General features: G+C 61.9%; 56 protein-coding genes, 2 tRNA genes, 2 pseudogenes and 1 riboswitch (1 of these 61 running past the window's edge). Of the genes and pseudogenes, 12 read left to right on the top strand and 48 right to left on the bottom strand.

Annotated features, from left to right (window positions below; genetic code table 11):
* A protein-coding gene (plsX, locus tag ACESNB_RS05470) for a phosphate acyltransferase PlsX (protein WP_373005004.1) crosses the window boundary here: on the bottom strand, positions 1–401 show its 5' end (the start). Its footprint begins 634 nt before the window's first position; the window shows 401 of its 1035 coding nt (coding positions 1–401); the start codon lies at positions 399–401; the stop codon falls past the left edge of the window.
* Positions 402–494: 93 nt separating this feature from the next.
* The gene (locus tag ACESNB_RS05465) at positions 495–1043 is read right to left on the bottom strand and encodes a ubiquinol-cytochrome C chaperone family protein (protein WP_373005001.1); all 549 of its coding nucleotides are present in this window, start codon (positions 1041–1043) and stop codon (positions 495–497) included.
* A 73-nt stretch (positions 1044–1116) separates the two neighbouring features.
* Here ACESNB_RS05465 and ACESNB_RS05460 point away from each other — a divergent pair, with 73 nt between their 5' ends.
* Positions 1117–1596: an outer membrane protein assembly factor BamE gene (locus ACESNB_RS05460; protein WP_373004998.1), complete on the top strand. Its 480-nt coding sequence runs from the start codon at positions 1117–1119 to the stop codon at positions 1594–1596.
* A 268-nt stretch (positions 1597–1864) separates the two neighbouring features.
* Positions 1865–4039: a catalase/peroxidase HPI gene (katG, locus tag ACESNB_RS05455; RefSeq protein WP_373004995.1), complete on the top strand. Its 2175-nt coding sequence runs from the start codon at positions 1865–1867 to the stop codon at positions 4037–4039.
* Positions 4040–4115: 76 nt separating this feature from the next.
* Here katG and ACESNB_RS05450 read toward each other — a convergent pair whose 3' ends face one another.
* The 21 genes and pseudogenes from ACESNB_RS05450 to ACESNB_RS05350 all read right to left on the bottom strand — a co-directional run bounded on the left by ACESNB_RS05450 (position 4116) and on the right by ACESNB_RS05350 (position 27279).
* Entirely contained in the window at positions 4116–6266 is a 2151-nt protein-coding gene (locus ACESNB_RS05450; RefSeq protein WP_373004992.1) for a sodium-translocating pyrophosphatase, read from the bottom strand.
* A gap of 147 nt (positions 6267–6413) precedes the next feature.
* Entirely contained in the window at positions 6414–7367 is a 954-nt protein-coding gene (gene thiL, locus ACESNB_RS05445; protein WP_373004989.1) for a thiamine-phosphate kinase, read from the bottom strand.
* 2 nt (positions 7368–7369) lie between these two features.
* Entirely contained in the window at positions 7370–9109 is a 1740-nt protein-coding gene (locus tag ACESNB_RS05440; protein ID WP_373004986.1) for an amidohydrolase, read from the bottom strand.
* A 63-nt stretch (positions 9110–9172) separates the two neighbouring features.
* A complete protein-coding gene (locus tag ACESNB_RS05435; RefSeq protein WP_373004984.1) occupies positions 9173–10132 on the bottom strand; it encodes an acetyl-CoA carboxylase carboxyltransferase subunit alpha in 960 nt (319 codons plus the stop codon).
* 48 nt (positions 10133–10180) lie between these two features.
* On the bottom strand, positions 10181–11116 hold the full coding sequence (locus tag ACESNB_RS05430) for a type II secretion system F family protein (RefSeq protein ID WP_373004982.1): 936 nt from the start codon (positions 11114–11116) through the stop codon (positions 10181–10183).
* 14 nt (positions 11117–11130) lie between these two features.
* Positions 11131–12114: a type II secretion system F family protein gene (locus ACESNB_RS05425; RefSeq protein WP_373004980.1), complete on the bottom strand. Its 984-nt coding sequence runs from the start codon at positions 12112–12114 to the stop codon at positions 11131–11133.
* Between the two features lie 11 nt (positions 12115–12125).
* On the bottom strand, positions 12126–13511 hold the full coding sequence (locus ACESNB_RS05420; protein ID WP_373004976.1) for a CpaF family protein: 1386 nt from the start codon (positions 13509–13511) through the stop codon (positions 12126–12128).
* Positions 13508–14611, bottom strand: a complete 1104-nt coding sequence (locus ACESNB_RS05415) for a CpaE family protein (RefSeq protein WP_373004973.1) — start codon at positions 14609–14611, stop codon at positions 13508–13510. Before ACESNB_RS05415 ends, ACESNB_RS05420 begins: the two co-directional genes overlap by 4 nt.
* 100 nt (positions 14612–14711) lie before the next feature.
* Positions 14712–14978 (bottom strand): hypothetical protein, encoded by a 267-nt coding sequence (locus ACESNB_RS05410; protein ID WP_373004970.1) that lies wholly within the window; start codon positions 14976–14978, stop codon positions 14712–14714.
* A gap of 12 nt (positions 14979–14990) precedes the next feature.
* Positions 14991–16283 (bottom strand): type II and III secretion system protein family protein, encoded by a 1293-nt coding sequence (locus ACESNB_RS05405; RefSeq protein ID WP_373004967.1) that lies wholly within the window; start codon positions 16281–16283, stop codon positions 14991–14993.
* The gene (gene cpaB / locus ACESNB_RS05400; RefSeq protein WP_373004965.1) at positions 16280–17164 is read right to left on the bottom strand and encodes a Flp pilus assembly protein CpaB; all 885 of its coding nucleotides are present in this window, start codon (positions 17162–17164) and stop codon (positions 16280–16282) included. Before cpaB ends, ACESNB_RS05405 begins: the two co-directional genes overlap by 4 nt.
* 206 nt (positions 17165–17370) lie before the next feature.
* Entirely contained in the window at positions 17371–18072 is a 702-nt protein-coding gene (locus ACESNB_RS05395) for a metallophosphoesterase family protein (protein WP_373004962.1), read from the bottom strand.
* A gap of 55 nt (positions 18073–18127) precedes the next feature.
* Positions 18128–19369, bottom strand: a pseudogene (locus ACESNB_RS05390) (FAD-dependent oxidoreductase).
* A 21-nt stretch (positions 19370–19390) separates the two neighbouring features.
* A complete protein-coding gene (locus ACESNB_RS05385) occupies positions 19391–20386 on the bottom strand; it encodes a threonine/serine dehydratase (protein ID WP_373004959.1) in 996 nt (331 codons plus the stop codon).
* A 124-nt stretch (positions 20387–20510) separates the two neighbouring features.
* The gene (gene galU, locus ACESNB_RS05380) at positions 20511–21383 is read right to left on the bottom strand and encodes a UTP--glucose-1-phosphate uridylyltransferase GalU (RefSeq protein ID WP_373004956.1); all 873 of its coding nucleotides are present in this window, start codon (positions 21381–21383) and stop codon (positions 20511–20513) included.
* Between the two features lie 78 nt (positions 21384–21461).
* Positions 21462–21728, bottom strand: a complete 267-nt coding sequence (locus ACESNB_RS05375) for a hypothetical protein (RefSeq protein ID WP_373004953.1) — start codon at positions 21726–21728, stop codon at positions 21462–21464.
* Between the two features lie 87 nt (positions 21729–21815).
* Complete coding sequence (locus ACESNB_RS05370; protein ID WP_373004951.1) at positions 21816–22565, bottom strand: ABC transporter ATP-binding protein; 750 nt, start codon at positions 22563–22565, stop codon at positions 21816–21818.
* Positions 22562–23545, bottom strand: a complete 984-nt coding sequence (locus tag ACESNB_RS05365) for a FecCD family ABC transporter permease (protein WP_373004948.1) — start codon at positions 23543–23545, stop codon at positions 22562–22564. Before ACESNB_RS05365 ends, ACESNB_RS05370 begins: the two co-directional genes overlap by 4 nt.
* Positions 23542–24336, bottom strand: a complete 795-nt coding sequence (locus tag ACESNB_RS05360; RefSeq protein WP_373004945.1) for an ABC transporter substrate-binding protein — start codon at positions 24334–24336, stop codon at positions 23542–23544. Before ACESNB_RS05360 ends, ACESNB_RS05365 begins: the two co-directional genes overlap by 4 nt.
* A complete protein-coding gene (locus tag ACESNB_RS05355) occupies positions 24333–26195 on the bottom strand; it encodes a TonB-dependent receptor plug domain-containing protein (protein ID WP_373004942.1) in 1863 nt (620 codons plus the stop codon). The genes ACESNB_RS05360 and ACESNB_RS05355 overlap by 4 nt, the downstream gene beginning before the upstream one ends.
* A 103-nt stretch (positions 26196–26298) precedes the next feature.
* Positions 26299–26484: riboswitch (cobalamin riboswitch) on the bottom strand.
* Positions 26485–26511: 27 nt separating this feature from the next.
* Positions 26512–27279: an SDR family NAD(P)-dependent oxidoreductase gene (locus ACESNB_RS05350; protein WP_373004940.1), complete on the bottom strand. Its 768-nt coding sequence runs from the start codon at positions 27277–27279 to the stop codon at positions 26512–26514.
* A gap of 59 nt (positions 27280–27338) precedes the next feature.
* Here ACESNB_RS05350 and ACESNB_RS05345 point away from each other — a divergent pair, with 59 nt between their 5' ends.
* The 3 genes from ACESNB_RS05345 to ACESNB_RS05335 are packed head-to-tail and all read left to right on the top strand — an operon-like array spanning position 27339 to position 30257.
* The gene (locus ACESNB_RS05345; RefSeq protein WP_373004937.1) at positions 27339–28469 is read left to right on the top strand and encodes a Re/Si-specific NAD(P)(+) transhydrogenase subunit alpha; all 1131 of its coding nucleotides are present in this window, start codon (positions 27339–27341) and stop codon (positions 28467–28469) included.
* On the top strand, positions 28466–28834 hold the full coding sequence (locus ACESNB_RS05340; RefSeq protein WP_340693975.1) for a proton-translocating transhydrogenase family protein: 369 nt from the start codon (positions 28466–28468) through the stop codon (positions 28832–28834). Before ACESNB_RS05345 ends, ACESNB_RS05340 begins: the two co-directional genes overlap by 4 nt.
* A gap of 4 nt (positions 28835–28838) precedes the next feature.
* On the top strand, positions 28839–30257 hold the full coding sequence (locus tag ACESNB_RS05335) for an NAD(P)(+) transhydrogenase (Re/Si-specific) subunit beta (RefSeq protein WP_373004934.1): 1419 nt from the start codon (positions 28839–28841) through the stop codon (positions 30255–30257).
* Here ACESNB_RS05335 and folK read toward each other — a convergent pair.
* From folK to ACESNB_RS05310, 5 genes are all read right to left on the bottom strand, one after another.
* Positions 30244–30810 (bottom strand): 2-amino-4-hydroxy-6-hydroxymethyldihydropteridine diphosphokinase, encoded by a 567-nt coding sequence (gene folK / locus ACESNB_RS05330; RefSeq protein WP_373004930.1) that lies wholly within the window; start codon positions 30808–30810, stop codon positions 30244–30246. The two genes, ACESNB_RS05335 and folK, sit on opposite strands and share 14 nt — an antisense overlap.
* Positions 30773–31138 carry a dihydroneopterin aldolase gene (folB, locus tag ACESNB_RS05325; RefSeq protein WP_373004927.1) on the bottom strand — a complete coding sequence of 122 codons (366 nt, stop codon included), beginning with the start codon at positions 31136–31138 and terminating at the stop codon, positions 30773–30775. Before folB ends, folK begins: the two co-directional genes overlap by 38 nt.
* Complete coding sequence (gene folP, locus ACESNB_RS05320) at positions 31135–31974, bottom strand: dihydropteroate synthase (RefSeq protein WP_373004924.1); 840 nt, start codon at positions 31972–31974, stop codon at positions 31135–31137. Before folP ends, folB begins: the two co-directional genes overlap by 4 nt.
* Before the next feature lie 70 nt (positions 31975–32044).
* Complete coding sequence (locus ACESNB_RS05315; RefSeq protein ID WP_373004921.1) at positions 32045–32431, bottom strand: hypothetical protein; 387 nt, start codon at positions 32429–32431, stop codon at positions 32045–32047.
* Between the two features lie 111 nt (positions 32432–32542).
* Positions 32543–32618 (bottom strand) — tRNA-Lys (locus tag ACESNB_RS05310).
* Between the two features lie 97 nt (positions 32619–32715).
* Here ACESNB_RS05310 and ACESNB_RS05305 point away from each other — a divergent pair.
* Entirely contained in the window at positions 32716–33459 is a 744-nt protein-coding gene (locus ACESNB_RS05305) for a hypothetical protein (RefSeq protein ID WP_373004918.1), read from the top strand.
* Here the strand turns inward: ACESNB_RS05305 and tgt are convergent.
* Positions 33362–34507 carry a tRNA guanosine(34) transglycosylase Tgt gene (tgt, locus tag ACESNB_RS05300; RefSeq protein WP_373004915.1) on the bottom strand — a complete coding sequence of 382 codons (1146 nt, stop codon included), beginning with the start codon at positions 34505–34507 and terminating at the stop codon, positions 33362–33364. The genes ACESNB_RS05305 and tgt overlap by 98 nt on opposite strands.
* 107 nt (positions 34508–34614) lie before the next feature.
* Here tgt and ACESNB_RS05295 point away from each other — a divergent pair, with 107 nt between their 5' ends.
* Positions 34615–35469, top strand: coding sequence for an SDR family NAD(P)-dependent oxidoreductase (locus ACESNB_RS05295; protein WP_373004913.1), 855 nt, complete (start codon positions 34615–34617; stop codon positions 35467–35469).
* Here the strand turns inward: ACESNB_RS05295 and ACESNB_RS05290 are convergent.
* A complete protein-coding gene (locus ACESNB_RS05290; protein ID WP_373004910.1) occupies positions 35466–36353 on the bottom strand; it encodes a division plane positioning ATPase MipZ in 888 nt (295 codons plus the stop codon). The genes ACESNB_RS05295 and ACESNB_RS05290 overlap by 4 nt on opposite strands.
* A 52-nt stretch (positions 36354–36405) precedes the next feature.
* Positions 36406–36792: a hypothetical protein gene (locus ACESNB_RS05285; protein ID WP_373004907.1), complete on the bottom strand. Its 387-nt coding sequence runs from the start codon at positions 36790–36792 to the stop codon at positions 36406–36408.
* 145 nt (positions 36793–36937) lie between these two features.
* Here ACESNB_RS05285 and panC point away from each other — a divergent pair, with 145 nt between their 5' ends.
* The gene (panC, locus tag ACESNB_RS05280) at positions 36938–37816 is read left to right on the top strand and encodes a pantoate--beta-alanine ligase (RefSeq protein WP_373004904.1); all 879 of its coding nucleotides are present in this window, start codon (positions 36938–36940) and stop codon (positions 37814–37816) included.
* Here panC and hisC read toward each other — a convergent pair.
* The 4 genes from hisC to ACESNB_RS05260 form a co-directional block, all read right to left on the bottom strand.
* Positions 37800–38891, bottom strand: a complete 1092-nt coding sequence (hisC, locus tag ACESNB_RS05275; protein WP_373004901.1) for a histidinol-phosphate transaminase — start codon at positions 38889–38891, stop codon at positions 37800–37802. The two genes, panC and hisC, sit on opposite strands and share 17 nt — an antisense overlap.
* Before the next feature lie 114 nt (positions 38892–39005).
* Positions 39006–39779, bottom strand: a complete 774-nt coding sequence (locus ACESNB_RS05270) for a hypothetical protein (RefSeq protein WP_373004898.1) — start codon at positions 39777–39779, stop codon at positions 39006–39008.
* Between the two features lie 23 nt (positions 39780–39802).
* Complete coding sequence (locus tag ACESNB_RS05265) at positions 39803–41398, bottom strand: hypothetical protein (protein ID WP_373004895.1); 1596 nt, start codon at positions 41396–41398, stop codon at positions 39803–39805.
* A 299-nt stretch (positions 41399–41697) separates the two neighbouring features.
* On the bottom strand, positions 41698–43782 hold the full coding sequence (locus ACESNB_RS05260) for an amidohydrolase family protein (protein ID WP_373004893.1): 2085 nt from the start codon (positions 43780–43782) through the stop codon (positions 41698–41700).
* A 710-nt stretch (positions 43783–44492) separates the two neighbouring features.
* On the opposite strand from ACESNB_RS05260, the gene ACESNB_RS05255 reads away from it, so the two are divergent.
* The gene (locus tag ACESNB_RS05255; RefSeq protein WP_373004890.1) at positions 44493–44759 is read left to right on the top strand and encodes a DUF5676 family membrane protein; all 267 of its coding nucleotides are present in this window, start codon (positions 44493–44495) and stop codon (positions 44757–44759) included.
* Between the two features lie 51 nt (positions 44760–44810).
* Positions 44811–45194: a hypothetical protein gene (locus ACESNB_RS05250; RefSeq protein WP_373004887.1), complete on the top strand. Its 384-nt coding sequence runs from the start codon at positions 44811–44813 to the stop codon at positions 45192–45194.
* Positions 45195–45253: 59 nt separating this feature from the next.
* Here ACESNB_RS05250 and ACESNB_RS05245 read toward each other — a convergent pair whose 3' ends face one another.
* The 8 genes from ACESNB_RS05245 to ACESNB_RS05210 form a co-directional block, all read right to left on the bottom strand.
* Positions 45254–46417, bottom strand: a complete 1164-nt coding sequence (locus ACESNB_RS05245) for an acetyl-CoA C-acetyltransferase (protein ID WP_373004885.1) — start codon at positions 46415–46417, stop codon at positions 45254–45256.
* Positions 46418–47039: 622 nt separating this feature from the next.
* Positions 47040–48572, bottom strand: coding sequence for an acyl-CoA carboxylase subunit beta (locus tag ACESNB_RS05240; protein WP_373004882.1), 1533 nt, complete (start codon positions 48570–48572; stop codon positions 47040–47042).
* A 160-nt stretch (positions 48573–48732) separates the two neighbouring features.
* Positions 48733–49269, bottom strand: coding sequence for a hypothetical protein (locus ACESNB_RS05235; RefSeq protein ID WP_373004879.1), 537 nt, complete (start codon positions 49267–49269; stop codon positions 48733–48735).
* 103 nt (positions 49270–49372) lie between these two features.
* Positions 49373–50083, bottom strand: coding sequence for an ATP12 family chaperone protein (locus ACESNB_RS05230; protein WP_373004876.1), 711 nt, complete (start codon positions 50081–50083; stop codon positions 49373–49375).
* 10 nt (positions 50084–50093) lie between these two features.
* Complete coding sequence (locus ACESNB_RS05225) at positions 50094–50603, bottom strand: hypothetical protein (protein WP_373004873.1); 510 nt, start codon at positions 50601–50603, stop codon at positions 50094–50096.
* 25 nt (positions 50604–50628) lie between these two features.
* Positions 50629–51306 (bottom strand): HAD-IA family hydrolase, encoded by a 678-nt coding sequence (locus tag ACESNB_RS05220; RefSeq protein WP_373004870.1) that lies wholly within the window; start codon positions 51304–51306, stop codon positions 50629–50631.
* Entirely contained in the window at positions 51306–52346 is a 1041-nt protein-coding gene (locus tag ACESNB_RS05215; RefSeq protein WP_373004867.1) for a pseudouridine synthase, read from the bottom strand. Before ACESNB_RS05215 ends, ACESNB_RS05220 begins: the two co-directional genes overlap by 1 nt.
* Positions 52343–52726: a CrcB family protein gene (locus ACESNB_RS05210; protein WP_373004864.1), complete on the bottom strand. Its 384-nt coding sequence runs from the start codon at positions 52724–52726 to the stop codon at positions 52343–52345. Before ACESNB_RS05210 ends, ACESNB_RS05215 begins: the two co-directional genes overlap by 4 nt.
* Before the next feature lie 94 nt (positions 52727–52820).
* Here ACESNB_RS05210 and ACESNB_RS05205 point away from each other — a divergent pair.
* Positions 52821–52894: transfer RNA gene (locus ACESNB_RS05205), tRNA-Gly, on the top strand.
* Between the two features lie 8 nt (positions 52895–52902).
* Here ACESNB_RS05205 and ACESNB_RS05200 read toward each other — a convergent pair.
* The 5 genes from ACESNB_RS05200 to ACESNB_RS05180 all read right to left on the bottom strand — a co-directional run bounded on the left by ACESNB_RS05200 (position 52903) and on the right by ACESNB_RS05180 (position 55989).
* On the bottom strand, positions 52903–53559 hold the full coding sequence (locus ACESNB_RS05200) for a hypothetical protein (RefSeq protein WP_373004861.1): 657 nt from the start codon (positions 53557–53559) through the stop codon (positions 52903–52905).
* A gap of 29 nt (positions 53560–53588) precedes the next feature.
* The gene (locus ACESNB_RS05195) at positions 53589–53987 is read right to left on the bottom strand and encodes a hypothetical protein (protein ID WP_373004858.1); all 399 of its coding nucleotides are present in this window, start codon (positions 53985–53987) and stop codon (positions 53589–53591) included.
* 6 nt (positions 53988–53993) lie between these two features.
* Positions 53994–54299: a YqjD family protein gene (locus ACESNB_RS05190; RefSeq protein WP_373004855.1), complete on the bottom strand. Its 306-nt coding sequence runs from the start codon at positions 54297–54299 to the stop codon at positions 53994–53996.
* Positions 54300–54400: 101 nt separating this feature from the next.
* The gene (locus tag ACESNB_RS05185) at positions 54401–55240 is read right to left on the bottom strand and encodes a metallophosphoesterase (protein WP_373004851.1); all 840 of its coding nucleotides are present in this window, start codon (positions 55238–55240) and stop codon (positions 54401–54403) included.
* Entirely contained in the window at positions 55240–55989 is a 750-nt protein-coding gene (locus tag ACESNB_RS05180; protein WP_373005022.1) for a diacylglycerol kinase family protein, read from the bottom strand. The genes ACESNB_RS05185 and ACESNB_RS05180 overlap by 1 nt, the downstream gene beginning before the upstream one ends.
* 127 nt (positions 55990–56116) lie before the next feature.
* Here ACESNB_RS05180 and ACESNB_RS05175 point away from each other — a divergent pair.
* Positions 56117–56255 (top strand): annotated as a pseudogene (locus ACESNB_RS05175) (IS256 family transposase); the annotation flags it as partial.

Here is a 56255-nt window from a genome sequence, read left to right as displayed (position 1 = left end):
CACAGGGCCGTCATCGCCGGGCGGTGGACGCCTTCCATCTTACGCAGGATCAGCATCGAAATCGCCATCAGCGCGCCCGTATTGCCCGCCGACACGGCAGCACCCGCCTCACCGTTCTTGACCGCCTCGACGGCGTTCCACATCGACGATCCCTTGCCCCGGCGCAGCGCCTGGCTCGGTTTCATATCGCTCGTGATGACGCTGTCGGAATGAACCAGCTGGCAACGGCCCGACAGGACGGGATGGGCTGCCACCATGAGCGCCAGTACAGATTCGTCGCCATGCAGCAGCACGGCAATATCCGGGCGTTCGGCCAGCAGGATTGCCACGCCGTCGACCACGACACCGGGCGCAGCATCGCCGCCCATGGCATCAATTGAAAGAATTGTGCCTTCAGCCATTTGAGCCTTCCAAATCAGTCGGAAACGCAATGATTCCTGATAGGCGGTGTTTACGGCGCGTCACGGGGGTTGGCAACGCCGCGCCTGTGCCTGCTACCCCACTTCGGTGGCCGACACCCAGTCAATTGCCCCCTTCAGTATTTCAGCATCGCTCTGCTGCTGCAGACGTATCGCCAGTGCGCACAAATAGGCCGCCAGAGCGGCCCCACGGCCCTTTTGCATCACCCCGTTGCGCTCCAGCACGTCGATCACGGCTGATTCCCCGCCATCACTGTCCAGCGCCTGCGACAGGGCAGTTCCCAGCCCGTAATGCGCCTCGGCCAGTTTTCGGACTTTCCGCGCGATCGAGGAATCGCCGACGCCCTGCTCGCGAAAGGCAGCATCAAATCCGTCCAGCACGCGCGCATTCAGCGCCGCAGCGGTTTTCGCGGGTTCGGTGCCCGAAAGGACGTTCATCCGCCGGATCGCCAGCGCCGCATGGACCGTCACCATCTGCGCACGCCCATCGAACGTGTCGGCAACGTCGCCCGTCAGGTAGAAATCCGGCGCCAGCGCCGCTTTCATCAGCCCGCCATAGGCCTTTCCGGCGGCAGCCTTGCTGGCCCGTCGCCGCGCCAGCCAGCCGATTGAAATTCCCGTCACGATGTACTCCTGTGTTGCCAAGGGGGGTCTGCAGCCGCTAGGTCTTTCGCGAAGCCTTATCAGGAGTTTCTCCATGTCGCGACGTGCGATTTTGGCCATTGGCCTTCTCACCCTGCCCCTCACCGCGTGTCTCACGCCGGCGCGGGATTTCCACGGCTATGTGGCAGACGACGCCCAGCCGCGCGACATAAAGCCGGACGAAGACACACGGTCCTCCGTCCTCGCCCAGCTTGGCAGCCCGTCCACGGAAAGCGTGTTTGACGACAAGACCTGGATGTATATTTCCGACGTGCAGGAGCGCATCGCCTTCCTGAAGCCGAAAATCACCAAGCGCTCGATCACGGCGATCCGCTTCGGCGAGGATGACAAGGTCGACGAAGTTCTAGAATACAATGCCGCAGACGGCGAGCTCATCAATTATGCGGCCCGCGAAACGCCGACCCGTGGTCGCGAACTGGGCCTTTGGGAACAGATCTTCGGCACCGTCGGCGGCGTGCGCCTGCCAAACTCGGACGAAGCCACACCCGGCAACCCGACCGGTCGCCGCCAGTAGCGCAGGCCGCATCCCGAAACAGACAAGCCCTGGAACCCCGGTTCCGGGGCTTTTTCGTTGGGGCTGAGGCCGTATCAGGCGGGAAGTACGTCCATGTCTTGTGTTTACGGCAGTTCGCCATTGCCCATGATTGCGATGCGTCAAACCCGGTCACATAGAACCGCCCTATAGCTCGACTTCATAGAATCGATTGGATCAATGGGTAGAGTAGCGGTATCTTCCCTTATTAGGCGAAAGTGCCGAACAATTTCAGCAATGGGAGAGCGATATGGACGGAAATGATATGGGTAGCGCCGGCAAGTGCCCGGTCATGCATGGCGGGATGACCTCTGCGGGTAGAACGGTCACGGAATGGTGGCCGAACACGCTCAACCTCGACATCCTGAGCCAACACGACACGAAGACCGACCCGATGGGCGAGGACTTCGACTATCGCGAAGAACTCAAGAAGCTCGACGTCACCGCGCTCAAGCATGACATGAAGGCCATCATGACCGAGAGCAAGGCCTGGTGGCCGGCTGACTGGGGTCATTATGGCGGCCTGATGATCCGTCTGGCATGGCATGCCGCTGGCTCCTACCGGCTGTTTGACGGTCGTGGCGGCGGCGGCACCGGCAACCAGCGCTTCGCTCCCCTCAACTCCTGGCCGGACAATGGCAACCTCGACAAGGCGCGCCGCCTGCTGTGGCCGATCAAGAAGAAATACGGCAACAAGGTCTCCTGGGCCGACCTCTACATCCTCGCGGGCAACGTCGCCTACGAATCCATGGGCTTCAAGACCTTCGGTTTCGCCTTCGGACGCCAAGACATCTGGGCGCCTGAAAAGGACGTCTACTGGGGCTCGGAAAAAGAATGGCTGGCCGATAGCATCCTGCGTTATGCCAACGCCGAAGACGCGGCATCGCTCGAAGCCCCGCTCGGCGCCGTCCATATGGGCCTTATCTACGTCAACCCGCAGGGCCGTGACGGCAAGCCTGATCCCCTCAAGTCAGCCCAGGACGTGCGTGTCACCTTCGCCCGCATGGCCATGAATGACGAGGAAACGGTCGCCCTGACCGCTGGCGGACACACCGTCGGCAAGGCGCACGGCAATGGCCTGGAATCCAATCTCGGCCCCGCCCCTGAAGCCGCTCCGATCGAGGAGCAGGGTTTCGGCTGGATCAACCACAAGACCCGGGGCATCGGCCGTGATGCCGTGACCAGCGGCCTTGAAGGCGCCTGGACGACCCATCCGACCAAATGGGACAATGGTTATTTCGACCAGCTGCTCAACCATGAGTGGGAGCTGAAAAAGAGCCCCGCCGGCGCATGGCAGTGGGAGCCTGTCGACATCAAGGAAGAAGACATGCCTGTCGATGTCGAGGATCCCTCGATCCGCAAGATGCCGATCATGACCGATGCCGACATGGCCATGAAGATGGACCCGGAATACCGCAAGATTTCCGAGCGTTTCTACAACGATTTCGAGTATTTCTCGGAAACCTTCGCCCGCGCCTGGTTCAAGCTGACCCACCGCGACCTCGGGCCAAAGGCGCGTTATTTCGGTCCGGAAGTGCCCGCCGAAGACCTGATCTGGCAGGACCCGGTTCCAGCCGGCAAGACCGGTTATGATGTCGATGCCGTGAAGGCAAAGATCGCGGCTAGTGGCCTGAGCATGAGCGACATGGTGTCGACGGCTTGGGACAGTGCCCGCACCTATCGCGGCTCTGACATGCGTGGCGGTGCCAACGGGGCCCGCATCCGGTTTGCGCCGCAGAAGGATTGGGAAGGCAATGAGCCGACCCGTCTTGGCCGGGTGCTGAAAGTGCTCGAAGGCATTGCCGCTGAGACAGGAGCCAGCGTGGCGGACGTGATCGTCCTTGCCGGCAATGTCGGCGTCGAGCAGGCCGTAAAAGCGGCAGGCTTCAATGTGAAAGTGCCGTTTGCACCGGGCCGCGGCGACGCGACCGCGGAGATGACGGATGGCGGTTCGTTCGATGCGATGGACCCGCTCAATGATGGCTATCGCAACTGGCAGAAGGCCGACTACGACGTCAGCCCTGAAGAGCTGATGCTCGACCGGACGCAGCTCCTGGGCCTGACGGCACCGGAGATGACGGTCCTTGTCGGCGGCATGCGTGTCATGGGCACCAATCACGGTGACACGAAGCACGGTGTGTTCACTGACAAAGCGGGCGCGCTGACGACCGACTTCTTCGTCAACGTGACTGACACGGAAAACTACTGGCGGCCCTCCGGCAATGGTATCTACGAGATCCGTGACCGGAAGACGGATGCCGTGAAGTGGACGGCGACGCGCATGGACCTCGTGTTCGGGTCGAATTCGATCCTTCGCGCCTACTCCGAAGTCTATGCCCAGGACGACAACAAGGAAAAGTTCGTGAAGGACTTTGTTGCGGCCTGGACCAAGGTGATGAACGCGGACCGCTTCGACATCGCCTGATCGGCACCCATACCCCAAAGGAAAAGGCCCCGGCGCTCTCGCACCGGGGCCTTTTTTATTGTCGGACTGGACTGGCCTAGTGGCCGGCAAGCACCGCGAGCATCAGCAAGGCCACGATGTTCGTGATCTTGATCATCGGGTTCACAGCCGGACCTGATGTGTCCTTGTAGGGATCGCCAACCGTATCGCCGGTAATCGCAGCCTTGTGGGCCTCAGAGCCCTTGCCGCCATGATGACCGTCTTCGATATACTTCTTGGCATTATCCCAGGCGCCGCCGCCCGAGGTCATCGAGATGGCCACGTACAGGCCGGTCACGATCACGCCCAGCAGCATCGCACCGACAGCCGACAGGGCTGCGCCGGCACCGGCAATCAGGAAGATCACGCCGAACAGGACGATCGGTGACAGCACTGGCAACAGCGATGGCACAACCATTTCCTTGATCGCCGCTTGCGTCAGGATATCCACGGCGCGGCCATAGTCAGGCTTCACTTCGCCTTTCATGATGCCCGGCATTTCGCGGAACTGCCTGCGCACTTCCTCGACCACGGCTTGGGCAGCGCGCCCGACCGCCATCATCGACATGCCGCCGAACAGGAACGGCAGAAGGCCGCCGAACAGCAGGCCGACAACCACGTACGGGCTGGCGATCGAGAAATCGACCACGACATTGTGGAAGAACGTTCCCGGATCGGCCTGCGCAATGAAGTATTTCACGTCCTCCGAATAGGCCGCGAACAGGACCAACGCGCCGAGGCCCGCCGAACCGATGGCATAGCCCTTGGTCACGGCTTTCGTCGTGTTGCCAACAGCGTCCAGCGCATCCGTCGTCTTGCGGACGTCAGACGGCAATTCAGCCATTTCCGCGATACCGCCGGCATTGTCCGTCACCGGGCCGAAGGCGTCGAGGGCAACGATGATACCGGCGAGCGCCAGCATGGTCGTCGTGGCAATGGCAATACCGTAGAGACCTGCAAGATTATACGTCAGCAGGATGCCCGCCATGATCGAGATCGATGGCAGCGCCGTCGACTCGAGCGAGACAGCAAGGCCCTGGATCACGTTCGTGCCGTGGCCCGACTCGGACGCCAAGGCGATCGAGCGGACGGGACGGAACTTGGTCTCGGTATAATAGGCCGTGATGTAAACGATCAGGCCGGTCACAACGAGGCCGGTCACGCCGCAGAAGAACAGGTCGAGGCCTGTAATCTCGCCGGTCATGCCGAGGCGCGCGGCGGCTTCATTCAGCACACCGAAGCCGTTCGGCAACACACTGTTGATGGCGATGGCCAGGCCACCTACCGACAGCACGCCGGTCACGATCAGGCCCTTGTAGAGCGCCCACATCACATCCGTGGAACCCTTGCTGAGGCGCACGAAGAACGTGCCGACGATGGAGGTGATGATACAGACGGCGGCAATCGCCAGCGGCAACATCATCACAGCCGAAATATCAGCCGAGCCGGAGAAGTAGATACCGCCCAGAACCATGGTCGCGACCAGTGCCACGGCATAGGTTTCGAACAGGTCAGCCGCCATGCCGGCACAGTCGCCAACATTGTCGCCGACATTGTCTGCGATGGTGGCCGGGTTGCGCGGGTCATCCTCGGGAATGCCAGCTTCCACCTTGCCCACCATGTCGCCGCCGACATCCGCACCCTTGGTGAAGATACCGCCGCCGAGACGGGCGAAGATCGAGATCAGCGAAGCGCCGAAGCCGAGTGAAACGAGGGCGTCGATGACTTGCCGCTTATCGTCGCGAACCGACAGGTCCAGCTCGAGCGGGCCGGTCAGCAGGCCGTAATAGAGAACGATACCGATCAGGGCGAGACCGACGACCAGCATGCCGGTGATGGCACCTGACTTGAACGCTAATGCGAGACCGGCGCTGAGGCCGCTCTTGGACGCTTCGGTTGTGCGCACATTGGCGCGCACCGACACAAGCATGCCGATAAAGCCAGCTGCGCCCGACAGGACGGCGCCCAGCACGAAACCGAGTGCAGACTTCCAGCCGAGCAGGACGAGCAGGATGACGGCGACAACAACGCCAACCATACCGATCGTGCGATACTGGCGCTTCAGGTAGGCGTTTGCGCCTTCCTGAATAGCCTGCGCGATTTCACGCATACGCTGGTCGCCTGACGGTGCCTTCATGATCGAGTTGATCTGTAGGCATCCGTATAGAACCGACACAACGCCTGCGGCGAGTGCGAGATAAAACCACATGGGGATTTCCTTCCTTCCCTGAGCCTTTGAACGGGCCCGGGTTGGCCCCGGGTCTCCAAAACTTAGTTATTATGAGCCTTTGCCTGCCAGTCGCTCCTTGATGAGGCAACCTGCCTCGCTTCAGGGGCGAGTCACAGGTGACCCGACTCAACCATGCTCGAACCCCAGGGTTTCGGGGAGGTTAATTTTTTTGCCCTTCAAACCCAGCGACAAGCCTGATCCGGCTATAATTTTCCCGATTCGGGCGAGTTGTATGCCCTGTTCACTCGCCTCATGCGCGATCTGCTCCGACCGGCTTTCCGGGGCCGTGAGCAGGACCTGGTAATCATCCCCCCAGGTCGCGAGCTTGAGCATCTCGGCTTCGTCCTCTGCCCCACCCGCAAACGGCACCGAGCCAAGGTCGATCTCGAGGCCGACACCGGACGCCCCTGCCAGCGACCTTGCATCGATCAGCAAGCCGTCAGAGACATCCATCGCCGCGCTCGCATGGCGCGCGACGAGACCGGCGGTGGCAAGCGGCGGCAGTGTCGGAAGCCGGTAGGCGTCGACCCAGGGACCCGAAACGACCCCTTTAGCCTGACGTGCCGCCTCCTCGCAAAGGACGTCCCACCCCCTAGCCGCCCCCCCGACACACCCCGTCAACCACACGGAATCGCCCGTTTTTGCGGTCGTCCGGCGCACTGGAGCGTCGGATAGGCATCGCCCTGTCAGGGTCAGAGACAGGAACAAGCCCTGAGGATTGGTGACGGTGTCTCCCCCGATCAGCTGCGCGCCCCAGGCCGCCAACTCGTCGCCCAATGCTGCTGCAAATGCTGCGATTTCAGCTTCACCGCGCGCCTTCGGCCAGCCGAGCGCGAGCAAGGCTTCGGCTGGCTCCGCCCCGCTCGCCAACAGGTCCGACACGTTAGCCCGTACCAGTTTGCGCGCCACGGTATCGACAGGATCCGAGGCAAGGAAATGCACCCCCTCCACCATCGCATCTGTTGTAATAGCTACAGGACCCGACGTTCCGAGCTGGGCGACGTCATCCTTTAGGCCCGCCGCACCTTGCCCCTGTGCCAGCGGCGCAAAGTAACGCGCGATCCAGTCCTTTTCCGCCATGCTCAGTCTTCCAGTGGCCGCTTTTCGCCCGCCAGCACGACGCCCCAGATCGGAATACCGGTCCAGTTCTCCCCCGCCACGTCCAGCGGATTGGCGCCAAGGATGGTGAAATCAGCCCGCTTTCCGGGCTCTATGGAGCCGATTTCGGCCTCGAGGCCGACGGCCCGCGCTGCATCGAGCGTTACAGATTCAAGCGCTTCATAAGGCGTCAGCGCCATGGTCGCCTCATAGGTGCCGCCCTCCCGCGTCGCCCGCGTAATGTGCACGCTCGCCGCCCGCAAAGGCTCCGGCGGCGCCAGCGGCGCATCGGAGTGCACGGTCACCGCGACACCGGCGTCGGTCAGCGCCCCCAGCGGCGAAATCCAGCGGGCCCGTGGCTCGCCCAGCGGGTCGGCATAGGTGTCCGCCATATAGTAGACATAGTGGCTGGCTGCCGAGACATTCGCCTTGAGGCGACCGGCTTCCTCGACCTGGTGCGGCGAGAACAGGCCGCCATGTTCGATCGTGAAGGAATTATCGCCGCCGCTATTCCGCAATGTTTTCAGCGCCATGAGCGTCGCGCCCTGCGCCGCGTCGCCATTGGAATGGATATTCACGCCAAGGCCCGCGTCCCAATAGGGCTGGATCGTCGGGGCGATCTCGTCCGGCTTCATCACCCACAGGCCTTCGCTGCCCTTCGACTGCCCCGACAGGTAACCCGGCGGCGAAAGCCGCATCGTCTGGCTGTAGAAAGCGCCGTCGGTGAAGAACTTGACGCGTGGTAGCACCGGAGCGGCCGCCGGGCGCACACCGCTGACCATGTCACGGACAGCCTGCACCCTGTCCTCGCCGAACGAACGCTGCAGCGCCCGGTATTCCGGCACGAGGTAGAGATTGTATCCGGCGGACTGGGCATCGCCCCAATTGCTGCGGATGTTCGCGTCTTCTATCTCCCAGCCGAACAGGCCGTAGCCCATCTCGACCGTTGTCGTGACACCGGCCTCGCGCAGCATGCGGGAAAAGCCCTGGAAACCCGCACTGACATTTTCCGGCGCCAGCATCACGTCAGCGAAGGCGCCCAAAACGCCAATTGCGGCATCCTCATAGATCCGCCCTGTCAGTTCGCCGTTCTCATCAAGGTCGACGCCATGAAACTTTTCCGTCAGTGCCGGCGTGAAGCCCGCCCGCTCTATGGCGGCGCTGTTGAGGTAAAAATCGTGGCTGGAATAGTGCCAGATCACCAGCGGGCGCGCGGTCGTGATCGCGTCGAGATCGGTGCGCGTCAGGTCGCCGTGGACAAGGTTATGGTAGCCGTAAATCACAATCGGCTCGCCCGGCGCGGTCGATGCCTCAATCGCCGCGACTTCCGCAAGGAAGCCCTCGCGCGTGCCGATTCCTGCACGCATCCCGTGCGGCGTCGCCATCGGCCAAGGCGGCGTCAGTGGCAAGTTGTATTGCAGGGCACCCAGCATGACGTGGACGTGCGGATCAATCAGGCCCGGCACAATCACCATGCCTTCAAATGTGCGGTCCACGCTGGCTTTTGGCAGGGCTTTGGCCAGTTCCGCTTCCGTGCCGGTTGCCAGGATGCGCCCATCCTTCACCGCCACGGCTGACGCCAAAGCATCCGCCGCAGCCATCGTGACAACGCTTGCTGCGGGATAGATCACGGCGCCTTCGCCAGCGGCCGTCGCATCATCTGCGCCGCCCCTGGAACAGGCCACGGCGAACAGCAGCGCTGCGCCGAGAATGAAATTTCGCATGGATATCCCTCTATCGATCTGGCGCGCAGCCTGACCGTTCGGCCGAATGATTACAAGCAGTGCCTAAGCGATCTCGCGGCCAATGGCATAGAAACGATCACGGCGCTGGCGACGTAGTTCCTGGGGCGACATGCCCTCGAGGTCCTTAAGCGCGGTGTCCAGCGCCTTGGCTGCGGCGGCCATAGCCCGTTGCGGGTCGCGGTGCGCACCCCCGACCGGCTCCTTGACGACACCGTCAATTACCTTTGTTTTCAATAGATCCGGCGCCGTAATCTTCATCGCATCCGCCGCATCCCTGGCCTTGGCCGGGTCACGGTAAAGAATCGAGGCGCAGCCCTCCGGCGAGATCACCGAGTAGATCGCATGTTCCATCATCAGAACCGTATTGGCCGCAGCGATGCCAATGGCACCCCCTGACATGCCTTCGCCGATAATCAGCGTTACGAACGGCACGCCCAGTGATAGGCCCCGCTGGGTGCCGCGCGCAATCGCTTCGGCCTGCCCACGCTCTTCACCGCCCTTGCCGGGATAGGCGCCTGCCGTGTCGGGGAAGCTGAGGACCGGCAGGTTGAATTTCTCGGCCATATCCATCAGGCGGACGGACTTGCGGTAGCCTTCCGGGTGGGCCATGCCGAAATTGTGCTTCAGGCGTTTCTCGGTCGTGCGGCCTTTCTCGTGGCCGATAATGACCACCGAACGGCCCTTGAACCGGGCCAGGCCACCGATGATCGCTTCGTCATTTCCAAACAGCCGGTCACCGGCCAGCTCTTCGAAATCCTCGAAAATTGTTTCAATATAATCTGACAGATGCGGCCGGTCCGGATGTCGGGCGACTTGCGTTTTACGCCAGGCCGAGAGGTCCGAATAGATGTCTTTCAGCTGCTTGGTCGATTTGGCCTTCAGCTTATTTAGCTCGTCCTTGATGGACGGCCCGCCCTTCTGGCCGGAGAGGGCTTCGAGCTCGGCAATCTTGGCGTCGAGTTCGGCAATGGGCTTTTCAAAATCGAGATACGTCGTGCTCATGGTGCAATGTCTAGCAATCCATACCTGACTCGCCTAGCGCCGATTTCATTACAGTATTTCCTTGAACATCACGACGGCCGGCAGCGTCAGCACGCCCAAAAGCACCGGGAAAACAAAGAAAACCAGCGGAAGCGTCAGTTTCGCCGGCAAAGCCATGGCTTTTTCCTCGGCATAGAGGATGCGGCGCTGGCGCATGTCCGCCGAGAAAATGCGAAGCGTCTGGCCAAGACTCGTGCCCATTTCCTCCGCCTGACGCAGCATCGTCGCCAATGATCCGGCCTCCTCAATGCCCAACCGGTCGGCAAAGCCGCGCCAGGCCGATTTGCGCGCCTTCCCGGCCCGCAGTTCCAGCGACAATGTCCGCATGTAACCGGCAATGATCGGGTGACGCAGTTCGAGTTCCTCGCCCACGCGCTGGACCGACGCATCGAGGCTGAGCCCCGCTTCCACGCACGCGACCAGGAGGTCCATCATGTCGGGAAAGCCGCTGGAACATTCCTGCCAGCGCGTCTTGGTCCGTTTGTCGAGATACATGCCCGGCGCGATAAGCCCGATCATGACGAGCATCACAGAAATCACGAGCGGCGTCGTGCCAGGCAGGCTCGATAGATAGGGTAGCGCCGCCAGCAAGCCGAGCTGCGGCAGGACAATGCAAAGCAGGCGCACGAAATAGTACCGGGCAACCGCAGATGGCCCGACAAAACCCGCACCGGCCAGCCTTGCCTTGGCTGCACTAACGCCCTGTTCGTCATCGTCGGGCGCCATCTGGTCGGCCAGGCCGGTGACTGCCTTGCCGATGCGGTTGGAGGGGCGGCGTTGCTCCGCTTCGCCGGAAACAGGACCGCGACGCGCCAACCGGCGCTCGACGCTTTCGGTATCGCGGCGACTTCGGAAAAAAGTCAGGATGCTTGGGAACAACAGCGCCAGCGCTGCGCCCAGCATCAGCACTGACGCCCACATTCCGGGGAAAGATGAAGTATCCACGTTCACTGTCCCGCCTACATCTTGAAATTGATCATTTTTCGCATGACCAGGTTGCCGATGAACATCCAGACCAAAAGTCCTGCAAATCCGTAGCGGATAAGTGGGTCATGGATCACGTTGCCGTAGAAACTCGGCTGGGTCAGATGGATCGCCAACATCACCATGAACGGCGCGGACGTCAGGATCAGAGCCGACATCCGCCCTTCCGACGAGGCCGCGCGCACCTTGAGGCGCATCGTCTGGCGTTCCCGGATCGTTGTCGTGTTCGCCTTCAACAGGTCGCAGAGGTTGCCGCCCGTCTTTTCCTGCAGGCGCACTGTTGCGCCGAACAGTTCGACATCCGGATCACCGGATCTTTCAGCCATGCGCTGTACCGCATTCGTCAGCGAGAAACCGTAGGACACTTCATCCGCCGTCATACCGAATTCGGTACCGATCGGATCCGGCATCTCGCGCGCCACCAGCGCCACGGCCGTTGCGACAGGGTGGCCTGCTTCAAGGCTACGGCAGACAATTTGCAGGGCATCCGGCAGCTGTCCGGCCAACTTCTTGCGGCGTTTCCCGGCAACATGCTTGAGCACGAAAATCGGCCCCAGAAGGAAGACCAGCAGGCAGATACCAAGCGCCGCCATCCAGCCACCGACGAAATGCATGTAGGCGCCCGCCGCAACCAGTGCGCCACCTGCCGACATCGCCACCCATTTGAGGGGTTGGTAGGGCAGGCCCGATCTGACGACCAGACGATTGAATCGCTCCAGCGGCATTGCGAAATTGCCGTCTGCATCCAGACCCCGGCTTTTTCGCAGCTCGACCATGGCCTCGCTGGTGCTGGCAAACCGGTCCTTGAACTGCAATCTTCGGTTCACGATCCGTTGCGTCTGCGCCTGAGTGACGAGGCCCAAAGCCGCTTGGATCATCAGGAAGAACGCCCCCGCCGCCATGGTTGCGCAGATCAGCAGGAACATGCTGTAACCGGTTATGTCTGGTAAGCCGAACACGTGACGGGTGCCTAGAACACGGTCGCGGGATCGAACATGCCTGCAGGCATATGAACGCCGCGCCGCTCCATCTCATCGAGGAATTTCGGACGCAGGCCCGTCGCGACGAATTTTCCGATTACCTTGCCATCTTCAGACGTTCCGGAGCGTTCGAACTTGAAGATTTCCTGGATCTGGATGATCGAACCTTCCATGCCGGTAATCTCGGCAATCGACACGACCTTGCGCGAACCGTCTGACAAGCGGGTGGCCTGAACGATGAAATTCACGGCTGACGCGATCTGTCCCCGGATGGCTTCCTCGGAAATCTTCATGCCGCCCATCATCACCATTTGCTCGAGACGCGTGATGGCATCGCGGGGATTGTTGGCGTGGATCGTCGCCATAGAGCCTTCGTGACCGGTATTCATGGCCTGGAGCATGTCGAAGGCCTCCTCGCCACGAACCTCGCCCAGGATGACGCGATCCGGACGCATGCGCAGCGCGTTCTTGACGAGTTCACGCTGGCGGATTTCACCCTTGCCCTCGATGTTCGGCGGGCGCGTTTCCATGCGGGCAACGTGCGGCTGCTGCAACTGGAGTTCGGCCGCGTCCTCAATCGTGATCAGGCGCTCATTCGGACTGATCGCCGACGACAGGGCATTCAACAGCGTTGTCTTGCCTGAACCCGTACCGCCCGAAATCACCGTGGACGCCTTGCACTTGACCGCGCCGAGAATGAACTCGGCGACCGGCCCCGGGATGGCACCAAAGCCGACCAGCTTTTCCATCGTCAGTGGCGACTTGGAGAATTTCCGGATCGAAACGAGCGGCCCGTCGATGGCAATTGGTGCAATCGCCGCGTTGACGCGGCTACCATCGAGAAGACGCGCATCGACCAGCGGCTGGCTTTCATCCACACGCCGACCCACGGTCGATACGATACGCTGCACGATGCGCAGCAAGTGATCATTGTCCGCAAAGCGAACAGGTGCCAGCTGCAGCTCGCCGTTCCGCTCGATATAGACCTGATTGTAGCCATTGATGAGAATGTCCGCGATGGAGTCGTCTTTCAGCAGCGGCTCGATCGGGCCAAGACCGGTCATTTCATCCATCACGGCATCGGCAAAGGATATTTCCTCGACCGAAGACAGAGCCATTTCTTCCTTCCGGATGATTTCCGAAATGATCCCACGAACGCGCTGGCGCATAGTGTCATCGTCCAGCTTCTCAAGCGCAGACAGATCCAGTTCGTCGATCAGCTTCGCATGTACCCGCAGTTTCGCATCCAGCAAATCGAAACCCGCGGATTCACCTTTGACTTTGGCAGGGACAAACGCCGGCGTGGCTTCGGCTGGTTTCATCGACGGCATCACAAGCGGCGCGGCCGGAGCTGCGTTGGATTTGAATCGGCTCATTTCGCGCGTCTCGTTTTCTGGGGTTTTGCCTCATTGGCAATGACTTCGTCAGGCAGCAGGCTGTCGACAAATTGTTCAACATCCAGAACAAGCTGGCTTTTCGGCTTCACGTCAGCGATTGGCTTTCCGAGATTGACCGCAGTGCGCGCCGCATCCCAGTCCGACGCAATCGTCGCATGGATTTCCTGTTCAATGGCCTGCTCTGCCTTGTCGACGGCGAACTCGGCACGGAAACGTTTTTTCGGGAACATCCGGTTCAGCACGAGCTTGGACTTGCTTCGGTCACGCCGCAAAATATCTGTCTCGCGACACATATCTGCGGCAGCGTGCAGGCTCGGGACCGTCAACTCGCTGACGACAATCGCCTCATCCACAGCACCGAGAACTGACTTGGTCCATGGCATCATGTGCCGAGGCATGTCGACCAGAACATATTCGAACGTGCTGCAGGCGACATCCAGCAGGCGCAACATTGCCGGCTCGGTCGCCAAAGCGTCAGCATCCGGATTGCGCGGCACAGCAAGCAGAGAGACACCTTCCGCATGTTCCCAGCACCATGCCGCCAGCAGTCTCTGGTCGAGACGGTCAGGCGAATCCACCAACGCCTGCAGGTCCAGTTTTGGCACGGCTTCGAGAAAGGACGTTACCATTCCATCGGACACATTCAGGTCAACTAGACACACTTTTCCAGGTCCAACCTTGCGGGCGAGACTGAACGCGCTCTCGATTGCGAGTGTTGAGACACCCGCACCACCGACAGCGCCTCGAAAGGCCCAGCATTTAGACGTCGCCCCGGGCCCCTGAATGGACTGAGTCTCGCGCACCTGTTCGGCCGCGTCGATGATTTCCTCGATCCCAGCCGTGCCCGACACAATGTCAGACGCCTCAAACTTCATCAGGGCCCTGACTATATGACCAGGCAGCTGGTCGGAGACGACGATCACTGCGGTATTCGGCCGTTCAACAGCGAGCGTCAGTATCACCTGGTCGTACCCCGCAACACCCTGTTCGACGAGCACAAGGCCGCCGCCATGGCGCAGCACGATCTCAGAGGGCGAAAGGCCGGATAGGTCGGCCAGCTCAGCGCAGTATGCCTTCAACGTTTCCATCCGCTGTCGATTTGCCAGAACGGCAAGCGACGGGATGATCCGATTTGGCGGCAGTTGAGGAGGGTCCAACTTCTGAACAGGTTCAAACATGTCAGCTACCGGTCCCGCCAGACGACGCCTGCCCCAGCTGCTTCTGCTTGCCTTCGTTCAATGCCTTAACCGCATTCGCGGCTCGCACACCTGATGTCGATTCGACTTCCCTGGAATTCGGCAGGTTCACGTCGCGCACCGACTGGGTTGCGATATTCTTCTCTGTCGCTCCGCCCAGCAAGCGGATATCCTGATGGTCGTGGCTCGCGCAGGCAGCGAGCAGTGCTAGGGCGGAGATAGCGCCAGTGATCTTGATACGATTACTCATCTTCCGGCCTCCCTAATTTGCCAATGGAACAGTTGCGGTCTGGTCCAGCAGAAACAGTTCGGTTTCCGTCGGCTCAGCGAATGCAGCAAGCGGCGTGTTGAGCACATCAGGGTGTGTCGCCGGCTGGACGAGACGCGGCGTGACGATGATCACAAGCTCGCTCTCATTCTTCTGATAGCGCTTGGACGAGAACAGCATGCCGAGGATCGGCACGTTGCCCAGCCACGGCGTCTGGCGCACATCATTGGAATAGTCGTTTTGCAGCAGGCCCGCGATGGCGAATGCCTGACCGTCATGTAACTCGATCGTCGTATCCGCCCGGCGCACCGAGATACCAGGAATTTCGATGCCCGCAGACCGAATGCCATTGCCCCGGTCAAGCGCCGACACTTCGGGCCGGACGCGCAGGTTCACAAGGCCATCGCCCAGTACAGTCGGGGTGAATTCCAAGCTCACGCCGAACTTCTTGAATTCAACCGATATCTGATTGTCCTGACTTGCCACCGGAATCGGATACTCACCGCCCGCCAGAAAGCTTGCTGTATCACCCGACAGTGCCACCAGGTTCGGCTCGGCCAGCGTACGGATCACGCCCTTCTGTTCCAGAGCGCGCAAGGTGATGTCGATATTCTCGCTACCGACATTCGTGAATAGCGCGATCGTCTTTTCGGCGATGCCCGAGATCGTTCCGCTATCCGTCACACCGACAACATCATTCGCACTGATCCTGTTGCCGAAACCAATCTCTTTCACCGCACTGCGGCTGGCCTCGACGAAACGCACTTCCAACAAAACCTGTTGGCTCTGCCCAACCGACAGGCCATTCGCCACACCGCCCGGCACGTGACGCTCGGCCAGCTGCAGCGCCATGTCGGCGGCGGCGGCTGTGGTCAGCTTGCCGTCCAGGAACACACCATCATGCACGGGATACACATTGATATCCTCGCCCGGCAGTAGGTTCTTCAGGTCCGTGCGGAGTTCATCCAAACCCAGTTCGACTTCGACATCGATGAGTTCGGCAATCTCTCCGGCGGCATTGTAGATCAACACCGTCGTCATGCCCGGCTGCTTGCCGCGCAGAAAGAACGAGCGGTTCGACGTTGCCATCGCATCGGCAATTTCGGGATCGGCGACGACAAGCGTTGCGAATTTCAGGTCAGCTTCGACAACCGTCGAACGCCCCTTTTCCAGAACGAGCACACTGGCACCATCAGGTGCACTGCGCTCGATCCACGCGCCTGCGGCGGGCACACCGAGCACAGCAACCATCAGGCACGCTGCAAAAACTCTTTGGAACATATTCATTTGCTGGTTCCTACCGCTGGCGCTTTGTCCCGGGCAACCGGTGTCGTGACTTCGGTTTCGGCGTCTCCATTGATGACGCGGATGCGCGTGGTCGTTGGTGCACGCGCGACACGGGCACGCGACACGACACCCACCGGTGCTGGCAACTTGCGGATTTCGGCAACGAAGGCTGCCTCTTCGTGTCGACCGATCAGCGAGAGGCCCAGCGCGCCGCGTTGGCTTGCCGCGCTGAGCGCCAGCGCATCGTCTGGCGTGACTTCGAGGGTTACGGTGCTTGACGGACGCGCGCCTTCAAGACCTGCTTCAAACGATTGGTCGATCGCCAGCACGTTCACATTCTTGAGGACTGATCGTGCGATCACGTCACCTGAGACGCGTTCGCCCTCGCGTGCCGAGCTGCTGCCAGAATCTTCACGCGGGATGAATTCGTTCACGTCCACGCGGTCGCCCGGCAGGACGAAGCCCGCCACGCCTGTGTCGCTGCCAACCACAACCGAAACAGCGCGCATGCCCGGCGCAATCGATGCCGCAAGCGTCAGAATTGCTCCGGTATCGTCGAGCTTGGCGCGCATCAGTGGCTCGCCGGGCACGATCAGGCTGCGCGCATAAACGGTTTCTTTCAGGTCATCAAAACTCCGCAACGCATCCGCTGGCACAGCGTCTGCCGGCCAGGGCGCCGACTTCAGGCTCGAATGATCAATCAGGTCACCGGTCTGAATCACTGAGGTTGCAACGAGCACGGATGACATCTCAACAGCGGGCGCAAGACTGGCCGCGGACGCATCGGACGTGCTGGACATCATGTAGCTGCGGCCAAGGAATACCGCGCCTGCGCCCAGAACGAGCGATAGCCCAAGGCTGATCAGGGTTGTTAGCTTCAATGTCGGAGCCCTCGTTCCCAAGACCGTGTCTGGTCAGCATGGGAACGTAGAGGTCAGGCGATAAGGTCTCTTGAAGAGCGGTGCCCAAATCTTGGACAGCGCCCGAACGCCCTGTTAACCAAAAACCAAGCTTGATTAAGCGCTTATGAATCATCCCGCTACAGGCCGATCATTGCACCTCAGCTGAGCCTTTTGGACCGAACCGCTTAGCTATGAAGGAAGCGAGGTGCTGCCCCGGGCACCAGGATCGCGGCCGTGAGACGACCACCATAAACCGCGCCGGTATCAAGATTTATCCGTCGTCCGTCGGCCGCGATGTCAGGCAGCGAATCCTGTGTTGGCGAGTGCCCGTGCACCACTGTCTGGCCAATCAGGTCGGGCGCCGTCCAGCAGCCCGTATCGAAGAATTCCTTGCGCCGCGTCCACATCTGTACCCGTTCGCCGCAGGCCGGAAACGTATCCGGGTCGACGCCGCCGTGAACGAACACCAGCCCCTGGGCCTCGTCCCTGAAAATCGTCGGCAGACCAAGCAACCAGTCCAGGTGATGGTCGGGCGGGCCGTCCAGGCCCCGACGGCGGTAGCTGTCCATGGTTTCTTCACCGCCCCATTCTAGCCAGCTACGGCGCGAAGCCTGATCCTCCATACGAACCGATTCAATCATCAGCTGTTCATGGTTTCCGCGAATGTTCACGCATGCCGCCCCACACCGCGCTTCCATCTCCATCAGATAGTCAACGACACCGCAGGAATCCTGACCCCGGTCGATCAGGTCGCCAAGGTGGACCAGTGTCACTTCTGTTCCGCCGAGTTCGGCCTCGGCATGGAACCGGACCATGTCGTGCAGCTCTTTCAGACGATCGAGTTCGCCATGGATGTCGCCGATGGCGCAATAAACGGGTTGGGTCATGGATCACAGCTAATGCCGGACTGGGCCGAAAAAAGGGCCGCGATGCCGAAAAGGCTTATGGCTCGGCTTGCCAGTGTTCCGGCCGCAGGCCCATCCCGACGGCCCGGGCCGTCAGGCCGCGGAGCGCTGGAACCGCATTCAGCACTTTCAGGAAGAAGGGCGCTTTCGGCGCTACGCCGCCTGTCAAAGCCGGCACCAGCACGCTGTTCTGCGCCACAATCTGCGCGCGCTGCGTCATCCGGGTCGGCCAGTTGCGACGCTTCTGAACGCCAGCCAACACGTCGTCGGGCGCCTCACCTCGCCGAAGGAACGGCACAAGGATTCGCGCAGCAGCCGCTGCGTCCTGGACCGCGAGATTGATCCCGACCCCGCCAACCGGCGACATCGCATGAGCCGCATCGCCAATGCAGAGAAGGCCGGTTCGCCACCATGTTTTCAGCCGGTTGACCTGAACCGTCAGCAGCTTGACATCGTCCCAGCTTTTCACATCGCCTGTCACGCTGGCCAGCCGCGGCGCCAACCGTCCGATACGTGCCCTGAAGGCGTCCAGCCCTTCAGCGCGGATCGCGTCGGCGCTGCCTTTCGGGAAGGGTAGCGCGCATTGCCAGTAGTCGCCGCGATTGATCAGCACGAGAAACCCGTCCGTCCCGACCCGGCCCAATGATTCACCGGATTCGTCGGGGGCGCGCGGCAGGCGCATCCAGAACACGTCGATCGGGGCGCCAAGGTCTTCCATCTCGAGGCCGGACTGATCACGCAGGCGCGATCCGCGACCATCCGCGGCAACGGTCAGAGTGCTGCGAATCTCCTGCGACCCGTCCCTGGCGTGGCCACGCAGGCCGACCACTTTGCCATCTTTCTCAATCAGCGCATCGGCTTCGGTCGACATCAGCAGCCGGAAGTTCGGCAATTCCCGTGCAGTGTCCGCCACGAAATCCAGCAGGTCCTATTGCGGCATCATTGCGATAATCTTGCTATCGACAGGAAGGCGGGTGAATTCGGCAACGTCTTAGGCCGCGCCGTCAATGCTGACCGATAGCCGTTCCGTCTTCTGGTATGGACGCGACAATAGTCCGTCCAGCAGGCCAAGTTCCCTGAACAATTGCAGCGTCGAAGGGCGCACCGTGTCGCCCCTGAAATCGCGGAGGAAATCCTCATGCTTTTCCAGCACGATCACATCCACGCCTGCGCGCGCCAGAAGGTACCCCATCATCAGGCCAGCGGGCCCTCCACCGGCGATAGGCTTGTCAACACACTCATGCGGATGCTCCAGTTCGGATTCCAGTCCCCTTATCACGAATGCGCGCGATTTGATCCGTCAGTCGCCCCGTCCGATCACATCGGCGAACATCGCAGCATCGACATTTCCGCCGGTCACGACCACCCCCACACGCCCCTCGCGCATTCCCTCCGGCACCCCTCGCAACACCGACGCGAGAGCCGCCGCGCCACCCGGTTCCGCCACGATTTTCAAGTAGCGGAATGCAAACCGCATCGCGGCCCGCACCTCCGCATCGCTCACAACCAGACCGCCCGCCAGCAGGCGTTGGCCGAGCGGGAAGGTCAATTCACCCGGCGCAGGCGTCAGAATCGCGTCGCAGAACGAGCGTGTGCCCGGCGCGTTGGCGATCACGTCACCCGCCGCCAGAGAGCGCGCCCAGTCGTCATGCCCCTCCGGCTCCGTCGACCATATTTTCGTGTCACCCGACAGGCCCTCGAACGCGAGCGCCACGCCGGTGATCAGGCCACCACCACCGGCACAGCAGACAAGATGATCCAGCGGTGCGCCCATGGAGGCTGCCTGACGGGCGAATTCGAGACCGAGAGTCCCCTGTCCGGCAATGATGTCAAAGTCGTCAAAGCTCGGCACCACGATGGCACCCCGCGCCGCCGCAAGGTCCTGCGAGATTGCCTCACGGCTTTCGCTGTTACGATCATAGAGATGCACCTCGCCACCGTCAGCCAGCACACCGTCCACTTTTACCTGAGGCGCATCAGACGGCATCACGATCAATGCCGGCATGCCAAGCAACCGCGCAGCGCGCGCGACGCCCTGCGCATGGTTGCCGGAAGAATAGGCCACCACGCCTGCTTTGCGCCCAGCTTCGGGAATTTGAGACAACCGGTTCATCGCGCCGCGAATCTTGAAGCTGCCGGTTACCTGCAGGCATTCGGCCTTGACCAAAATCTCTGCGCCAGCTGCCGCATCGAGCGCCGGATGAGTCAGGACGGGCGTTTCGCGCACCACGCCCGCAACCCGCTTTTCAGCGGAAAGGACATCGTCAAAAGTGGGAAGGGAAAGTGCCTGGCGCATCGCAATAGCCCTAGCCGGTCACGCCGCCGTCTTCAAACCCAAAGCGCGAACCAATCCGGGTCATGATTGGTAAAGAAGTATTTGTCGCAGATCGACCATTTGCCTGCCGTCCAGCAGGCGACGGCTAAATGGTGGCGGCCATCTTCCGGATCAGTTCGCGGGCGCCTTGGGCGGTCTCTTCATTGTCGATAGCATGAGCCAGGACAGCTTCGAAATAACCGAGCTTGGACCCGCAATCGTACTCACGGCCTTCGAATTCGTAGGCGTAATAATCCTGCGTTTCCATCTGGCGCACCATCGCGTCGGTCAGCTGGATCTCGCCGCCTGCTCCCGCAGCCTGGTCGGCCAGAAGGCCAAAGATTTCCGGCTGGAGGATGTAGCGCCCGGTGATCTTCAGGTTCGACGGCGCCGATTCCATTGGCGGTTTCTCGACCATGCCCGACATTTCGATCAGGCGACCATTGCGCGATTTCGGTGCAATCACGCCATAGGAGGACACACGCTCCATCGGCACAGGGTCGACAGCGACGATATTGCCGCCGACTTCGTCATAGGCCTTGACCATCTGGGCGAGGCAGGACGGCGCACCCTTCACGATCACGTCGGGCAACAGGACGGCGAAGGGCTCGTTGCCGATGATGTCGCGCGCGCACCAGATCGCATGGCCAAGGCCGAGCGGCGACTGTTGGCGCACGAAGCTCGCGGCGCCGGCCGGCAGAACGGTCTGCTGCACCTGCTCCAGAATGACACTTTTGCCCTTGGCCTTGAGCGAGGCTTCGAGCTCATACGAAATATCGAAATAGTCTTCGATGGCGCCCTTGTTGCGCCCGGTCACAAAAACGATGTGCTCGATTCCCGCTTCCAGCGCCTCATCGACGACATATTGGATGGCCGGCCGATCAACGACAGGCAGCATTTCCTTCGGGATGGTCTTGGTCGCGGGCAGAACCCGTGTGCCCATGCCTGCAACCGGCAAAACTGCTTTCCTCACGCGCATCGGCGCCTCCTGTTTCATATTGCGTTCGCGCGACCCTATCGCCCGAAATGGACGCCAAGGCCAGAGGGTAAGCCTCAGTCAGAGCGCGGCGTAGAGGATAGTTCCGGCAAGCCAAGTCGACAGGCAGAGGACGAGCAGAGTCGACATGATCCTGCGCAGCGACATGCGCTTGGGACTGGTCAGTTCTGCTGCGAGGCGAGCCTGAAGCGCATGCGCAGGCGATGCGACATGCTGGTGAGAGTCGTGCGGCTCAACCGCCTGAACGCCAGACGCGCCGGGGGTGGAATTCACATCCGGCTGTTCCGCTTCCCGCGGCGACTGATTGTGTACAGGCTGTGCGGCCATCGGACTCTCCGGTCATTTCCCGGCGACACATGGCAGAGAGGCCCTAAGTTTTGCCTAACGGGCAGCGGCAAATGGTTACGAACGAGATCACCCGGCGGGTTCAAATACGCCGTTCGCATTGCGGCGCACCGCGAATACACGGGCCAGGCAGGCCGCGTCCAGCGCCACGTCCGGCGCTCCATCGGCCACGACACGTCCTTGATCCAGAACGATAATCCGACTGCAGAACCGCGACGCCAGATCGAGGTCATGCACCGCCGCCACAACCGCCCGTCCGGCAGCACATTCATCCTGCAGGACCTTCATAAGGCTGAGGCGGTGGGCGATGTCGAGCGCCGCGCCGGGTTCGTCCAGCAAGAGGGCGCGTGAGGAGGTGGCAAGGGTGCGGGCAAGGTGGAGCCGGGCCTGCTCGCCGCCCGAGAGCGTATGCACGGGGCGGTGGCGATATGGCGTGGCACCCGCCCGTTCAAGTGCGTCGTCGATGGCCGACCGGTCGGCTCGACCGCACCGGTCATAGGGTGACGGACTGGTGACGAATCGGCCGAGGGCGACAAGATCCTCGGCGATCAGGTTCCACGCGACGGGGCGCACCTGAGGCAACCAGGCGACAAGCAAGGCCCGCTCGCGATGGGTCAGCGAGGCTATATCTGCATCACCGAAGGCGACCTTGCCGGAATGTGGCGCAAGCAGTCCTGCGATGACGCGTAACAGCGTACTCTTGCCAGCGCCGTTCGGGCCGACAAGACCGATGAATTCACGCGGCGCTACGCTGAGCGACACATCTGCCAGAACCGGCCGGCCGCCGAGATCCACATTGATGCCGGAAACATCGATCATCGGGCGCTTCCCCCCAGCCGGGCCGCGAGCCAGATGAAGACCGGCGCGCCGAACAGGGCAGCCGCCACGCCCAGCTTCAGTTCCTGAGCAAATGGCAGGACGCGTATCAGCACATCCGCGCCGAGCAGCATGGCACCGGCCACCAGCGCCGAGGGGAGCAGCACGCGCTGCGGATCATGCTTCACGAGCGGGCGCACGATATGCGGCGCAACCATGCCGACAAATCCGATTGTGCCAGCCACGGCCACGCTCGCTCCGGCGAGCAGCGACGTGCCGATTATGATCAGCAGGCGTGCCCGCGCGGGGTTCGCACCGAGGGTTGCAGCAGTCTCTTCTCCGAGCGAGAGAGCCCGGAGTGAGGGCCCCGCCATGATCACTGCCACCGCACCGAGCACCCAGGCTGGCATGGCAATGCCGACATCCATCCACGACCGGTTCGCGACCGATCCCAGCATCCAGTTTATCAGGTCGGACAGGCTGTAAGGATTTGGCGCGAGGTTGAGCGCGAGCGAAGTGAGCGCGCCAGCCAGGCTCGAGAGTCCGATGCCTACCAGAAGCAGTGTCACTGTGCTTGCCCCGCGCCCGGACGCGAACAGGAGCAGCGCCACGGCCAAGGCGGAGAAAAGAATTGCGGCCAGCGGCACGGCGAAGCTGCCGGCGGCGGCCAGACCAAAATAGATGGCGATCACGGCGCCGAGCGAGGCGAAGGCGGACACACCGAGCACACCGGGTCCGGCAAGCGGATTCTGGAGCAGTCCCTGCAAGCCAGCCCCAGACAGGCCAAGCGCCGCCCCGACCCCGAAAGCGGCCACGGCGCGCGGCATACGGATTTCCCAGACGATGATGCGGGCAGCCTCAGTGCCCTGCCCCATCAGGGCGGACAGTGTGGCGTCAAGGCCGAGATCAGCGCTGCCGACAAGGGCCGAGAGTGCAAACAGGAAAAGGCAGGCAAGCGCAAGGATCAGCGAGAGATGTTTCATTGCGCTGCCTCCAGCGCGGCGGCGACATCTTGCGCCTCGTCAGCCACGAACCAGGCCGGGCAAGTCAGCCGGCTTTCAGTCATGGTCACCAGGTCAGCGTCCTTCAGGGCGTAGGCAAGCGCCGGATGGCGCGACACGCTCCACTGGTCGAAGGCATAGTCGTCAAATCCGAAAAAGGCCGTCAGAGCGAGACCGGGCGGCTGCATCACCAGCGTCTCCAACGGAAGCGAATACCAGCCCGTGCCGGTCGCGGCATTGTCCAAGCCTGCCCTGTGCATGATTGCATCCACCATTGTGCCCTTGCCTGCGGTCACGCCGCCGGGCGTTACATAGAGTGCGCTGCGGCCAGTCGGTGGCTCGGCATGGGGCATGGCGGCGACAAGTGCTTCGCCACGATCCGTTTGCCCGAGCGCAGCAGCCACCTCACGCGTCACGCGCGCGGCGCCTTCCATGTCGGACGCGTAGCCGATCTGAACTGTCCGTATGCCCATGCGCTCATAGAACTTCAGCGCCCGGGCATCGCCGCCCCAGCTCCGGACAACGATATCGGGCTGGAGCGCAATCACGTCTTCGGCCAACGCACGCACCCGAGGCAGGTCAACGGCTCGCTTACGTAGGAAACTGAATGGGCGCTCCGCATCTTTCGAAAGCGCGCGGACCTGTTCGCGGTCGGCCAGGCCGAGCACAAACTGGTCCGCGCAATAGTCGAGTGAGACGACAGTCGGGCGCACCTCGTCCGCCGCCGCCACCGGGGCCGCCACCAGCAAGAAGAGGAGCGCCCAACGCATCATCGCAGTTTCAGTCCTATGAAGGCCGCCGCGCCCGGCGTCTCATAGCCGTACACGTCTGTCGCCGTTTCATCGAACAGGTTTTCACCTCGAAGCGTCAATACCATCCGCTCGGTCAGCGGGAACTCGAGGCTGGCCGAGAACAGCGTGTAGGCGTCCAGCGTCAACCGCCGCGACGGGTAACTCCCGAAGTCGAAATCATCCTGCTCACCGACGAAATCCAATGCAGCGCCGACGCGGATGCCGTCCGCATCTGACCGCCAGTCGACCGACAGAGAGGCCGTCGAGTCCGGTACGCGAATCTCGTCGCCGCCATCATTGCCCTCACTTTGGAGAAAAGTTGCCTGGCCTGCGAACGAGAGTGCGCTGGTGGCGTCCCAACGGCCTGACAGTTCAACGCCACTGCGCTTGGACTTTCCGGCCCGATTGAGGGCTGTTGAATTATAGTTTACGTCAAAGGCTGTGTAGATTTCGTCTTCGAGATCGGCCTGGAAATACGTTGCTGACAAAACCGCCGGGCCAACCTTCTGGTCCCAGCCAATTTCCCAGCTTGTCGACTGTTCCGGCTTGAGCTCCGGATTACCGATGAAGCTGCCGGTGAAGAAGCCGAACAGTTCCGTGAACGTCGGGTTCTTTACACCAGTGCCGACCGAGGCCTTCGCCCGGCCATTGACAGCGTCAAAGCCGTAGCCTGCGCCGACCCGCCATGTTGCGGCGTCGTCGAACCGACCATCATTGTCGTCGAATCGGCCCGATGCGCTGAGATCGAAGGCTCCAAGGGCGACCCGGTATTCCGCCGCAAGGCCGAGGCTTTCGAAGGATTCCGACGCATCCGACTGGCCACCATACGCGACATCAGTGCGGTCATAGTCTTCCTTTTCATAATCCACGAGGCCGATCAGTTCGTGATTGCCGAAAGTGATCGAAGGGCTCCATGACGCTTTCAGGCGTTCGCCGGTTGATTCGTCGGTCTTGGCGCCGTCCTTCGTGTTTTCGCGGGCGACTTCGTTGAAGCTGGCGCGGAAGACGTGATCCACCTGACCCGTCACACCAGCGAGCGAAGCGCCGATGAGGTATTGGTCGGCCTCGGTTTCCTGGTCTGTATTGTCGAGCAGGCCGTCATAATCCGTGTCGGAGTCGAGGGCCGCCTTCGAACGGCGGGCGATGGTGAGGCCGGACAAGGTCCAGTCCGCGTTGAGGTCCAGCGCAGCCCGCGCGATACCTGAGAAAGCGTCCGAGCCATCCGCTTCGCCGCCCAGCCCGGCGACATCGACGCCACCCGTGGTAAAGCCGGAGAGACCGGCACCAAAGCGCAGGGCGCCGGTCTGGCCGGAAAAGGTTGCACTGGCGCGGGCCGTGTCCTGTGTGCCGACTTCGCCGAAGACCTGCACGCCTTCTGCCGCTTCGGTCGAAAGCGACACAACTCCGCCAATGGCATCAGAGCCATAGATAGACGAAGCCTCACCGCGCAGCACTTCGATACGCGTCGCGCCAATGCCTGTTAGCAGGCCGAAATCGGTTTCGCCGTTCACCGGGTCGGATACTTCGATCCCGTCGAGCAATACAAGCGTGTGATTGGCCTCAGCTCCGCGCAGGCGCACCTGGCTGAGTGCACCAACGCCGCCGGATCGCGATATGCCAACGCCCGGTACGGCGCGCAGCTGGTCGGCCACATTGGGCGACCGGCGGATGGTCAAGTCGTCAGCCGTCAGGACGCTGACGCTGGATGTGACATCGTCCACAGGTTCGGGCCTGAGGCCCACGACGGAAATGGTTTCAAGGTTCAGGTCCGTTTCCTGCGCCCAAGCAGCACTGGAAACAGCAAGCACAGCTGCGCCGGCCAGAAGGTATTGTTTGAGCATCGCTCACACTCCGTTTGTCCCGGCGCACTGGCCGGGCGTTACACCAAAAGTGTCGCGTAGACGGAGTATTAGCCTCCGCTGCCATTGGCCTGAACCCGGACCAGGGCAAACGACGGCAAGAGGCAGGTCTCCTGACTTGCGGATCGATGGAAAAGACCGCCTTCCCGGGTTGCCCCAGTGGCTTTGTGGCCAATTCCCATCCGCTTACAGTTGCGGGCACAGCGCCGGATTTAAACCGGCTTCCCTTTTCACCTGCGATTAAGCAGGCACCTTTTGCGTGAGGTGGCTTTAGTCTGCCGATTTGCGGAAGGCAAGATCAAAGCGGGTGCAGCAAATGTCCGCCATCGACCACGATCGTGGATCCGGTCATGAAGCTACCGGCATCGGACGCGAGCAGCAGCAACGGGCCCGACAGTTCGGTCAGGTCGCCGATTCGCCGCTGGGCGATTCGGCGAATCATTTTCTGGCCCTCGTCGGACTCAAGGAACTCATCATTGATTTCTGTCTTGAAGTAGCCGGGTGCGATCGCGTTGACCCGGATTCCGAAGCGGGCCATTTCCAGCGCCATCTGGCGAGTCATGTGGTCAACACCTGCTTTGGAGACCGAATAGGCCGTTGTCATCATCTGTGGGCGCAGGCCAGTGATCGAGGCGATGTTGATAATCGAACCGGGCACTTTCGCCGCCGTCATCGCATTGGCGCCATGCTTGGCGACCCGCCACACGCCGGTGAGATTGGTGTCAATCACGGCATCCCAGTCATCTTCGGCCATTTTCGTGAACCAACCTTCGCGCGACATGCCGGAATTGTTGACGATGATGTCACACGGGCGACCAAGCGCCTCGGCGATCTCCGCGAATCCCCCGGCGACACTTTCCTCGCTCGTGACGTCCATTTCGACTGGCAGCGCCTTGCCACCGCGTTTTTCGATCTCTGCTGCAACGGATTCGAGGCGATCCATCCGCCGCGCGGCCAGGACGACATGGGCGCCTGCCTCAGCCAGGACGCCCGCAAAATGGCGACCCAGACCACTCGACGCTCCGGTAACCAGTGCCGCTCGATTAGCCAAACTAAACATACCCATGCCTTCGATCTCCAAATTTCATGTTGCGTCGCGCAATATTTTGCCTTTATTTCAGCCTCATGAAAATATCAGTGCTGAGGGAGCGACGCTCCGGTGAGACCCGTGTGGCCGCAACACCGGAGACCGTCAAGAAATTGGTTGGTCTGGGACATTCTGTAACCGTCGAGGCGGGTGCAGGGGTTGTGGCAGGCTTTATGGATGAGGCCTACAAGGCCGAAGGGGCGACGATTGGCAGCAATGCCGCCGACGCCGCCAAGGGCGCCGATGTGGTGTTTAAGGTACGCGGGCCGGAGGTCGCCGAAGTGGCGGCCTTGCCGGACGGCGCGGCCCTGCTCGCCCTGATGGACCCGTTCGCGCTCGAGCCCGGCTTGCTCGATGCGCTCAACGCGAAAAAGATCGCGGCCATGTCAATGGAATTCACCCCGCGCATCTCGCGTGCGCAGTCGATGGACGCCCTGTCCTCTCAATCCAACCTCGCCGGTTACCGCTCCATGATCGAAGGCGCCCATATCTATGGCCGCGCCATGCCGATGATGATGACCGCCGCCGGCACCGTGGCCCCGGCCAAAGTATTCATCATGGGTGTCGGCGTTGCCGGCCTCCAGGCCATCGCAACCGCCCGTCGCCTAGGCGGGGTCGTGACGGCGACGGACGTGCGCCCCGCCGCCAAGGAACAGGTCGCCTCGCTCGGTGCCAAGTTCATTGCGGTCGAGGATGAAGAGTTCAAGGCGGCTGAAACCGCTGGCGGATACGCCAAGCAGATGTCGCCTGAATACCAGGCCAAGCAAGCCGAACTGACGGCATCCCATATTACCAAGCAGGACATCGTCATCACCACGGCCCTGATTCCCGGCCGTGCCGCCCCTGTCCTCGTGACCGAGGCGATGGTGAAAACCATGAAACCCGGTTCGGTCATCATCGACATGGCCGTGGCCCAGGGCGGGAACTGCCCGCTGTCGAAGGCCGACGAGATCGTCGAAGTCGGCGGTGTGAAGATCGCGGGTTTCTCAAACCTGCCAGCCCGCCTGCCAGCTGATTCGAGTTCACTCTATTCCAAGAACCTCTTCGCTTTCCTGCCGCTGGTGACCGCTGAAGACGGTGCACTCAGCCTCGACACCGATGACGAAATCGTCACCGCCATGCTGCTGACGCGCAATGGTGAAACCGTGAATGACAGGGTGAAATCATGAAACGCCTCAGTAGCCTCGCCGCAACGGCGTTCCTTCTCGCCGCGCCTGCCTTTGCAGAGTCCGGCGGCGTCAATCCAACCATCTTCCTCGCCGCGATCTTCGTTCTGGCCTGTTTCATCGGCTATTACGTAGTCTGGAGCGTGACACCCGCGCTGCATACGCCCCTGATGGCCGTGACCAACGCGATCTCGTCGGTCATCATCGTCGGCGCCCTCGTCGCAGCAGCCGCTGCCGGGCTGACCGCTGACAACTGGACGGCTAAGATCCTCGGCGGCGTCGCCGTCATGCTCGCCAGCGTCAACATATTCGGCGGCTTCCTTGTCACCCAACGCATGCTCGCCATGTATAAAAAGAAGGGGGAGTAGTCCTATGGACAGTTTCCACTCCACCTGGGCGCCAGCCCTCTATCTCGTTGCCGGCGTACTCTTCATCCTGGCCCTTCGCGGCCTGTCCAGCCCGGCCTCCAGCCGCAAGGGTAACCGGAATGGCATGATCGGCATGGCGATTGCCGTCGGCACGACCATTGCCCTGCTCTGGAACCAGCTCGACGCGGTCACATGGGGCATCATCCTCGGCGGTGTTGCCATCGGCGGCACCATAGGTGCCGTGATCGCCAAACGCATTGCTATGACGTCGATGCCGCAGCTTGTTGCTGCCTTCCACAGTCTTGTCGGCCTTGCCGCCGTGCTCGTGGCCGCAGCTGCGCTGTATGCGCCCTCGGGCTTCGGCATTGCCGACGCCGAAGGCATCCACGTCGCGTCCCTGATCGAGCTATCGCTCGGCTCGGCCATCGGCGCACTCACCTTCACGGGCTCGCTGATCGCCTTCGCCAAGCTCAACGGCAATATGGGCGGCGCGCCGATCATGCTGCCCGGCCGGCACGTGCTCAACTCTGCCCTCCTTCTCGGCATCATCGTGCTTGTCGGCATCCTGATGGCCAGCCATGGCCATGCGCACTGGGCGTTCATCACCCTGACCGTGCTTGCCCTGATCCTCGGCATCACGCTGATCATCCCGATTGGCGGGGCGGACATGCCCGTCGTCGTGTCGATGCTGAACTCCTATTCCGGCTGGGCAGCAGCCGCCCTCGGCTTCACGCTCGGCAATTTCGCCCTGATCATCACCGGCGCTCTTGTCGGTTCGTCGGGTGCGATCCTCTCCTACATCATGTGCAAGGGCATGAACCGCAGCTTCATCTCGGTCATCCTCGGCGGCTTCGGCGGTGACGATGCGGCAGCAGCAGCGGGCGGCGTTCAAGTCGACCGTGCGTTCAAGCGCGGCTCGGCCGAGGACGCAGCCTTCATTATGAAGAATGCCTCCAAGGTCATCATCGTGCCCGGTTATGGCATGGCGGTGGCGCAGGCCCAGCACGCCCTGAGGGAAATGGCCGACAAGCTGAAGGAAGAAGGCGTCGAAGTGAAATACGCCATCCACCCCGTCGCGGGCCGGATGCCGGGTCACATGAACGTCCTCCTCGCCGAAGCACAGGTGCCCTATGACGAAGTCTTCGAACTGGAAGACATCAACTCGGAATTCAGCACGGCTGATGTCGCCTTCGTCATTGGTGCGAACGACGTGACCAACCCGTCCGCCAAGACCGACAAGACGTCGCCAATTTACGGCATGCCTGTCCTTGACGTGGAAAATGCCGGTACGGTGCTCTTCATCAAGCGTTCGATGGGCTCGGGTTATGCTGGCATCCAGAACGAACTCTTCTTCCGCGACAATACGATGATGCTGCTCGCGGACGCCAAGAAGATGGTCGAAGATATCGTCAAGAACCTCTAATCGGCGACAGACCGGAACGGATACGGGCGCTGGCCTCTGCATCAATGGTGCAGTCGCCGGTGCCCGCTTTCGTTTTCAGGGTCGCCGCCAGCTCATCCACGCGCTGCCCCGCCACGACAAGCTCAGGCGCAATCTCGGCCAGCGGTGCCAGCACGAACAAGCGCTCGGCCATGCGCGGATGTGGCAGCGTCAGCGTTTCGCTCTCGCGCGTCACACCATCAATGACCAGCAGGTCGATATCGATCTCTCGCGGCCCCCAGCGCTCGCCCTCCGTGCGCCCCAGCGTCTGCTCGATGCCCTTGACGACATCGAGCAGGGCCAAGGGCGCAAGGCGGGTCTGGATGATCGCACAGAGGTTCAGGAACTCGCCCTGGTCAGCCTTGCCCCATGGCTGTGTCCGGTAGACCGACGAGACCGAAATCAGCGAGCATTCAGGCCGCCCATCGATCGCGCGCAGTGCGGCTGCAAGATACGCCGCCCGGTCGCCAAGGTTCGAGCCGAGACTGATGGCCGCTTCAGCCATCGCGGCGACGCGTGACTGATACGCCCACATGGTCAACCGCATACTTGATTGGCGCCGAGGGCTTGCGCACGGTTATGGAAACGATCTGCACGAGCGGGAACTGCTCAAGAATTGCTTCAGCCAGCTTGTGTGCCAGCGTTTCGATCAGGTTGAACACCGTCGCCGCAGACACCTGCGTGGCGAGATCGCAGAGTTCACCATAATGCACGGTGTCGCTCATCTGGTCAGCGGCATCCGCTGGCCGGGCCACGGCGCAGTCGATATCGACCATGAATTTCTGGCCGAGTGACTTCTCCGCATCCATGACGCCATGATGGCCATGGATGTGAAGGTTCGAAACGAAAATCCGGTCTGTCATCCTGCCTCGTCAATCGCTATCCACATTTTCAATGCATCCGCATGGGCGGCCACATCGTGGACCCGCAGCATTGAGGCTCCTCTCTGGACGCTGGCAAGACCTGCGGCAAGCGATCCGATCAACCGGTCCCCGACCTCACGGTCCAGAAGCTTGCCGACGAACGACTTGCGCGACACGCCCACCAGCACCGGCACACCGAAATCGAGCAGGACATCGAGGCGGGCCAGCACACCGAAATTCTGTTCCCATGTTTTCCCGAAGCCGACGCCAGGGTCCACGATCACGTGTTCGCGCGGGATGCCTGCCTCGCGCGCCATGGCGAACGCATCGTCAAAGAAGGCCCGCATGTCATCGACCAGGTTCAGGCCCGCGTCGGCCTTGCCGCGATTATAGGTGACCACGACGGCGCTGCCCGTGTCGGCCACGGCCCGCGCCATGTCGTCGTCACGCGTCATGCCCCAGACATCATTGATGATGACGGCGCCAGCGCCTGCAGCCGCACGCGCCACGCTCGCCTTGTAGGTATCGACGGAGACAATCCGCGTCGGATCTTCGCAGAGCGCCGGAATGACGGACAGCACCCGCGCCGTCTCGTCAGCCGCACTGACTTTGGTGGCCCCTGGCCGCGTCGATTCCCCTCCGACATCGAGAATGTCGGCACCGTCGGTCGCCATCGCCGCTGCCTGCGCTAAAGCAGCTGGCGCATCAACGAACTGGCCGCCATCGGAAAACGAGTCCGGCGTGACATTCAGGATGCCCATGACCAGCACCTTTGCGCGTGCCCGGGCTAGGATGTCGTCGCGCAACTCTGCGCGTTTCGTCCGGTCTCCGTTCATCCGCTCCACTTTCCGCCAACCTGTGGCTGCTTATAGGCTTGCTGGGCGCACGGGCAAGCTGGCGGGTGGGCTAGGGTTTTGTCGTTACACCAGGATCGTTTTGCGAATAGGCGTCTTCGAGTTCTTCCGTGTCGGGGGACGGCTTGATGGCCCCCGGTGTTGCTTCGCGTTCGCCCTTGTCCGCATTCAGCGTGTCGGGAGCGTTCGGTGAACGGTTGTCGTCGGGGCTCACGACGGGATGTCGCCGATCGTCGATGTGCACGCCGCCATTCCCCGCCGGGCGCGGTTGGCCGTCATCGCGCATCACGCCATGGTCGTCTCCCATGCCTTTCGCCTCGCCGCGACGAAAACCCGCCTCGGCGGTTTCATCCTCGCGGCCCGGCGTCTCGCCATAACCGCGCTGCTCGCTGAGGTCCTTTTCGCGTTGCGGATCCTGATCGGCTTTTTCATGTGGCATATTCGTCTCCTGTGTGTGGAGAACCAATGGCCCAACCCGGCGCATGTTCCATGGCCTGCAAAGCGCGTCCCGCCAGGACGAGGCACCGCGCGGCTGCCAAAAGAGGGAGAATGGTGTGCCCAGCAGGGTTCGAACCTGCGACCTACTGATTAAAAGTCAGTTGCTCTACCAGCTGAGCTATGGGCACGCCGAACGCGCCATTTAGGCAACGGCGCTTCCCGGGTCAACCGCTACCTGCACAGGCTGGCTTGATGTCGCCATATTTTTCGCATCACGCTAACCTCATGAACATGAAAATCCTTTGCCTTGGCGCCATGCTCGCGCTTGCAGCCTGCACCAGCACCCCGACGACAACAGAGTCGACCAACAACACGGGTGATCCCTCCCTGCGCGATAATGTCGGGACAGCGGCAGGTAGTGCCGTGGAACAGACCCGCGAGGGCCTGCCGAACGCCGCGCTCTCGCCGCTTGAGGACTTCAACCTGCGCCGGACGGAGATACCGCCCCTGCTCGAAGGCATCACGAGCCCGTATGATATATCTCCCGCCCTGACGTGCGATGAGGTCGAGGCCCAGCTTGCGAAGCTCGACCTCGTACTGGGTCCCGACTGGGACACAACCAATCCGGATGAACGCCTGCGGACCGACGTCCTGGCCGATTCGGCCGCCGAAGCGACGCTGGACATGCTGGCGTCCGAAGCCCGGGGCTTCATCCCGTTCCGAGGCTTGATCCGCAAGGCAACCGGCGCCGAAAGCCACGAAAAGAAATATAACAAGGCCTTCAAGATCGGCGCCCAGCAACGTGCCTATCTCAAGGGATACGGTCTCGCCAAAGGCTGCCCGCCCCCTGCCCGGCCGGATTTCCTCGCAATACCCCTCGGAAATGACGATATCCTTTTCAAAGGCGACTCGCCTCAGCCGCTCCCCGAGCCTATCCGGCTGTCTCCGCCTTCGGCGACGACTTTGTACGAGCCCATGCCGTCGACAGTCGAGAGCGAAGGGCTTCAAACCGTCCCTCCTGAATACTGAGGCGGATCTCCGCCATCAGCGCCTGGAAGAAGGCGGTGTTGTGCCAGCTGAGCAGCATCGGTCCCAGATACTCTCCCGCCTTGAACAGGTGGTGGTAGTAAGCCCGCGAATAGTCGCGGCTGGCCGGGCAATCCACGGCCTCGTCAATCGGCGACAGGTCCTCGGCAAATTGCGCATTCTTGACATTGACCGGCCCGGCCCAGGTCCAGGCCTGACCGTGACGGCCTGACCGGGTTGGCAGCACGCAGTCAAACATATCAATGCCCCGCGCGACGCTCTCAACCAGATCGATCGGCTTGCCGACGCCCATGACATAGCGCGGCAGGTGACCCGGCAGGTGCGGTACGGTCATGTCGATGCTGGCGCACATCTGATCGTGTCCCTCGCCCACAGCTAGACCGCCCAGCGCGATCCCGCCGAACCCCTGCCCCACGACGCCCTTGGCCGACTGTTCGCGCAAATCGGCGAAATTCGAGCCCTGGACGATGCCGAACAGGGTCTGCGTTTCCCGGTCGCCGAAAGCATCGAGCGAGCGCTGGCCCCAATCGAGCGACAAGGTCAGGCTGCGCTCGGCTTCGGCATGGGTGCAGGGGAAATTCGTGCATTCGTCGAGCTGCATGGAAATGTCGGCGCCCAGCAGGTCAGCCTGTATCTCGATGCTGCGGGCGGGCGTTAGGCGATGCGTTGAGCCGTCAATGTGGCTCTGGAAGGTCACGCCATCGACGTCCATTTTTCGCAGCTGGGCAAGGCTCCAGACCTGGAAGCCGCCACTATCGGTAAGCATCGGGCCGCTCCAGCCCGAAAATTTGTGGAGCCCGCCGAGGCGTTTCATGCGCTCTGCGCCCGGTCGCAGCATCAGGTGGTATGTATTGCCAAGGATAATATCGGCCCCTGCCGCCTTCACCTGGTCCATGTAGAGGGCCTTCACCGTGCCCGCCGTGCCCACGGGCATGAAGGCCGGCGTGCGGATCTCGCCGCGCGGCGTGGCCAGCGTGCCGGTACGGGCCGCACCTTCGGTTGCTTTGATCTTGAAAGGGAATGTCGCCATGCGCGAGGCCTATAAGCGTTGCGCCGCATCATGCCTAGGGTTCCGATGCGTCACGGCTTGTCTGGGCGGCGTGGGCGACGCATGCTGAAAGAAAACGAGGGACGTAAATGAAAGATCTGGCTGGCAAGACGGCATTCGTTACGGGCGCGGCATCAGGTATCGGTCTGGGCATTGCGACCGCCCTGGCGCAAGCGGGCGTCAAAGTGATGATGGCAGACATCGAGAAAGACGCGCTCGACAAGGCGATCAGCGATCTCAGGCTGACCAATGCCGACGTCGAGGGCGTCATCGCCGATGTCTCGCTCAAGGACCAGTTGCAGGCCGCAGCTGACGCAACCATCGAACGCTTCGGCAAGGTCCATATCCTCGTCAACAATGCGGGTGTCGGTGGCGCAGGCGGTTATGGCCAGTGGAACGATGCGGCATGGGACTGGACCATCGGCGTCAACCTGATGTCCGTCGTCTGGGGGTTCGAGATTTTTGGCCCGCTGATCGAATCACATGGCGAAGGTGGCCAGATCGTATCGACGGCCTCCATGGCGGGACTCGTCGCCGCAGTCGCGCCCGCCTACAATGTCACAAAATATGGCGTCGTGGCCTTGTCGGAAGGCCTGCGCCCGGAACTCGCCTTGCGCGGAATCGGCGTGTCGGTACTTTGCCCGGGCTTTATTCGCACCAAAATCATGGAATCGGGACGCAACCTGCCGGGGCGGTTTGCCAGCGAGATCGATGTCGACGCAGCCGCAGCGCAAGCAGCTGAATCGGAATTCGCCCAAATGGCGGCCGATCTTATCAACAAGGGCATCGATCCGCTTTATGTCGGTGAACTGGTGCGCGAGGGCATCGAGGAAGATTGGGCGTACATCTTCACCGACAACATGTTCGAGTCGGGTGTGGACGAGCGTTTCGCGGCGATCAAGGCAGGTTTCGATCGTATTCGCGACCGGACACCCCGGCACTAGAACTCGATTTCAGCGCCAATCAGTTCCGGCAGTTGCAGGACGATCAGGAGGTCGCGCATTTCCTGGCGCGCGGCCACATGGCTCATCGTAAAGGACACGTTCGAGCCCTTCTCGGTCAGGTCGAGCAGGGTCAGGCCGGCGGGGAAGAGTTCGCGATAGATCACGCGCTCGGAAAGGCCCGGCGCGAGGCGGAAGCCGATGCGCTTGGACAGGTTCTCCAGCGCTTCGCCTACGCGTTCCTTGTTCTTGGCCGCCAGCGGCGACATGCGGTTGCGCATCACGATCCAGTCGATCGGACGCCGGCTCGCCTGAGCCTTCTTCTTGCGGCACGACCAGACCATTTCCGAATAGAAGCTCGGCCGGATCACTTCCAGCGTCTGCGGGTTCACGTCGCCCAACAGGTCGAAATCGACGAAGCTGTCATTCAGCGGCGTAATCAGGCTGTCAGCGCTGACATGGGCGAGGCGCGAGAGGAACGTGTCGCCGCCGGGCGCATCGACCACAACGAAATCACAGGCCTTTTTCAAGCGTGCGAGGCTGGTCACGAAACGCTGGGTTTCTTCGGCTTCCGCCTTGTCGAGATCCCGCTCGGTGCTGGCATCGACGCGGATGATTTCCGGCATCGGCAGCTTGGCACCGGTAGAGGTCATCCAGCGCAAGCGGTTTTCGAGATAGCGGGTCAAGGTACGCTGACGGACATCGAGATCGACGATGCCGACTTTCTTGCCCATGCGCATCAGCGCCACGGACAGGTGCATGGAAACGGTAGATTTGCCGGCGCCGCCCTTTTCGTTGCCGACGACAATCACCCGCGCATCGCGTTGCTGCACTGACATGTCCGGGACACCCACCTGACTTACCGGGGCAAATCCATCAGCGGGCATGTTGGGCGACTCCACACAATCTCAGCGGTTGAAACGGCAAGGAACGAATTCCTCAGGCGACGCGCGATTCGGCTTCGCCGCCGCGACGAACGAGAGCAGGCATAAAAACCGACTGCTCTTCGAACAGGTCAGCGTCTTCCATCGGAGCTAGGCCATAGCTTGCTGCCATCGGCTCGCCTTCGAACAGCATCGCATCCGCGACCATTGCACCGAACGGAACGCCTTCGGGCATTAGGTCCAGCACGGGTGCGTGCGTCGAAATCTGTGTGAGCAGTGACCGCAATCCGCTGAGAGCGCCCGAAACGCGCGACATCTCGCGGGAGAAGACATAAGCCTCCGCCGAAACAGGCGTTTCGCGGCGATCGAACATCCACTCGTCGGACATATGGTCTGGGTCAATTGATCGGATTCGCGGTTCCGGTGCCGAGGCCTCAAGCATTCTGGACCTGCCAGCAGCCAACCGAAGGGCTGCAGAAAGTGCGAAAGACTTAATCGGGGCAAGAGTGCGGTGTGTCATATCTTGGAAAATCCCCTGTTTGGGTTAACAACACGTTTACTTCATAGCCAGTCGGGGCCTTTTCAAAGTGAATTCGAGTACAGGCAGACCGGTCACGGTTGTGAGCACGCGCGCCCAGTTGGGACAGCATATCCGGACCTGGAAGCAGGCAGGCGAGTCAGTCGGATTCGTGCCGACAATGGGAGCACTGCACGCAGGCCACCTTTCACTCGTTGAAAAGGCACGGGAAAAGGCTTCAAAGACCGTCGCGAGCATCTTCGTAAACCCCAAGCAATTTGCCCCGGGAGAGGATTTCGAAACCTATCCGCGTGACTCCGAGAAGGACATCGCGAAGCTCGCATCGGTCGGCTGCGATTTAGTGTATTTGCCATCTGTCGAGGAGATGTATCCGCCCGGGAACACCACAAATGTTCGGGTCGAGGGCATGTCGGACCTGCTCGACGGGGTCTACCGGCCCCACTTTTTCTATGGTGTCGCGACGGTCGTCGCCCGCCTGTTCCTGCATGTGCAGCCCGACGTCGCCGTGTTCGGCGAGAAGGACTACCAGCAGCTGCAGATCATCCGCCGCATGGTCCGCGACCTCGGTTTTCCTGTGGAAATTCTCGGCGGCGTGACAACCCGGGACGCCGACGGGCTCGCCCAGTCCTCCCGCAATCTCTACCTGACACCGGAGGAGCGTATTGCTGCGGGCGCGCTCCAGGCGGCTTTGCATCGCGCTTCGGTCCGGCTGTCGATTGGCACGACGCCGTCGGTTGCCCTGAACGAGGCGCGCGCGCTGGTCATGGCATCGGGGTTCCGCCAGCTCGACTATGTCAGCCTGGTCGATCCCGACACGCTAATTGACCTGCCCGACGCGCCGCTGGCCCCGGGCACGGTTGCGCGGCTGCTCGGCGCGGCCTGGACAGGCAAGACACGCCTGATCGACAATATCAGCGCGACGCGGTGAAGTCCTTCAAGGCGGCGAGGACGGCTTCATTGTCTTCCTCCGACCCGACGCTGATCCGCAGGCGTGTCGGCAGGCCGTAACCGGCAATCGCCCGCACGAGGATGTCGCGATCTTTCAGGAAGGCATGGGCGGCGGCCGCGCGCTCAGCCGAGCCGAAATCGGGGATCACGAAATTGGCGTGAGAGACTGGTGTGTCCAAGCTCATCGCGTTGAGCGCATCAATCATCGTCGTGCGCCAAAGCGAGTTGTGATCGCGGGTCATGGCGATGAAGGCCGGATCGCTGATGCTGGCAATGCCGGCGGCCACGGCGAGGCTGTTGACGTTGAACGGGCCACGAATGCGCTGGAAGGTTTCGGCGATCTCCTGGGGCAGGTAGGCCCAGCCGAGGCGGGCCGCCGCGAGGCCGTGGATCTTCGAGAAGGTTCGCATCATCACCGTGTTGGCGCGCCGGTCGACAAGATCGCGGATCGCCGCTTCATAATCCGGACCGACATATTCGGCATAAGCGCCATCAATCACGAAGAGGACGTGCGGCGGCAGCGCGTCCTGCAATTGCGCCAGCGCCTCAACCGACATCATCGTGCCGGTCGGATTGTTGGGATTGGCGAGGAACAGGATTTTGGTGTGTTCGGATACCCCGCCCAGGATCGCGTTGGCGCCCGCCGTCAGGTCTGTCTCGGGAACCGAGATACAGGCCGCGCCGTGCGCCGTCGCCGAGACCGCGTACATGGAAAAGGCATGTTCGGTCTGCAGGATTTCATCTCCCGGTCCGGCATAGCATTGCGTCAGCAAGTGGATGATCTCATCCGATCCTGACGAGACCGCAATCCGGTTCGCATCCTTGATGCCCGCAGCAGCCGCGATGGCTTCGCGCAGCGCGCCATAAGTCGGATCAGGATAGACGTGGACGCTGGTCGCCGCCTCGCGCATCGCTTCGATAGCCAGCGGATTCGGGCCGAACGGGTTCTCGTTCGAGGCCAGCATCACGACCGGCCCTTTGGCGCCGGCGAGCTTGCCGCCGGGCACGTAGGGTTTGGTCTTCAAGATGTGCGGAAGTGGGCGAATGTCAGTCATGCCCGGCGGTTACACCAAAGCAGGCTGCCGGGAAATCCCGTTCTTTGCCGCGCCGCCAATGAAAACAGGCCGCCTTGTGGGGGCGGCCTGTGTCAAAACGGGAGAGTGGAACGCTCAGTTCACCGAGCCGTAGTTGGCCCCGGCCTCTGTAAAATAGGCCCGCCAGAACGCTTTCACATCGGCCAGCGGCAGGTCGTATATCTGGCGCGGAACGATGCGTGCGACGACCTGGACCTTGTCCATATGCGGCTTGGTCTGGCCGAGTTTCGAACCGAGATAGGCGTCATAGTCGGCGCCGACCTTGTAGAAGGAGAAGCCATCGGAGTGCTGCATCAGGTCGGACACGACGACGACGCGGCGGTTCTCATTGGTCGACTGGAAGTCGGACCGGTCAGCGATCGTGTAGAGCGCTTCGAACAGGGGCGAACTTGGCTGGCGGGTGTCCTGGAGCGCCGTTTCGATCTCGGTGATCAGCGGTTTGTAGAAGTCGGACTGCCATGCCTGCTCGATCATTTTCGGGTTCTGCGTGATCGGGTTGGCGTCAGCAACGCTGCCAGGCGAGCATTTGACGAAGACGACCTTCGGATCATAGGGGCTGGCGGCATTCGGCGTCATCACCGTGAGGCGCCCGTATCTTGGCAGGGCGCGGGCTTCATTGTCGACGAATTCGTGCACCCAGTCGAGATCGTTCGGATTGAACGGATCGGACTGGTCGAGCAGGATGACAGTGTGCGCCGGATCCTTGCGGTCCATGCGGCAGCTGGTTTCGGCCATCACACTTGGCGGGATGTTGAAGGCGACCAGCGCAAACAGGCCGAACACGCCTGACAGCATCAGGCCGATCATGCCGCGCCAGAACCATGGTCCTTTTTCTCGTCTTCTCGCCATCGTCTATTCTCCTGGCCCCGCCCTCAGGCGCGGCGCGCTTCGTCCACGGAAACGAAGGCCTTGCCGGCAGACTTGCCGTCACGAACCTTCTCGACTTCTTCGCCCACTTTTTTCTCGATGCTCGAGAGGCCCTTCTGGACCTGCTGGATATGTGTCTCCAGCCATTCACGGCTCATGTTCAGGGCCTTGAGATTCTGGTCGATGGCCTTGATCGCCGCGTTCGCCTGATCACGCTCTTTCGTGTAATCGAATGGCGGCAGTTGCGGAGTGACGATCTCGTCGAAATAGGCTGGGCATGCCGCCTGCTCGCCGAGCTTGTCGCGCAGCTGGTTGCGATGGCGGCGGTGGGCCTGACGGTAGGCGACCTTGAGCGAACGCTCCTGGTCAGCGGCCTTGGCCGCGATGGCAACAGCGATGTCGCGGCGCGATTCCAGCTCGTTCATGGCTTTCTCGATTTCACGCTTGGCGGCAGCATGGCGCGAGAGCTGGGTCTCGAACCACATGCGGCACTGGGTGAAATAGTCCGACAGGTCGTCCCGCACGCCATTGCGCACCTGCTGGCGGCGTTCATAGGCCTTGCGTTCCTTGCGCCAGACGCGGCCATAGCCGGGATAGCTGTCGGAAATGCGGTCATAGCCTTCATAGACGGCGAGGCCGAACACGGTGAGGCCCATGAACAGGAGGCCCATGGCGATGAAGCTCTCAAGGCCAATGATATTCGGGAACATGCCGGACATCACGGATGCGGGGGAGATGTCGAACATGGAGAATTCGCCCATCGTTCCCGCAGCGGTCGCAGCGATCAAACCCGTCTCCACCGCATCGCGGAAATGCGCGACAAAGAAGTTCAGGAACAGGCCGCTGCACAGGCCGATCGCCATGATCGCCCCGCCGAAGACACGGGCTGCGATGTGCGGGTGATTGAACGCGTAGCGAATGCCGAAGAAGCCGGTGACCACTGCTATACAGACGTTCACGGCGCTGACGGCGAAGGCGATCATCAGGCCGCCCATCAGGCCGGACGACTGCGAATCCTTGAACAGGAGCGCATTGAAGCCGCCTTCGAGCAGCATGATGAAGACGAGGATCGCGACGGTTTGCTCGACATTCTTTTTGATGTCGGGTGTCCGGTCGCCGATCCGGTCACCATGGCGGGCGCGGAATGTCTGCAGTTCGATGATTGCGGCGTCGTGGCTCTCTTTTGCCTCTGACCGGTCATCCATTTCGTGATGGCGATATTCGTTTTCTTCCGACTTGATCGCTTCGCGCAACTGGTCGGGATAGATATCGACCGGCGTGCAATCGTGAATGAAATTGCGGACGCTGGCGGCGGTCGTGCTGAGCCAAGTGGTCAAGCCACGGCGCACGGTTTCGGCGCGCTCGGCAATCTGCTGTTCGCGCTCGCTCCACTGGTCCTGCGTGATCGCATCCGACGCTGGAATGGCATCAGCCGCATCATTCTTGGCATCGCGCTTGGTCAGCGTGCGATTGAAGCCGAGTTCGCCCTGGGCCAGCTTTCCCTTCAGGCCGAAATCCGAGAGTTCTGCTGTGGTTTCCAGTTGCTTGATTTTCGACTGGCATCCAACGTCTGTACCCCAGCGCACAGTTTTCTTCAGCATTGTATTACCTCTTAACAACGGACGGCTTTGTATTAACCTTCGCTGACAATGCGCCGGACGCGTAAACAGAGCGTGAAAGCCTGCTGCTTCTTGCAGATAGGTAATGTTGGTCAACGCCGCCCCTGTTACAGCGGGGGACGGAGTTAATTTCCCAAGACTATTCAAGCGCCTGAGTTAATAGAAATGGCCGCAGCCGCCCTATTGGGAGCAGCTGCGGCCACTAAGATTTTGATAACACTGCAGGCAGCTTTTGGCCGTGGCCTATGCGCAACACTTGTTACAGGCCGGTCTTGCGCGCCCTATTCAGCTGGTGCCGGTGAGGTGATTTGCGGCACCTCGGTGAAGGGTTCGATGCCGAAATAGGGATAGATCTCGCTCGGGAAGTAGACGACGCCGTCCTTGGCCACGAGTTCGATCGTCTTGATCGCCTTCATATCCTCGACCGGGTTGCCGGGCACGAGGAAGAAATCCGCCTTCTTGCCGGGCGTGATTGAGCCGATTTCACCGCCAAGATTCACATAGTCGGCGGCCTCCTGCGTCGCACGGGCAAGGATCTCAGCCGGGGTGAAGCCGACTTTCTGGTAGAGCTCCAGTTCACGGTGCAGGGTGAACGACCCACCCATGTCGGTGCCCATGAGAATGAGGATGCCGCGATCCTTCATCCGCTTCAGCGTGCCTGTGATCTGGTCGAAGGCACCCGCATAAGCGACGTCATCTTCCGGGGTTTCGATATTCGACCAGGCCGCGCGGGCATCGCGCTGGACGCCGACCGGCATGTGATCGACATAGTCCGCCATGCCGGCCTGGACTTCGCCATTGCGTGACAGGAGCAAGGCTTCATGGATCGCATAGGTCGGATCGATGGAGACATTGTTGGCGACCATGAGATCGAGCGTGTGCCGGACCTGTTCGCTGTCGAGATCGATCTTGGGCAGCCGCTGCAGGGCGGTGAGACGCAGGAGCGTGCGGGTGTCTTCGCCCTCTTCAAGGACCCAACCGAGCATGACCTGATTGATATGGGTCATCTCGTCATAGCCGGCCTCGATCATGGCATTGGCATTGGTGAAGGCCGGAACGTGGCCAGCGACGCCGAGTCCGCGTTTGCGGGCTTCGGCGACGACGGCGGGCACCCAGGCCGGGTTCATCGAGTTGTAGATCTTGACCTGGAAATAGTCGCCCTGGTCGGCATACCAGTCGACGGCGGCGACGGCTTCTTCCTCGCTGGAGACGAGGATGCCGTTATTCGAATTGAACGGGCTCTTGCCCTCGATGAAACCGTTTCTGACGATACGGGGACCGGCGAGGGTTCCGTCCCCGATCTTGCCGATCAGTTCGGCCAGCTTGGCATTGTCATTGCCCATGTCGCGGATCAGTGTGACGCCGGCAGCGATATTGAGCAGGGCATCGTCCTGGCCGACATGGCCGTGCATGTCCGCGAGGCCGGGAACGAGGGTGCCACCCTTGCCGTCGATGACGGTCTCGTCGGGGTGGCTGGCATTGGCGGCCTCGATGGCCTTAATCGTGGTGCCTTCAACGCGGACCGAGACCGGACCGGTGAGAGCCTTTTTCACGGGATCGAAAATGCGGACGTCGGCAATGCGGAGCGGACCGTCGAACTTGTGGGCGGTTGCCGCCTGGATGGCCTCGTAACGGGCCGAGGCGAGGCGGACAGCCAGCGCGGTCAGCTGGGCTTCGGCGTCTTCATAGCCCTTGCGTACGATCAGTAAGCGCGGCGAGACGAGCCCGAACAGCTGTTCTTCGCCGTCCATCAGGAAATAGGTCGGGTCGAGGCTTTTGCCGGTCAGGGCATAGGCCGTGGTGGCAATGGGTTCCGGGCCGCCATCGACGGTGACGTCTTCGAGCGCCTCGAGGCGCAGGGCACCCGCCGGCCAGGCGGGCAGCGTGTGGTCTGGGTCGGCGAGCAGGGCCTGGGCATAGACCGAGAGCGCATAGGGCGAGGCGTTCTGGGCAATGTAGATGCGGGGCTCGGTCGCTGGCTCGCTGCCCGGACCGGTCGTGTCGACCCAGCTGGCCGTGCCGTCATCGAGGGCGAAGGTTTCGGCGACCTTGTTACCGAAAGTGGTGTTGCCATCGATGGTCCAATGGGTCGGCAGGCCGTCTTCGCCAAGGATGATCGTCTCGGCCATTGTCGGGCCGCGGCCATTGTTGCGGTATTCATAGTCGACCTGGATGTCGGCGCCGATCGTGGTGGCGGTTAGTTCGCCGATATCGGCGCCAAACAGGCGGATCGTGTAGGCCTCGGTGACCGGTTGCGGCGCGGTCGGCGCTTCGACGAGGGTCTCGGGTTCGACCGGCGCGTCGTGGGTACAGGCCGTGAGCAGGAAGGCGCCCCCCAGCGCCGCCAGTGTGAGTCGGTTGATCATCGCGTGTCCTCCAGAAAGCCGAACGCCGTTGCGACGCTATCAGCGATTTAGGTGGCACAGATGAGCCGGGGAATCCAGAATGCAGGGCAAAAGTTTGCGACGCCTGTGGGGGCGCCTGGGGGTGGGGTACGGGTGTCTTGAGGGGGAGGTAGGGGTCAGGTGTTGGGGATGGGGCCCATGTCTCCGTATTCCCGGCAAAAGCCGGGATCTTTTGCGGCATGTCCGGACAGGATGGCCTGAGGCGCCAGGCATACGCCGGTGACACGGATGTGGGGTGTCTGTCAGAACCAGCCTCCGCCTGTCCGATACGGGTGCACGGAAACAGCCCGGACGATGCCCGGAGAGATCGTCCGACAATTGGATGATGATGACGCGGCCATTCCACATCACGCGCCATAGCATTTGCGAGCCCGGCCCGCCGGCGGCACGGAACCATGCCTTCAGGCGCTGGATGCGCCAGAAGATGAGCGGCCAGAGGGGCAGCAGGTATCAGGGCAGGCCCGGCATGGGGGTAAGGAGGGTGAAGACTGGCATAGCGACGCATTATACACCGGGTGCGGGAGGGTGTGGACAAGTGGCGAGAGACCGCACGAATTCCGCGGCCAGAGCCGACAGCCCGCCTATTGATTTACATCAAGGCAGCGTGGTCGCTATTCCCGTTCCTGAACATGAGGCGCATGTTTAGTTTCATTTCAAGGCGCGCCTGAATTATGAAGCTCAACGCAAACAAGTTATTCATCGCTGTTTCACTGACCGTGGCAATCGGCTGGCTGGTCTGCGTGGCACTCGTCGGATTTGCCCCCGGAAGCATGATGACCATGAGCGGACACATGATGCATTCCGACTTCCACGGCATGTCCTGGACCCTGAACATGACCGGCATCGTCGCAGGCCTGTTCATCTGGAGCCTGTCAGCCGGAGCGCTCGCATGGCTCGCGGCCACGATCTACGATTTCCTGCATAAGGACGAAACCTAGCGCACCAACATGTCGTCAGTCGTCAGATTGACACAACAGGAGCCTGATCAGATGACCAACCCCTTCCGAACACCGACCTTAAGACTCGCCACCGCCAGCCTGTTGTGCCTGTCGGCAACCGAACTGGCATCCTGCGCCTCCTGGCATCCGAAGCAGGCGCAGATGCAACATACCGAGCAGATGGGGCAGACAGAACAGAACGCCACCCCCACGCAAGCCGACTGCATGGCGATGAAGCAGCAGATGATGGCCGATATACACGGCGGGGACAAAGGCGCCACGTCGCCCGAGATGATGGCGATGCATCAGGCCTGCATGGACACGATGCCGGACATGATGCCGGACATGATGAAGGACTGCCCCAAAATGGAATCGGGCATGTGCACCATGATGAAATCCGATGACGGATCAATGATGCCGCAGACCGGCGAATAGATCGCCGTGCCAAAGGTGACGCAATGCGGGGAGAGCAGAACAGCTCCCCCCGTTTCGCTTTATGCCATTTCGATGATCGTGACATTGGCGATGCCTCCGCCTTCGCACATGGTTTGCAGGCCCCAGCGCTTGCCGCGGGCTTTCAGCCCGTAGATCAGCGTGGTCATCAGCTTGGTGCCGGTGGCACCGAGCGGGTGACCGAGGGCAATGGCACCGCCGTTCACGTTCAGCTTTTCCGGGTCTGCGCCGGTATGCTTCAGCCAGGCCATCGGGATGGAGGCGAAGGCTTCGTTGACCTCGTAGAGATCGATGTCGGCCATCTTCATGCCGGCGCGCTGCAGGGCGCGGTCTGTCGCGAAGAGCGGCTCTTCCAGCATGATGACCGGATCGCCTGCGGTGACGGTGAGATTGTGGATGCGGGCGAGCGGCGTGAGGCCATGGCGCTTGACGGCCTCGGCCGAGGCGATGAGCACGGCGGAGGCGCCGTCGCAGATCTGGCTGGCGGTGCCGGCGGTGAGGATGCCGCCCTCGGCCATTGTCTTGAGGCTGGCGAGGGCTTCCATCGTGGTGCCGGGGCGGATGCCTTCATCGGCATCATGCATGGCGATCTCGCCTTCGGGCGTGATGATTTCAACCGGCACGATCTCATCCTTGAAGGCTCCGGCCGCATGGGCCGCTGCGGCGCGGCGCTGGCTCTCGACGCCGAATGCATCGGTGATGTCGCGAGTGAAGCCATGTTTCTTGGCAACCATCTCGGCGCCGACAAACTGGCTGAAGCCCTTGATGCCGTATTTTTCCTTGATGCGGTCGGAGATGGGCGAGATGCCGGAGCCCGGCAGGAAGTTCGAGCCCATCGGCGCGCGGCTCATCGACTCGACGCCGCCTGCGATGATGACATCCTGCGTGCCGGACATGACCGCCTGCGCAGCGAACTGGATGGCCTGTTGCGACGAGCCGCACTGGCGGTCGATGGTGACGGCGGGAACGCTGTCGGGCAGGCCGGAGGCGAGCACGCAATTGCGCGCGACCTGGCCGGCCTGTTCGCCCGCCTGCGTGACGCAGCCGAAGATGACGTCTTCGATGGCGGCGGGGTCGATCCCGGCGCGGGCGACGACGGCGTCGAGCGCGCGGGCACCAAGGTCATTTGCGTGGATGCCCGAGAGGCGGCCATTGCGGCGGCCTCCGGCGGTGCGCACGGCGGCGCAGATATAGGCTTCGGCCATGGGTGGGTTTCCTTCCTTTGCGCCGGTGGGCGGCGGGTTGAGCGTGTATGGGAAGAATGTAGGCAGGGTTTCCTGAGGGTGAGCAAGGGAGGTGTTGGGGGTGAGGTGGAAACGCAGACGCGTTTCCGTTAAGGCAACCAAGTCACCGCCGATACCTGCGCAGGCAGGTATCCATGGACCCCTGCCTGCGCAGGGTCTGCGGCGAACGCTAGCTGTGGCTTGAAGCGGCGAACCTGTTGTGGACCCCCACCTAGCCTCGCCCTTTCAGGGGGAGGAACAGTCCGCGCTGTCAGCAGCGCGCGCGGGGCGGAGATGCAGGTCCTCGACTTGGGTCATGCGGCTGGGGTGCGCGAAACGGGCGCGGCGGGTAATGGTGGGTATCGTTGCGCTCGACCCACCCTACGATTGCTTTTTGAGAATAGCTGCCAAAGCTTCCAAGCGCCGGAACCCAAAAGGGCACCTGCTAGCGCGATGATGGCGATTCCTCATAGCGAAACACCAACACCCTTAGTGTACGTGTGGCTATAGAAAATCATGGCCGCCACAGCAGACATGCCTGTGAAGAATATGCCGCCGATGACCCGCCCGGACATCATCTGAAGTCTCCAACTACCGCCTGCCCCTAAAGCGGAATGTTGTCGTGCTTTTTCCAGGGGTTTTCGAGCTGCTTGGTGCGCAGGGCGCGCAGGGATTTGGCGATGCGTTTGCGGGTGGAGTGGGGCATGATCACGTCGTCGATATAGCCCCGGCGGGCGGCGACATAAGGGTTGGCAAAATTGTCTTCGTATTCCTTCGTCAGCTCAGCGATCTTTTCCGGGTTTCCCATCTCCTTGCGGTAGATGATCTCGACGGCGCCCTTGGCGCCCATCACGGCGATCTCGGCTGTGGGCCAGGCATAGTTGACGTCGCCGCGCAGGTGTTTGGAACTCATCACGTCATAGGCGCCGCCATAGGCTTTCCGTGTAATGACGGTAACCTTGGGAACGGTGGCTTCTGCATAGGCGAAGAGGAGCTTGGCGCCATGCTTGATGAGGCCGCCATATTCCTGCTTGGTGCCCGGCATGAAGCCCGGCACGTCGACGAAGGTGACGACGGGAATGTTGAAACAGTCGCAGAAGCGCACGAAGCGGGCCGCCTTGCGGGAGGCGTCGATGTCGAGCACGCCGGCGAGCGTCATCGGCTGGTTGGCGACGAAGCCGACCGTGGAGCCCTCGATACGGCCAAAGCCGCAGATGATGTTGGCGCCGAAATTCGGGCTGATCTCGAAGAAGTCGCCTTCGTCGGCAACCTTCATGATCAGTTCCTTCATATCATAGGGCGTGTTCGGGTTTGGCGGTATCAGCGTGTCGAGGCTGTTCTCGGTCCGCTCCATCTCGTCATGCACGGGGCGGACGGGCGCGTCTTCGCGGTTTGACAGCGGCAGGAAATCGATCAGGCGGCGCATTTGCGTCAGCGCCTCGATATCATTCTCGAAGGCGCCGTCGACAACGCCGGATTTGGCCGCATGGACGGAGGCGCCGCCGAGGGTCTCGTGGGTGACCTCCTCATTGGTGACGGTTTTCACGACGTCAGGGCCGGTGACGTACATGTAGGACGTGTCCTTCACCATGAAGATGAAGTCTGTCAGGGCGGGCGAATAGACGTCGCCGCCGGCGCACGGACCCATGATGACGGAGATTTGCGGGATCACGCCGGAGGAGAGGACGTTTTCCATGAAGATGTCGGCATAACCGGCGAGCGAATCAACGCCCTCCTGGATGCGCGCGCCGCCGGCATCGAAGATGCCGACAACCGGCGCGCCGTTCTGCACGGCCATCTTCTGGACCTTGACGATCTTGTCGGCATGGGCGCGGCTGAGGCTGCCGCCGAAGACGGTGAAGTCCTTGGAGAAGACGTAGACGAGGCGGCCATTTATGGTGCCCTGGCCGGTGACGACGCCGTCACCGGGGATTTTCTGGTCCTGCATGCCGAAATCGGCGCAACGATGTTCCACGAACATATCGAATTCTTCGAAACTGTCCTCGTCGAGCAGGACGGCGACGCGTTCGCGGGCGGACAGCTTGCCCTTTTCGTGCTGCTTCTCGATCCGAGCGGCGCCGCCACCCTGACGGGCTGCTTCGCGGCGTGCTTCCAGAGCTTCGATAACGTCCTGCATTCGGGGCCTCTCCCTGCCATAAACCTGTGGCCGAGACTGATAAACAGCCCATCAGCAATGGCAAGTGTGGCAATGGGTGACGGCGCGGCAGCGATGGCAGGGCACCGGGCATGAAAAAGGCCCCGATCCGGAGACCGGGGCCCTTGTCCGAGATGCCATATCAGTAGCCGCGATGGCCGTAATTACCGCGGCCATGATCATTCCGGGCTTTCTGGTCGCCGCGGTGGCCTGCAGCGGGGATACCTTCGATATTCACCACATAGCCGCGCCGCACTGAACAGGTCACGTCGCTTTCCCGCTCGCGGCGACGGGCCTCGAACTCGACATCGTCGAGGCGCACGCGGAAGTCGTATGGGCCGGTCTGGCGGACGCGGCGGTCATCGTCGAAATCCACGTCGCGATAGCCGATGCGGTAGGCCTGTTTCGCCACCGCGCGGCGGCAGGCCTGGAGCGCATCGCGGCGCAGGCTGCTGACCTCACGCTCGGACTGGCGCCACTGGTTGAGGCGGTAGCTGCCGCGATAATCGCGGGTGTCACGCCGGTCGCGACTATTGTGGCCGACCTGGAGGGTGAGTGGCGTGTTGGTGGCGAGCTTGTGCTCGAATTGCACGATCGCCCCGCGAACCGGGTCTGCGGCAGCAGGGGCAGCGAAGAGCGCCGGTACAGCAAACGCTGCAGCAGCCACTCGGAAGGTCATGATGCGATTTATCATGGGTGCAGGAAAACATGGGGCGCAGGAACCGGGGCTGAAGCCGATGTTCATCCTGCATTCGGCTGCGAAAAGCGGGAAACGGGCCGGATCAGGCCAGCGCGCGGAACCAGACGCCGAGGGCCTTGGCTTCCAGCCGCTTGTTCTCTGTCGCCGCCTTGGCTTCGGCGTCTTCGCCCCAATGTTCGGCCTGCCAGGCTTCATCGATGCGGGAGACTTCATAGGCGTCTTCGGCGCTCATCGCTTCCTGCTCCACGGCCAGCGCGAGCAGGGCCGAGCCATAAAGGCCGGCGCCATAGACGAGGCCGGTGAGGCGGAAGACGTCGAGGCCGAGCGCGTGGTCGCGGGCCGCATTAAGCGAGGCGTCTGGCTGGGGCGAGGCGACGATGCCGACCACGGAGACGAGGTTGACGCCGAGCGTGTCGCCGGCCCAGTCGCGCACCGGCGCCCAGTGGGATTCCTCACTCTCGGCGAGCTCGTCGGGCGTTTCGGCGATATGGCAGATCAGGTCGGTCTCGCAATAGCGGGCGAGTTCGTCGGCCATGTCGTCGCGCGTCTCTTCCGTGCGGTCGATGGCGACATTGGCGAGACGGGTGAGGTGCATGGCCAGGAGATCGATATGCTCTTCCTGGGCGTTCCACTCGGCGGCGACGGCCTTGGCGAGGCGTTCGCTGGGCAGGGTGAGCGCGGCGCGGCCCGGCGTCTTTATGGTGCGGCCATCGAGCGCCACGGTCCAGCCGCCGTCGATGGGTTCGATGCCGGCCTTCTTATAGAAGCGTTTGGGTTGGTTGGAACTTGTCATGCCGCAGGCTTTAGGCCCGCTGGCGCGCAGTTCCAAGTGGCATTTCAGACTTTTGGCTGTGTGGCGAAGTTCTGGGCCGACATGAAGTCAGGTGCAGGACGTCTTCAACCCGGCGCGCCTCTGGTTCCAGCAGGATTAGCGTCTGGCCGTAACGAACGATCCGGAGGGTCTCGTCCTTGAGGCTGGTTTCGACAATCACGCGAAATTCTGCTCCGAGCGCCGGTATATAAGCTGGCAGGATCTCGCCGCGCTGGATCTCTTTTTCCAGTGGTGAACTGCGCAGGCAGATTTTCTGGGCGGTGGGCCCGACATCACAAGTCTCTCTGCCCACCTTGAAGTTGCGATCAAAGACATCACAGTCCGACTGGATAAAGTGATTGATCGGCGCTGGGCCTGCCTCGGCCTCTCGAAGCATTATGAACGCCAGGAAGACGCCAAGCATGATCGCACCGGCGGCGACGACACAGGCTTCAAACTTCCAAGACACGAGCTGTCTGTTTTTTGTTTTGCGCTTTTCCATACCGGTCCACCGCGGCGGGCAGGCATCAGTTCCCGGGGTTCAGACCGAACCGGGCGAGGCTTTCCTGCAGCGTGGCAAACGAGAGGTGAACCTCGTGGGCCCCGACCGCTTCGAGTTCTCCGGCTGTGCCGAAGCCCCAGCTGACGCCCAGTGTACGCACACCGGCAGCGTTGCCCATGTTGACGTCGTGGATGGCATCGCCGATCATCAGGCTCTGATGCGGCTCTGCGCCCAGCGCGCCCATGGCCTGTTCGACCATGAACGGGTGTGGCTTGCCGGGGCCGTCATCGGCGCACCAGATTGTATCGAAATAGGATTCGAGCGGGTGCATCTCGAAAATGGCCCGGATGCCGCGATGCGACTTGCCCGTAGCCATGGCGATCAGCCAGTTGTCATCGCGCAGCTGCTGCAGCGTTTCCATCGCGCCGTCATAGAGCGGCTCGAGGAAGCCGGGCTCGGTGCGGCGCAGGATGAAGGCATCGCGATAGGCACCGACGAGATCGTCCAGCTTGCCGTCAGAGATGTCGTCCGGCGCGAGGATGCGGCAGCCATCATGCAGGCTGAGGCCGACAATTTTGCGCGTCTCGTCATGCGCTGGCGGGGCGAGATCGCAGGTCTCGAAGGCGCGGGTCATCGCCGCCAGGATGACGTCACGGCTGTCGACGATGGTGCCGTCCATGTCCCAGATCGCGAGTTTCAGCATCAGACGAAAGGCGCCAGCGGGTTCTTGCCCGCCTCCTGTTCAAGGAAGCCGAGGGTTTCGAACGTCTCTTTCATGTGCGGCGACAGTGGCGCGACGATGCTGAGCGGCTTGCCATGTTCGCGCGGGACGATCAGCGCGCGGGCGTGCAGGTGCATGCCATGGGCGAGGCCGTTGGGCACTTCGCGGCGGCTCTTGTATTTGAAGTCCCCGAGGATCGACGTGTCCATTTCCAGCATGTGGAAGCGCAGCTGGTGCATGCGGCCTGTCAGCGGCTTGAGGGCGACCCAGGCGGCCTTCTGCCCGGCCGTCGAGATGACGGCATAGTCGGTGATCGAATGCTTGGCACCTTCGATACCCTGTGAGCTGCGGATCATCCGCTCACGGTCGGCGTCGCGGTGCTTGATTTTCGGATTGACCGGACGCCAGCCGCTTTCCTCGCGGTCGTCGGGCACGCCCTTGACCATCCAACAGCGGATCTGGCCGAAGGGCGGGTTGGGCACGCCGACGGTAACGGCCCAATAGACTTTGTCCATTTCACGGCCCCGGAACAGGTCACCCAGGCGCGCGGCAGCGGCGGGGTATTTGGCGACGAGCAGGACGCCGGACGTATCCTTGTCGAGCCGGTGGACGAGAACCGGGCGGTGCTGGCCTTCGGACAAAGCAGGCAACATGCCGTCGATATGGCGCCCCTGCCCCGACCCGCCCTGCACGGCAATGCCGGCAGGCTTGTTGAAGGCAATCATCTCGTCGTCTTCGTAGATGATAAGGTCTTTTAGGAAGTCGCGGTCCTTTTGCGTGGCATTCGCCGCCGGGTCGCGCTGGCGCGGGGCTTCGCCGTCAAGGATTGGCAGGCGCACGGCCATGCCCTCCGACAGCCGCATGTTTGCCTTGGCGCGGCCGCCATCGACGCGGACCTGGCCGGTGCGCAGCCATTTCTCGACCTGGCCCTGCGTGACCGGCACGCGGCGCTTGATCCAGCGGTCGAGGCGCGTGCCTTCTTCCTTGTCGGTAACGGTTTCGGTAATGATCTGGCCGCTCATGCGAGCACCTTCCGTGTAATGTAAAGCGCCGCCATCAGCGCTAGGACCGAGACGGTGAAAGAGACGAGCGCATAGCTGAGCGCGCGCATGTAAGCGCCGGATTCCATCATGATGACGACTTCGCGTGAAAAGGCGGAGAATGTGGTGAATCCGCCGAGCAGGCCGGTGCCGAGGAACATCAGCCATGCGCCTTGCGACGGGCCCTGCCGGTGCATCAGCCAGGCCATCAACACGCCCATCAGGGCGCTGCCGACAATATTGACGATCAGGGTCGCGCCCGCCGCGCCGCCCAGGGGCATGCGCACGGCGGCAAATCCGACGCTGTGCCGGAGCATGGCGCCGAGGGCGCCGCCTGCTGCTACGAGTAAAAATCCGTTCATGAGCCGCCTTCTACGCCGGACGGCGGCGAATCGCCAGCGGCAATGGCAACGGGTCTTGCGCGGGCGTGTTTTCCGGCTCAAATGAGCGCGGCACGCGGGTGTAGCTCAATGGTAGAGCTTTTGCTTCCCAAGCAAGTGACGAGGGTTCGATTCCCTTCACCCGCTCCAGACTTCGCTCAGGGCAGACGGGAGACGAGCACGGCGACCATTATACCGTAGATGGCCATGATCGACACGGTCTTGGCGACGGCGCCGAAAATATAGGGCTTGAGATCGTTCCATGAGGTCTGGCGGGCAATGTCGGCCACCGCTTCGGCGACTTCCTTGTGCAGGGTCTCGCGATCATGGCCGGCAAGTGAGATGAGCAATTTGTGGGATCGCGGCTGGGGCTGGGATTGGGCTTCTGCCAGCACTTGCTCGAACACGAGCGCCGCAACGGTTTCGCGCAAGGCGCGCAGGGGATGCCAGCCATTGCGCAGCATCGAACTTATCACATAGCGGGCGGTCGGGGAAACGACCCAGGCGTCTCGGATCAGGAAGACGACGAGCGCGGTGCCGACGGAGATGGAAATCGCCTTGTCGCTGAGGCCATGCGCGCGCCAGACGATCCAGAGCGTGGCGAGGATGGCCGCTTTCACGCCCGTGGCGATGGCAAAGTGGCGGAAACTCGTTTTCAGGAATTTATGGGCTTCGCGCCGGATGCGGATGCGCGCCTCCTGGGCGGCGGCCTCAATCGCCTTGTTCTTGCGGCTGGCGACTTCGCCCGAGAGGAGTTTGCGCGCGAGCGCCGCACCCGCCGTGAGGGCGGAAACAATCAGAATGGCAGGGTGCATGAATTTCCTGTCGGGACGTCTCATCTATCTCATAGCAATCCTAGCATGAAACGCTGGGCGTGGCGCGCCACACCTGCAGGATCGCGCACAAGGGAGTAACCCGCAACCATTGCCAGCGCTGCCACGGTGAGCGGGCGCTTTTCAATGATCGACTTTATCGCGTCGAATGGCAGGTCTGCCAGGGCATCAGCGGCCGCGTCCTCGATATTGTCCACTTCCTCCGACGAAGAGCGCTGGGGCTGGAGAAAGAGATAGAGGCAGGCGCAGGCGGCCGACAGCAGCAGCGCCGCCACGGTGAAGCTGGCACCGACAATGCCCATCATGCTGGCAAGTGCGAGCGTTGAAGCGACTGCAAGCGCAAACACGCCGCCGAGACCGAAGACGATCCCGGCGACTGCCGCGAAGAGACGAAGTTTCGTCGTGTCCATTGAGGCTTAGTTCCGGCGGAGCATCGCGAGGACGAGCCCAGCGCCGAAAGCGATACCGATAGCGGTCAGCGGGTTTTCGCGGATGCGCGTCTCGACGGCATCCTTGGCCTCTTCCACTTCGCTGCCGGCCCTCCTGGCCAGTTCAGTCCCTTTTTCCACGCCTTTCTGAGCGCGTACGGTTGCGAGGCTGCGCATATCCTTAACGACTTCGCGAAGGTCGTCACGCAGGGCGGCAATATCGCCCTTCAGGGCGTCGACATCGTCATTGATCTCTGATTTGAGCGCGGCACTTGTAGCGGTCTTGGTGTTCATTCTGAGCTCCTTGTTGTTGGTCATTCGCGTCCAATCAACGGCTTAGCGGGCGCTGTTTTTCATACTGACAAAAGGAATCCGCTGGAAATACGCGAAACTCCCTAGTCTTGCGGTTGCGAGGCCCGTTTAAACGGCGAAATGGTTGCGCTTCGCGTGGGCGCGTGAGGCAGGAGGTCGGACGTCCGCCACCGCCCCAATGGCCGGGCCTTGAACACCATGCCGTCGAAATCATGCGTCTCGACCGAGACCCCAGATGTGGTCACATTCAGGCTGTTGAGGGCCGGAAGCGCGTTGCGAAGGCGTGTAGAAAGTGTGCCGGCCGAGATCGCGATATAGTTGCCGGTTGCTTCGCGGATCAGTTCGGCGTGGGGCGTGTGCACGTGTCCGGTCAGGAGAACCGCGATATCGCTGGCGGCCAGCATTTCGCTGGCCAGCGCGCCGCGCCGGGTGCGCGTCCTGAGCGGTGCATCTGTCGGGGACCGGAAGGGATGGTGGCAGGCGAGCATGCGGAGCGAATCAGCTGGCGCATCGCGGGAGACAATATCGGCGAGATGATCAAGGCGGACTGAACCTTCCGCCCAGTTCGACCGCGCCTGCCACCCCCGCGCCGTGTTCAAGCCGTCAATGCTGACACCCCCGATCTGGAGCATGTCGCTTCGGACGGGGAAATAGGAATGGTGGCGCTGGAACGGCCGACGCGCGCGCGACAGCACGTTCAGCAGCGGCGTGTCATGGTTTCCCGGAACGATCAGGGTCGGCCGGGCCAGGGTATCGATCCAGTCGCGGGCGGCCTGGAATTCGCGGTACTTGCCGCGCTGGGTCATGTCACCGCTGACCACGATCACATCCGGCTCAAGTACGCTTATCCGCGATGCGGCCGCATCGATAGCGCGCGGGTCCTCGGTTCCGAAGTGCAGATCTGCCAGCTGGACAATGCGCATCACGTGGGCCGGGCGCGCAGGACGTTCGCGGCATGGCGTTTGAGGCTGATAATCGTGCCACTCGGCATGGTGACGGTCTCGCCATCAACGGTTGCCGCAAATTCAATCCCGTCAACGTCCGTAATCAAAACGGTCTTCGTCTCGTCGATCTCGATCGAGTCCGCGTCGCGCCAGCCATTCGCCAGGGCGTCCACGGCTATGGCCATCCAGTCGAATGTCGTCTGCGGATGGATCGCGGCAACCTTGAGCCGGGGTGCTGAACCACCGCCAATCACGACCGCAGCGGCAACCGCGTCGAATGTCTGGTTTCCCGATGCGTGCACGGACTCGAGACGCAGACGCCGGTCGAGCGTGAGTGCGTCCGAATTGATCGCCAGTTGAGCGGCCTCGAGCAACTGGCCGTGCCGGGCCGCTTCACGCGACTCGGCGAGCGCTGTCATCTGCCCCATCATGGCGGCCACGAAGAACATGTGTTCCGAGACACACCCGGCAGAGAAGGGCTCGGGCGCTGGCGCGCGCAGCGCGATGCCCATTATCTTTTTCCAGTCCATTTCCTCGCCGTGCAGGCGCTTGTGAACCAGGTTCATGGTGCCGCCCGGCAGCGCGAGCACGGGGGGACCGGACGGACCGCTGGCCGACAGGGCGCAGGCCACAGACCCGTCACCGCCCCATACAATCAAGGCATCGGGCCCGGACGCAATCGCCGTATGGACGGCGGAATTCAGTTCGCCGGCACCAACCGGGACAATATCCGCCGACAGGCCGAGCGCCTGGAGCTATGACTGAATCTGGTGTTTGAGCGGTTTGAAGGTTGGCGGCGTATCTGGTTGTTTTGTTGTTGTGAGACAGCAACCCAACCCAAGGAGATACACCGCCATGGAAACGAGTAACATTGTTGATTTTGCGCGTCGAGACGGGATGACGGACGCGCTGACGGATTTGTTGAGAACAGGGGCGCAGCAATTGATCGCGACAGCAGTTGATGCTGAGCTCGAAGGCTTCCTCGCGCAATTTG

Origin of the sequence: Hyphomonas sp. (genome assembly GCF_041689225.1) — a bacterium.
Taxonomy (GTDB): Bacteria; Pseudomonadota; Alphaproteobacteria; order Caulobacterales; family Hyphomonadaceae; genus Hyphomonas.
The sequence above is the reverse complement of the archived record's forward strand: the minus strand, read 5'-3'. Positions and strand labels throughout refer to the sequence as shown.

Coding starts and splice junctions, on each gene's coding strand:
- ACESNB_RS05460 (WP_373004998.1), top strand. CDS start 1,117: ATGTCGCGACGTGCGATTTTGGCCATTGGCCTTCTCACCCTGCCCCTC.
- katG (WP_373004995.1), top strand. CDS start 1,865: ATGGACGGAAATGATATGGGTAGCGCCGGCAAGTGCCCGGTCATGCAT.
- ACESNB_RS05450 (WP_373004992.1), bottom strand. CDS start 6,266: ATGTGGTTTTATCTCGCACTCGCCGCAGGCGTTGTGTCGGTTCTATAC.
- thiL (WP_373004989.1), bottom strand. CDS start 7,367: ATGGCGGAAAAGGACTGGATCGCGCGTTACTTTGCGCCGCTGGCACAG.
- ACESNB_RS05440 (WP_373004986.1), bottom strand. CDS start 9,109: ATGCGAAATTTCATTCTCGGCGCAGCGCTGCTGTTCGCCGTGGCCTGT.
- ACESNB_RS05435 (WP_373004984.1), bottom strand. CDS start 10,132: ATGAGCACGACGTATCTCGATTTTGAAAAGCCCATTGCCGAACTCGAC.
- ACESNB_RS05420 (WP_373004976.1), bottom strand. CDS start 13,511: ATGAGCCGATTCAAATCCAACGCAGCTCCGGCCGCGCCGCTTGTGATG.
- ACESNB_RS05410 (WP_373004970.1), bottom strand. CDS start 14,978: ATGAGTAATCGTATCAAGATCACTGGCGCTATCTCCGCCCTAGCACTG.
- ACESNB_RS05405 (WP_373004967.1), bottom strand. CDS start 16,283: ATGAATATGTTCCAAAGAGTTTTTGCAGCGTGCCTGATGGTTGCTGTG.
- ACESNB_RS05395 (WP_373004962.1), bottom strand. CDS start 18,072: ATGACCCAACCCGTTTATTGCGCCATCGGCGACATCCATGGCGAACTC.
- ACESNB_RS05385 (WP_373004959.1), bottom strand. CDS start 20,386: ATGCGCCAGGCACTTTCCCTTCCCACTTTTGACGATGTCCTTTCCGCT.
- galU (WP_373004956.1), bottom strand. CDS start 21,383: ATGCGCGTGAGGAAAGCAGTTTTGCCGGTTGCAGGCATGGGCACACGG.
- ACESNB_RS05375 (WP_373004953.1), bottom strand. CDS start 21,728: ATGGCCGCACAGCCTGTACACAATCAGTCGCCGCGGGAAGCGGAACAG.
- ACESNB_RS05370 (WP_373004951.1), bottom strand. CDS start 22,565: ATGATCGATGTTTCCGGCATCAATGTGGATCTCGGCGGCCGGCCGGTT.
- ACESNB_RS05365 (WP_373004948.1), bottom strand. CDS start 23,545: ATGAAACATCTCTCGCTGATCCTTGCGCTTGCCTGCCTTTTCCTGTTT.
- ACESNB_RS05360 (WP_373004945.1), bottom strand. CDS start 24,336: ATGATGCGTTGGGCGCTCCTCTTCTTGCTGGTGGCGGCCCCGGTGGCG.
- ACESNB_RS05355 (WP_373004942.1), bottom strand. CDS start 26,195: ATGCTCAAACAATACCTTCTGGCCGGCGCAGCTGTGCTTGCTGTTTCC.
- ACESNB_RS05350 (WP_373004940.1), bottom strand. CDS start 27,279: ATGGGTATGTTTAGTTTGGCTAATCGAGCGGCACTGGTTACCGGAGCG.
- ACESNB_RS05345 (WP_373004937.1), top strand. CDS start 27,339: ATGAAAATATCAGTGCTGAGGGAGCGACGCTCCGGTGAGACCCGTGTG.
- ACESNB_RS05340 (WP_340693975.1), top strand. CDS start 28,466: ATGAAACGCCTCAGTAGCCTCGCCGCAACGGCGTTCCTTCTCGCCGCG.
- ACESNB_RS05335 (WP_373004934.1), top strand. CDS start 28,839: ATGGACAGTTTCCACTCCACCTGGGCGCCAGCCCTCTATCTCGTTGCC.
- folK (WP_373004930.1), bottom strand. CDS start 30,810: ATGTGGGCGTATCAGTCACGCGTCGCCGCGATGGCTGAAGCGGCCATC.
- folB (WP_373004927.1), bottom strand. CDS start 31,138: ATGACAGACCGGATTTTCGTTTCGAACCTTCACATCCATGGCCATCAT.
- folP (WP_373004924.1), bottom strand. CDS start 31,974: ATGAACGGAGACCGGACGAAACGCGCAGAGTTGCGCGACGACATCCTA.
- ACESNB_RS05315 (WP_373004921.1), bottom strand. CDS start 32,431: ATGCCACATGAAAAAGCCGATCAGGATCCGCAACGCGAAAAGGACCTC.
- ACESNB_RS05305 (WP_373004918.1), top strand. CDS start 32,716: ATGAACATGAAAATCCTTTGCCTTGGCGCCATGCTCGCGCTTGCAGCC.
- tgt (WP_373004915.1), bottom strand. CDS start 34,507: ATGGCGACATTCCCTTTCAAGATCAAAGCAACCGAAGGTGCGGCCCGT.
- ACESNB_RS05295 (WP_373004913.1), top strand. CDS start 34,615: ATGAAAGATCTGGCTGGCAAGACGGCATTCGTTACGGGCGCGGCATCA.
- ACESNB_RS05290 (WP_373004910.1), bottom strand. CDS start 36,353: ATGCCCGCTGATGGATTTGCCCCGGTAAGTCAGGTGGGTGTCCCGGAC.
- ACESNB_RS05285 (WP_373004907.1), bottom strand. CDS start 36,792: ATGCTTGAGGCCTCGGCACCGGAACCGCGAATCCGATCAATTGACCCA.
- hisC (WP_373004901.1), bottom strand. CDS start 38,891: ATGACTGACATTCGCCCACTTCCGCACATCTTGAAGACCAAACCCTAC.
- ACESNB_RS05270 (WP_373004898.1), bottom strand. CDS start 39,779: ATGGCGAGAAGACGAGAAAAAGGACCATGGTTCTGGCGCGGCATGATC.
- ACESNB_RS05265 (WP_373004895.1), bottom strand. CDS start 41,398: ATGCTGAAGAAAACTGTGCGCTGGGGTACAGACGTTGGATGCCAGTCG.
- ACESNB_RS05260 (WP_373004893.1), bottom strand. CDS start 43,782: ATGATCAACCGACTCACACTGGCGGCGCTGGGGGGCGCCTTCCTGCTC.
- ACESNB_RS05255 (WP_373004890.1), top strand. CDS start 44,493: ATGAAGCTCAACGCAAACAAGTTATTCATCGCTGTTTCACTGACCGTG.
- ACESNB_RS05250 (WP_373004887.1), top strand. CDS start 44,811: ATGACCAACCCCTTCCGAACACCGACCTTAAGACTCGCCACCGCCAGC.
- ACESNB_RS05245 (WP_373004885.1), bottom strand. CDS start 46,417: ATGGCCGAAGCCTATATCTGCGCCGCCGTGCGCACCGCCGGAGGCCGC.
- ACESNB_RS05240 (WP_373004882.1), bottom strand. CDS start 48,572: ATGCAGGACGTTATCGAAGCTCTGGAAGCACGCCGCGAAGCAGCCCGT.
- ACESNB_RS05235 (WP_373004879.1), bottom strand. CDS start 49,269: ATGACCTTCCGAGTGGCTGCTGCAGCGTTTGCTGTACCGGCGCTCTTC.
- ACESNB_RS05230 (WP_373004876.1), bottom strand. CDS start 50,083: ATGACAAGTTCCAACCAACCCAAACGCTTCTATAAGAAGGCCGGCATC.
- ACESNB_RS05225 (WP_373004873.1), bottom strand. CDS start 50,603: ATGGAAAAGCGCAAAACAAAAAACAGACAGCTCGTGTCTTGGAAGTTT.
- ACESNB_RS05220 (WP_373004870.1), bottom strand. CDS start 51,306: ATGCTGAAACTCGCGATCTGGGACATGGACGGCACCATCGTCGACAGC.
- ACESNB_RS05215 (WP_373004867.1), bottom strand. CDS start 52,346: ATGAGCGGCCAGATCATTACCGAAACCGTTACCGACAAGGAAGAAGGC.
- ACESNB_RS05210 (WP_373004864.1), bottom strand. CDS start 52,726: ATGAACGGATTTTTACTCGTAGCAGCAGGCGGCGCCCTCGGCGCCATG.
- ACESNB_RS05200 (WP_373004861.1), bottom strand. CDS start 53,559: ATGCACCCTGCCATTCTGATTGTTTCCGCCCTCACGGCGGGTGCGGCG.
- ACESNB_RS05195 (WP_373004858.1), bottom strand. CDS start 53,987: ATGGACACGACGAAACTTCGTCTCTTCGCGGCAGTCGCCGGGATCGTC.
- ACESNB_RS05190 (WP_373004855.1), bottom strand. CDS start 54,299: ATGAACACCAAGACCGCTACAAGTGCCGCGCTCAAATCAGAGATCAAT.
- ACESNB_RS05185 (WP_373004851.1), bottom strand. CDS start 55,240: ATGCGCATTGTCCAGCTGGCAGATCTGCACTTCGGAACCGAGGACCCG.